The organism is Cellulosimicrobium sp. Marseille-Q4280, from assembly GCF_943181405.1.
In the GTDB taxonomy this organism is placed as follows: domain Bacteria; phylum Actinomycetota; class Actinomycetes; order Actinomycetales; family Cellulomonadaceae; genus Cellulosimicrobium.
Map to the genome: position 1 here is coordinate 1 of NZ_CALPBY010000005.1, position 57,671 is coordinate 57,671.

The 57,671-nt window shown below is 73.1% G+C and carries 44 protein-coding genes and 1 pseudogene (1 of these 45 running past the window's edge); 23 read left to right on the plus strand and 22 right to left on the minus strand.

Going from position 1 to position 57,671, the window contains the following annotated elements; all coding sequences use genetic code 11:
• Nucleotides 1-222: 222 nt before the first annotated feature.
• On the minus strand, nucleotides 223-1,209 hold the full coding sequence (locus tag NFS20_RS13365; RefSeq protein ID WP_251152648.1) for a LacI family DNA-binding transcriptional regulator: 987 nt from the start codon (nucleotides 1,207-1,209) through the stop codon (nucleotides 223-225).
• A 287-nt stretch (nucleotides 1,210-1,496) separates the two neighbouring features.
• Here NFS20_RS13365 and NFS20_RS13370 point away from each other — a divergent pair, with 287 nt between their 5' ends.
• The 7 genes from NFS20_RS13370 to NFS20_RS13400 all read left to right on the plus strand — a co-directional run bounded on the left by NFS20_RS13370 (nucleotide 1,497) and on the right by NFS20_RS13400 (nucleotide 12,023).
• A complete protein-coding gene (locus NFS20_RS13370; protein WP_251152296.1) occupies nucleotides 1,497-2,438 on the plus strand; it encodes a carbohydrate ABC transporter permease in 942 nt (313 codons plus the stop codon).
• A 2-nt stretch (nucleotides 2,439-2,440) separates the two neighbouring features.
• Nucleotides 2,441-3,388 carry a carbohydrate ABC transporter permease gene (locus tag NFS20_RS13375; protein ID WP_502800818.1) on the plus strand — a complete coding sequence of 316 codons (948 nt, stop codon included), beginning with the start codon at nucleotides 2,441-2,443 and terminating at the stop codon, nucleotides 3,386-3,388.
• Between the two features lie 101 nt (nucleotides 3,389-3,489).
• On the plus strand, nucleotides 3,490-4,836 hold the full coding sequence (locus NFS20_RS13380; protein ID WP_251152297.1) for an ABC transporter substrate-binding protein: 1,347 nt from the start codon (nucleotides 3,490-3,492) through the stop codon (nucleotides 4,834-4,836).
• Between the two features lie 95 nt (nucleotides 4,837-4,931).
• Nucleotides 4,932-7,142 carry a beta-galactosidase gene (locus tag NFS20_RS13385; protein ID WP_251152298.1) on the plus strand — a complete coding sequence of 737 codons (2,211 nt, stop codon included), beginning with the start codon at nucleotides 4,932-4,934 and terminating at the stop codon, nucleotides 7,140-7,142.
• Between the two features lie 234 nt (nucleotides 7,143-7,376).
• Entirely contained in the window at nucleotides 7,377-10,994 is a 3,618-nt protein-coding gene (locus tag NFS20_RS13390; protein WP_251152299.1) for an Ig-like domain-containing protein, read from the plus strand.
• Nucleotides 10,995-11,244: 250 nt separating this feature from the next.
• Nucleotides 11,245-11,550 (plus strand): STAS domain-containing protein, encoded by a 306-nt coding sequence (locus NFS20_RS13395; protein WP_251152300.1) that lies wholly within the window; start codon nucleotides 11,245-11,247, stop codon nucleotides 11,548-11,550.
• On the plus strand, nucleotides 11,547-12,023 hold the full coding sequence (locus NFS20_RS13400) for an ATP-binding protein (RefSeq protein ID WP_251152301.1): 477 nt from the start codon (nucleotides 11,547-11,549) through the stop codon (nucleotides 12,021-12,023). Before NFS20_RS13395 ends, NFS20_RS13400 begins: the two co-directional genes overlap by 4 nt.
• An 87-nt stretch (nucleotides 12,024-12,110) precedes the next feature.
• Here the strand turns inward: NFS20_RS13400 and NFS20_RS13405 are convergent, their stop codons facing one another.
• Entirely contained in the window at nucleotides 12,111-14,384 is a 2,274-nt protein-coding gene (locus NFS20_RS13405) for a SpoIIE family protein phosphatase (protein WP_251152302.1), read from the minus strand.
• A gap of 280 nt (nucleotides 14,385-14,664) precedes the next feature.
• Here NFS20_RS13405 and NFS20_RS13410 point away from each other — a divergent pair, with 280 nt between their 5' ends.
• From NFS20_RS13410 to NFS20_RS13455, 10 genes and pseudogenes are all read left to right on the plus strand, one after another.
• Complete coding sequence (locus NFS20_RS13410) at nucleotides 14,665-15,471, plus strand: ABC transporter ATP-binding protein (RefSeq protein WP_251152303.1); 807 nt, start codon at nucleotides 14,665-14,667, stop codon at nucleotides 15,469-15,471.
• A gap of 128 nt (nucleotides 15,472-15,599) precedes the next feature.
• The gene (locus NFS20_RS13415; protein ID WP_251152304.1) at nucleotides 15,600-16,040 is read left to right on the plus strand and encodes a YciI family protein; all 441 of its coding nucleotides are present in this window, start codon (nucleotides 15,600-15,602) and stop codon (nucleotides 16,038-16,040) included.
• A 67-nt stretch (nucleotides 16,041-16,107) separates the two neighbouring features.
• Entirely contained in the window at nucleotides 16,108-17,538 is a 1,431-nt protein-coding gene (locus NFS20_RS13420; protein WP_251152650.1) for an RNA polymerase sigma factor, read from the plus strand.
• Nucleotides 17,539-17,547: 9 nt separating this feature from the next.
• Nucleotides 17,548-18,276: a GntR family transcriptional regulator gene (locus NFS20_RS13425; protein WP_251152305.1), complete on the plus strand. Its 729-nt coding sequence runs from the start codon at nucleotides 17,548-17,550 to the stop codon at nucleotides 18,274-18,276.
• A 300-nt stretch (nucleotides 18,277-18,576) separates the two neighbouring features.
• Nucleotides 18,577-19,446, plus strand: a pseudogene (locus tag NFS20_RS13430) (BMP family ABC transporter substrate-binding protein); the annotation flags it as partial.
• 92 nt (nucleotides 19,447-19,538) lie between these two features.
• Nucleotides 19,539-21,287: an ABC transporter ATP-binding protein gene (locus NFS20_RS13435; RefSeq protein WP_251152307.1), complete on the plus strand. Its 1,749-nt coding sequence runs from the start codon at nucleotides 19,539-19,541 to the stop codon at nucleotides 21,285-21,287.
• Nucleotides 21,284-22,516: an ABC transporter permease gene (locus NFS20_RS13440; RefSeq protein ID WP_251152308.1), complete on the plus strand. Its 1,233-nt coding sequence runs from the start codon at nucleotides 21,284-21,286 to the stop codon at nucleotides 22,514-22,516. Before NFS20_RS13435 ends, NFS20_RS13440 begins: the two co-directional genes overlap by 4 nt.
• Complete coding sequence (locus NFS20_RS13445; RefSeq protein ID WP_251152309.1) at nucleotides 22,513-23,439, plus strand: ABC transporter permease; 927 nt, start codon at nucleotides 22,513-22,515, stop codon at nucleotides 23,437-23,439. The genes NFS20_RS13440 and NFS20_RS13445 overlap by 4 nt, the downstream gene beginning before the upstream one ends.
• A 101-nt stretch (nucleotides 23,440-23,540) precedes the next feature.
• Nucleotides 23,541-24,530, plus strand: coding sequence for an ornithine cyclodeaminase family protein (locus tag NFS20_RS13450; protein ID WP_251152310.1), 990 nt, complete (start codon nucleotides 23,541-23,543; stop codon nucleotides 24,528-24,530).
• Nucleotides 24,527-25,069, plus strand: a complete 543-nt coding sequence (locus tag NFS20_RS13455) for a nucleoside deaminase (RefSeq protein ID WP_251152311.1) — start codon at nucleotides 24,527-24,529, stop codon at nucleotides 25,067-25,069. The genes NFS20_RS13450 and NFS20_RS13455 overlap by 4 nt, the downstream gene beginning before the upstream one ends.
• 84 nt (nucleotides 25,070-25,153) lie before the next feature.
• Here NFS20_RS13455 and NFS20_RS13460 read toward each other — a convergent pair whose 3' ends face one another.
• Together NFS20_RS13460 and NFS20_RS13465 are read right to left on the minus strand one after the other, a co-directional pair.
• Nucleotides 25,154-26,203: an aldo/keto reductase gene (locus NFS20_RS13460; RefSeq protein WP_251152312.1), complete on the minus strand. Its 1,050-nt coding sequence runs from the start codon at nucleotides 26,201-26,203 to the stop codon at nucleotides 25,154-25,156.
• A gap of 120 nt (nucleotides 26,204-26,323) precedes the next feature.
• Nucleotides 26,324-27,469: an epoxide hydrolase family protein gene (locus NFS20_RS13465; protein ID WP_251152313.1), complete on the minus strand. Its 1,146-nt coding sequence runs from the start codon at nucleotides 27,467-27,469 to the stop codon at nucleotides 26,324-26,326.
• A gap of 63 nt (nucleotides 27,470-27,532) precedes the next feature.
• Between NFS20_RS13465 and NFS20_RS13470 the strand changes: the two genes are divergently transcribed.
• Nucleotides 27,533-28,495 (plus strand): helix-turn-helix transcriptional regulator, encoded by a 963-nt coding sequence (locus NFS20_RS13470; RefSeq protein WP_251152314.1) that lies wholly within the window; start codon nucleotides 27,533-27,535, stop codon nucleotides 28,493-28,495.
• A gap of 51 nt (nucleotides 28,496-28,546) precedes the next feature.
• On the opposite strand, the gene NFS20_RS13475 is transcribed toward NFS20_RS13470, so the two are convergent.
• The 6 genes from NFS20_RS13475 to NFS20_RS13500 all read right to left on the minus strand — a co-directional run bounded on the left by NFS20_RS13475 (nucleotide 28,547) and on the right by NFS20_RS13500 (nucleotide 36,098).
• The gene (locus NFS20_RS13475; protein ID WP_251152315.1) at nucleotides 28,547-29,572 is read right to left on the minus strand and encodes a 3-oxoacyl-[acyl-carrier-protein] synthase III C-terminal domain-containing protein; all 1,026 of its coding nucleotides are present in this window, start codon (nucleotides 29,570-29,572) and stop codon (nucleotides 28,547-28,549) included.
• Nucleotides 29,573-29,627: 55 nt separating this feature from the next.
• Nucleotides 29,628-31,175, minus strand: a complete 1,548-nt coding sequence (locus tag NFS20_RS13480; protein WP_251152316.1) for a UxaA family hydrolase — start codon at nucleotides 31,173-31,175, stop codon at nucleotides 29,628-29,630.
• Nucleotides 31,172-32,554, minus strand: a complete 1,383-nt coding sequence (locus NFS20_RS13485) for a Gfo/Idh/MocA family oxidoreductase (RefSeq protein WP_251152651.1) — start codon at nucleotides 32,552-32,554, stop codon at nucleotides 31,172-31,174. Before NFS20_RS13485 ends, NFS20_RS13480 begins: the two co-directional genes overlap by 4 nt.
• A gap of 213 nt (nucleotides 32,555-32,767) precedes the next feature.
• A complete protein-coding gene (locus NFS20_RS13490) occupies nucleotides 32,768-34,111 on the minus strand; it encodes an ABC transporter substrate-binding protein (protein WP_251152317.1) in 1,344 nt (447 codons plus the stop codon).
• A 90-nt stretch (nucleotides 34,112-34,201) separates the two neighbouring features.
• Nucleotides 34,202-35,191, minus strand: coding sequence for a carbohydrate ABC transporter permease (locus NFS20_RS13495; RefSeq protein ID WP_251152318.1), 990 nt, complete (start codon nucleotides 35,189-35,191; stop codon nucleotides 34,202-34,204).
• Nucleotides 35,184-36,098 carry a carbohydrate ABC transporter permease gene (locus NFS20_RS13500; protein ID WP_251152652.1) on the minus strand — a complete coding sequence of 305 codons (915 nt, stop codon included), beginning with the start codon at nucleotides 36,096-36,098 and terminating at the stop codon, nucleotides 35,184-35,186. Before NFS20_RS13500 ends, NFS20_RS13495 begins: the two co-directional genes overlap by 8 nt.
• Before the next feature lie 284 nt (nucleotides 36,099-36,382).
• Between NFS20_RS13500 and NFS20_RS13505 the strand changes: the two genes are divergently transcribed.
• Both NFS20_RS13505 and NFS20_RS13510 read left to right on the plus strand, forming a co-directional pair.
• A complete protein-coding gene (locus tag NFS20_RS13505) occupies nucleotides 36,383-38,335 on the plus strand; it encodes a DUF6807 family protein (RefSeq protein WP_463106191.1) in 1,953 nt (650 codons plus the stop codon).
• A complete protein-coding gene (locus tag NFS20_RS13510) occupies nucleotides 38,332-39,459 on the plus strand; it encodes a Gfo/Idh/MocA family protein (RefSeq protein ID WP_251152320.1) in 1,128 nt (375 codons plus the stop codon). The genes NFS20_RS13505 and NFS20_RS13510 overlap by 4 nt, the downstream gene beginning before the upstream one ends.
• Before the next feature lie 23 nt (nucleotides 39,460-39,482).
• Here NFS20_RS13510 and NFS20_RS13515 read toward each other — a convergent pair whose 3' ends face one another.
• The 6 genes from NFS20_RS13515 to NFS20_RS13540 form a co-directional block, all read right to left on the minus strand.
• Nucleotides 39,483-40,151, minus strand: a complete 669-nt coding sequence (locus tag NFS20_RS13515) for a ThuA domain-containing protein (RefSeq protein WP_251152321.1) — start codon at nucleotides 40,149-40,151, stop codon at nucleotides 39,483-39,485.
• A gap of 10 nt (nucleotides 40,152-40,161) precedes the next feature.
• The gene (locus NFS20_RS13520) at nucleotides 40,162-42,405 is read right to left on the minus strand and encodes a glycoside hydrolase family 3 C-terminal domain-containing protein (RefSeq protein WP_251152322.1); all 2,244 of its coding nucleotides are present in this window, start codon (nucleotides 42,403-42,405) and stop codon (nucleotides 40,162-40,164) included.
• A gap of 1 nt (nucleotide 42,406) precedes the next feature.
• On the minus strand, nucleotides 42,407-45,061 hold the full coding sequence (locus NFS20_RS13525; RefSeq protein ID WP_251152323.1) for a family 78 glycoside hydrolase catalytic domain: 2,655 nt from the start codon (nucleotides 45,059-45,061) through the stop codon (nucleotides 42,407-42,409).
• Complete coding sequence (locus NFS20_RS13530) at nucleotides 45,061-45,963, minus strand: carbohydrate ABC transporter permease (protein ID WP_251152324.1); 903 nt, start codon at nucleotides 45,961-45,963, stop codon at nucleotides 45,061-45,063. The genes NFS20_RS13525 and NFS20_RS13530 overlap by 1 nt, the downstream gene beginning before the upstream one ends.
• 3 nt (nucleotides 45,964-45,966) lie before the next feature.
• On the minus strand, nucleotides 45,967-46,851 hold the full coding sequence (locus NFS20_RS13535) for a carbohydrate ABC transporter permease (protein ID WP_251152325.1): 885 nt from the start codon (nucleotides 46,849-46,851) through the stop codon (nucleotides 45,967-45,969).
• A 145-nt stretch (nucleotides 46,852-46,996) separates the two neighbouring features.
• Nucleotides 46,997-48,298, minus strand: coding sequence for an ABC transporter substrate-binding protein (locus tag NFS20_RS13540; protein WP_251152326.1), 1,302 nt, complete (start codon nucleotides 48,296-48,298; stop codon nucleotides 46,997-46,999).
• A gap of 207 nt (nucleotides 48,299-48,505) precedes the next feature.
• On the opposite strand from NFS20_RS13540, the gene NFS20_RS13545 reads away from it, so the two are divergent.
• Nucleotides 48,506-49,564 carry a LacI family DNA-binding transcriptional regulator gene (locus tag NFS20_RS13545; RefSeq protein WP_251152327.1) on the plus strand — a complete coding sequence of 353 codons (1,059 nt, stop codon included), beginning with the start codon at nucleotides 48,506-48,508 and terminating at the stop codon, nucleotides 49,562-49,564.
• 36 nt (nucleotides 49,565-49,600) lie between these two features.
• Here NFS20_RS13545 and NFS20_RS13550 read toward each other — a convergent pair whose 3' ends face one another.
• Genes NFS20_RS13550 through NFS20_RS13570 form a run of 5 tightly spaced genes read right to left on the minus strand, consistent with a single transcriptional unit; the run spans nucleotide 49,601 to nucleotide 54,770 of the window.
• Nucleotides 49,601-50,128 (minus strand): maleylpyruvate isomerase N-terminal domain-containing protein, encoded by a 528-nt coding sequence (locus tag NFS20_RS13550; RefSeq protein WP_251152328.1) that lies wholly within the window; start codon nucleotides 50,126-50,128, stop codon nucleotides 49,601-49,603.
• A 3-nt stretch (nucleotides 50,129-50,131) separates the two neighbouring features.
• Nucleotides 50,132-51,259: a cupin domain-containing protein gene (locus NFS20_RS13555; protein ID WP_251152329.1), complete on the minus strand. Its 1,128-nt coding sequence runs from the start codon at nucleotides 51,257-51,259 to the stop codon at nucleotides 50,132-50,134.
• Nucleotides 51,256-52,638, minus strand: coding sequence for an MFS transporter (locus NFS20_RS13560; RefSeq protein ID WP_251152330.1), 1,383 nt, complete (start codon nucleotides 52,636-52,638; stop codon nucleotides 51,256-51,258). The genes NFS20_RS13555 and NFS20_RS13560 overlap by 4 nt, the downstream gene beginning before the upstream one ends.
• A complete protein-coding gene (locus NFS20_RS13565; protein WP_251152331.1) occupies nucleotides 52,635-53,522 on the minus strand; it encodes a fumarylacetoacetate hydrolase family protein in 888 nt (295 codons plus the stop codon). Before NFS20_RS13565 ends, NFS20_RS13560 begins: the two co-directional genes overlap by 4 nt.
• A 21-nt stretch (nucleotides 53,523-53,543) precedes the next feature.
• Nucleotides 53,544-54,770 carry an FAD-dependent monooxygenase gene (locus NFS20_RS13570; RefSeq protein ID WP_251152332.1) on the minus strand — a complete coding sequence of 409 codons (1,227 nt, stop codon included), beginning with the start codon at nucleotides 54,768-54,770 and terminating at the stop codon, nucleotides 53,544-53,546.
• Nucleotides 54,771-54,819: 49 nt separating this feature from the next.
• Between NFS20_RS13570 and NFS20_RS13575 the strand changes: the two genes are divergently transcribed.
• The gene (locus tag NFS20_RS13575) at nucleotides 54,820-55,611 is read left to right on the plus strand and encodes an IclR family transcriptional regulator (RefSeq protein ID WP_251152333.1); all 792 of its coding nucleotides are present in this window, start codon (nucleotides 54,820-54,822) and stop codon (nucleotides 55,609-55,611) included.
• 16 nt (nucleotides 55,612-55,627) lie between these two features.
• On the opposite strand, the gene NFS20_RS13580 is transcribed toward NFS20_RS13575, so the two are convergent.
• Nucleotides 55,628-56,551 carry a LysR family transcriptional regulator gene (locus NFS20_RS13580; protein ID WP_251152334.1) on the minus strand — a complete coding sequence of 308 codons (924 nt, stop codon included), beginning with the start codon at nucleotides 56,549-56,551 and terminating at the stop codon, nucleotides 55,628-55,630.
• A 343-nt stretch (nucleotides 56,552-56,894) separates the two neighbouring features.
• On the opposite strand from NFS20_RS13580, the gene NFS20_RS13585 reads away from it, so the two are divergent.
• Nucleotides 56,895-57,671, plus strand: the 5' portion of a protein-coding gene (locus NFS20_RS13585) for a VOC family protein (RefSeq protein ID WP_251152335.1). 252 nt of this gene lie beyond the right edge of the window; 777 of the gene's 1,029 nt are visible here — the first part of the coding sequence; its start codon is at nucleotides 56,895-56,897; the stop codon falls past the right edge of the window.

The window sequence follows — 57,671 nt, forward strand, 5'->3', positions numbered from 1 at the left end:
TGACCGTCCCGCCGCCCGTCCGCCGCCTGATCGCGCGGGTCGAGCGAGGACCAGGGCGAGACGACGCCGGGAGGGGTGGGTGGGGCGCCGCGTCGTGGTGGGCCTGGCGGGAGCCGCGAGGAACGAGCGGCGGATGGTAGACGCGGCGCCCCACCCACCCCGACACCCAGGACGACCACTCTCCGTCGGGCCGACCGCCGTACTACCTCGCGGACCCCGGTACTACCTCGGGGGCGGCGCGGTGCTCGCGCGGGCGACGAGGCGCGTCGGGACGAGCCGCGTCCCGGTCTCGTAGACCCCCTCGCGCACCTGCCGGAGCACCTGCTCGACGCACCGGCGGCCGACCTCCGCGAAGTCCTGGTGGACCGTCGTGAGCGGTGGCAGGAACTCGCTCGACTCCGGCAGGTCGTCGAACCCGACGACGCTCACGTCCTCCGGCACGCGCCGGCCCGCGTCGTGCAGGGCGCGCACGAGCCCGAGCGCCATCTGGTCGTTGGCGACGAACACGGCGGTGACGTCGTCGCGCACGGCGAGACGCCGCCCCGCCTCGTACCCGGACGTCGGCGACCAGTCGCCGCGCTCGACCGGAGGCACCTCGCGCCCGGCCTCCTCGAGCGTCGAGCGCCACGCCGCGGTGCGCCGCTCGGCGGCGAACGAGTGCGCGGGCCCGGCGAGGTGGTGCACGGTCGCGTGCCCCAGGTCGAGCAGGTGCCGCACGGCCTGCCGCGTCCCGTCGGCCTGGTCCGTGTCGACGACGGCGTAGCTCTCGCCCGCGTCGGAGTCCGCGACGACGACCTGCACCCCGGGCGGCAGGCTCACCTGCGCGACGTCGAGGAGGTGCACCTCCATGAGGAGGATGATCGCGTCCACCGCGAGCTCGCCGAGACGCGTGAACGCTCCCCGGACGCCGTCCTGCGTGGGCGCCGCGACGGGGATGATCGTGATCGCGTAGCCCTCCGCGGCGGCCGACGTCGCGATCGCCTCGAGCGTGCGGACGTTCCCCGTGGTCGCGAGCGAGAAGAGGATCACCCCGATCGTGCGGAAGCTGCCGCTCTTGAGCGCGCGGGCCGCGCTGTTCGGCCGGTAGCCGAGCTCGCTCATCGCCGCGAGCACCCGGGTCCGCGTGGACTCGACGACGCCGGGGTGCCCGTTGGACACGCGCGACACCGTCTGCGCCGAGACGCCGGCGACGCGTGCGACGTCGGCCATGGACACGCGCCTCGGCGCCACCAGGCCGCCCGCCGCGCTCGCGTGCCGGCGTGAGCCGTCCGGCGGCGTCGCCGTGAGCGTCGTGGCGGCGGGGGCGTCCTCGTCGAGCCCGTCGGTCATCGTCCTCGTCCTCGTGGTCCGGTCGTGCGGGAAGGTGCGCGGCAAGCATGCCCTGCGAGATCACCCTAGGCGATGTTTGCGCAAACACCGAGCGTCGTGCATGCTGATGTTTACGTAAACACCCGGGGACGACCGACGTCCCCCGCCCCCGACGACGAGGAAGCAGCATGACGACGACGTCCCCACCCGTGGTGGTCTCCGACGTGCCACCGGTCGACGGCCCCTCCTCCCGGCCCGCGCGCCGCCGACGGCGCTCGTGGATCGGCTGGGGCTTCGTGGGCCCGTTCATGGCCGTCTTCGCGCTCGTGTTCCTCGCACCGATCGCGTACTCGATTTACCTGAGCCTGTTCCGCACGCAGATGGTCGGCGGGACGCAGTTCGTCGGCTTCGAGAACTACGCCCGCGCCTTCTCCGACCCGCAGTTCTGGTCGGGCGTCACGCGCGTCGGGCTGTTCCTCCTCGTGCAGGTGCCGATCATGCTCGGCATCGCGCTGCTCGTGGCGCTGGCGATCGACAGCGGACGCCTGTACGGGAAGAACTTCTTCCGCATCTCGATCTTCCTGCCGTACGCCGTCCCCGCCGTCGTCGCGACGCTCATGTGGGGCTTCATGTACGGCACGCGGTTCGGCCTCGTCGGCAACATCAACGACGCGCTCGGGACGTCGATCCCCAACCCGCTGTCGCCCGAGTGGGTGCTCCTCGCGATCGGCAACATCGTGACCTGGGAGTTCGTGGGCTACAACATGCTCATCTTCTACTCGGCGCTGCGGGTCATCCCGACCTCGCTCTACGAGGCCGCCGAGCTCGACGGCGCGAGCCAGTGGCAGGTCGTCCGGTCGATCAAGATCCCCGCGATCCGGGGCTCGCTCGTCATCGCGACGATCTTCTCGATCATCGGCTCGTTCCAGCTCTTCAACGAGCCGAGCATCCTGCAGAGCCTCGCGCCCAACGCCATCACGACGTACTTCACCCCGAACCTGTACGCGTACTCGCTGTCGTTCTCCGGCCAGCAGTACAACTACTCGGCGACCGTCGCCATCATCATGGGCGTCCTCACCATGATCGTGGCCTACGTCGTCCAGCTGCGCGGCATGCGCAAGGAGGCCTGACCGTGACTGCGACGACTCCCACCAACCCGCACCCGTCCGTCGTGCCCGTCGTCGGCCCGCCGCCGCGCAAGCCCGTCCGGCTGCGCTCGCGCCCGCACAGCGTCTCCACGCCCCGCCGCAGCACCCTGCTCACGGTCCTCAGCGGCGTCGTGCTCCTCTACGCGCTCGTCCCGCTGTTCTGGCTCTTCGTCAACGCGACGAAGACGCAGTCGAGCCTGTTCGCGTCGTTCGGCCTGTGGTTCAGCGGCGACTTCGCGCTGTTCGACAACATCGCCCGGACCCTGACCTACGACGGCGGGATCTTCGGCCGCTGGTTCGCCAACACGGTCCTGTACGTCGTGGTCGGTGCGGGCGGCGCCACGTTCCTCGCCGTGCTCGGCGGCTACGCCCTCGCGAAGTTCGACTTCCCCGGGAAGCGCGGGGTGTTCGCGACGGTCATCGGCGCGGTCGCCGTGCCGGGCACCGCGCTCGCCGTCCCGACGTTCCTCATGTTCAGCCAGATGGGCCTGACGAACACGCCGTGGGCCGTGATCATCCCGTCGCTCATCTCGCCCTTCGGCCTCTACCTCATGTGGGTCTTCGCGGCCGAGGCGATCCCCACCGAGCTGCTCGAGGCCGCGCGCGTCGACGGGTCGAACGAGTTCCGCACGTTCTTCCAGGTCTCGCTGCCGCTGCTCGCGCCCGGGATCGTCACCGTGCTGCTCTTCACGATGGTCGCGACGTGGAACAACTACTTCCTGCCGCTCATCATGCTCAAGGACCCCACCTGGTACCCCCTGACGCTCGGCCTCAACGCGTGGAACGCCCAGGCCGCGACCGCGGGCGGCGAGGCCATCTTCGACCTCGTCATCACCGGGTCGCTGCTGACGATCCTGCCGCTGATCGCCGCCTTCCTGCTCCTCCAGCGCTACTGGCAGTCCGGCCTCGCGGCCGGGTCCGTCAAGGAGTGAGCCCCCGGGTCCCGTGGCGCACGGCCGCGCGACCGCACCACCCCTCTGGCACGCATCCCCCGCACCACCATCCGTCTGACGACGAAGTGAGAGGAACCCTCATGTCCATCCGCACCCCCCGCACCCTGCGGGCCGTCGCCGCCACCGGCGTCCTCGCCCTCGGCCTGGCCGCGTGCAGCTCCGGCAGCGGCGACGACGCCGGCTCCGGTGCCGACGGCGGCTCCGCCGACGACGTCGCCGCTGCTCTCGAGGAGGGCGGCTCGCTCACCGTGTGGGCCTGGGAGCCCACGCTCGAGCAGGTCGTCACCGACTTCGAGGCCGAGTACCCGGACGTCGACGTCGAGCTCGTCAACGCCGGCACCGGCAACGACCAGTACACGGCGCTGCAGAACGCGATCGCCGCCGGCTCGGGCGTCCCCGACGTCGCGCAGGTCGAGTACTACGCGCTCCCGCAGTTCGCGCTGTCCGACGCCGTCGCGGACCTCTCCGCGTTCGGCGCCGCCGACCTGGACGGGACCTTCACGCCCGGCCCGTGGAGCGCCGTCCAGCAGGGCGAGGGCGTCTACGGCCTGCCGATGGACTCCGGCCCCATGGCCCTCTTCTACAACGAGGAGGTCTTCACGCAGCACGGCATCGAGGTGCCGACGACGTGGGACGGCTTCGTCGAGGCCGCCCGGGCTCTGCACGCGGCAGACCCGAACGTCTACATCACCAACGACACGGGTGACGCGGGCTTCACGACGTCGCTCATCTGGCAGGCCGGCGGCCAGCCGTTCCAGGTCGACGGCACCGACGTGACGGTCGACCTCGCGGACGAGGGCAGCACGCAGTTCGCCGAGACGTGGCAGACGCTCATCGACGAGGACCTCCTCGCCCCCGTGAGCTCGTGGAGCGACGAGTGGTACCAGGGCCTCGGCAACGGGACCATCGCGACCCTCGCGATCGGCGCGTGGATGCCGGCCAACCTCGAGTCGGGCGTGCCCGACGGCGCCGGCAAGTGGCGCGTCGCCCCGCTCCCGCAGTGGGAGGAGGGCGCGTCCGCGAGCGCCGAGAACGGCGGCTCCGCGCTGTCCGTGCCGGCCGCGAGCGAGAACCAGGCGCTCGCCTACGGCTTCCTCGAGTACGCGAACGCCGGCGACGGCGTGCAGGCCCGCGTCGACGGCGGCGCGTTCCCGGCCACGACGGCCGAGCTCGAGTCGGACGAGTTCCAGGGCTACGAGTCCGAGTACTTCGGCGGCCAGAAGATCAACGAGGTCCTCGCGCAGTCGGCGGCCGACGTCGTCGAGGGCTGGTCGTACCTGCCCTTCCAGGTCTACGCGAACTCGATCTTCAACGACACGGTCGGCCAGGCGTACGTCTCGTCGACCACGCTGACCGAGGGCCTGCAGGCCTGGCAGGACGCGTCCGTGAAGTACGGCACGGAGCAGGGCTTCACCGTCAACGAGTGAGGCACGCCGGTGGCCGGGCCACGAGGCCCGGCCACCGGTCCCCGCCCGACGGCGCACCTCTCGCGCCACCCGAGCACCATCCGAGGAGCACCCCCGTGTCGACCACGACCGACCGACCCGTCCCCCACCGCTGGCTGCGCCGCCCCGGACCCCACGCGCCGTCGGGCACGCCCGCCGCGACCGGGGCCCCCGGCACGACCGGCGGGAGCGCCGAGCACGCGCCGTCGGGCCTGTCCTACGGGGCGGACTACAACCCGGACCAGTGGCCGCGCGAGGTGTGGGACGAGGACGTGCGCCTCATGCGCGAGGCCGGCGTGACCGTCATGTCGCTCGCGATCTTCTCGTGGGCGCGGATCCAGCCGACCGAGGACACGTGGGACTTCGCGTGGCTCGACGAGATCATGGACCTGCTGCACGAGAACGGCATCACCGTCGACCTCGCGACGGCGACCGCGTCGCCGCCGCCGTGGCTCACGACGAAGCACCCCGAGATCCTGCCGCAGACCCGCACGGGCGAGACGCTGTGGCCCGGCGCGCGCCAGCAGTGGCGCCCGACGTCGCCGGTGTTCCGCGAGCACGCGCTGCGCCTCGTCGAGCGCATGGCCGAGCGCTACGGCGACCACCCGGCGCTCGTCGCGTGGCACGTCTCGAACGAGCTGGGCTGCCACAACGTCTACGACTACAGCGACGACGCGGCGTCCGCGTTCAGGTCCTGGCTGCGCGAGCGGTACGCGACCCTCGACGCGCTCAACGCCGCGTGGGGCACCGCGTTCTGGTCGCAGCGCTACAGCGCGTGGGAGCAGGTCCTGCCGCCGCGCCTCGCCGCGTCGCACCCGAACCCCACGCAGCAGCTCGACTTCAAGCGGTTCTCGTCCGACGCGCTGCAGGACTACCTGCGCGCCGAGGCCGCGATCCTGCGCCGTGCGACCCCCGACGTCCCCGTGACGACCAACTTCATGGTCATGGGCGAGACGAAGGGCATGGACTACGCCGCGTGGGCCGACGAGCTCGACTTCGTCTCCAACGACCACTACGTGCTCCCCGGGCCGCAGGCGCTCGACGAGCTGTCGTTCTCCGCGAACCTCACCGGCGGCATCGCCCGGCACCGCCCGTGGTTCCTCATGGAGCACTCCACGAGCGCCGTGAACTGGCAGCCGGTGAACGTCGCGAAGAAGCCGGGCGAGCTCGCGCGCGACTCCCTCACGCACGTCGCGCACGGCGCGGACGCGGTCTGCTACTTCCAGTGGCGCCAGTCCGCCGCGGGCGCGGAGAAGTACCACTCGGGGATGGTCCCGCACGCGGGCGAGCACTCGCGCCTGTTCCGTGACGTCGTCGCGCTCGGCGCGACGCTGCGCGACCTCGCGCCCGTCGCGGGCAGCGAGCAGAAGCCGTCGCGCGCCGCGATCGTCTTCGACTGGGACTCGTGGTGGACGTCCGAGCTGGACTCGCACCCGACGGACCGGCTGCGGTACCGCCAGGAGGCGCTCGACTGGTACTCCGCGTTCCTCGCGCTCGGCGTGCGCGCGGACGTCGTGCCGGTCGCGTCCGACCTCACGGGGTACGACGTCGTCGTGGCACCCGTGCTGCACGTGGTCCCGGCGCCGCTGCGCGACCGTCTCACGACGTTCGTCGAGGGCGGCGGGCACCTCGTGACGACGTACTTCTCGGGCGTCGTCGACCAGGACGACCACGCGTGGCTCGGCGGGTACCCCGGCGCGCTGCGCGACCTGCTCGGCGTGCGCGTCGAGGAGTTCTCGCCGCTGCTGGACCACGAGTCCGCGACCGTCGAGCTCGGTGGCGAGCAGCTCGAGGCGACACTGTGGACCGAGCCGGTGGACGTCGTCGACCCCGACGTCGAGGTGCTCGGCTGGTACAAGACCGGCGAGCAGGCGGGACGCGCCGCCGTGACGCGCCGGGCCGTCGCTCCGACCGGCCGGGCCGGGGAGCGCGCCGGGTCCGCCGCGTACGTCTCGACGCGCTTCGGTCGCGAGGGTCTCGTGCCCGTGCTCGCGCGCCTGCTCGACGACGCGGGCGTGCGCAGCGAGCTGCCCGCCGCGGTCCGCGGCCAGGTCGAGCTCGCGGTCCGCACCGACGGGACCGACGACTTCTGGTTCCTCGTCAACCGCACGGCCCAGCCGGTCGAGGTGCCCGACGTCGCGGGCGACGTCCTCGCGGGCCGCCGCCTCGCGCCGTCGGGCACGACGGGAACGGCGAGCACGGCGAGCACGAGCGACGTCCCCGGCGCTCTCCTGCTCGACCCGCGCGGTGTGGCGGTCGTCCGCCGCCCGGCAGACCCGGCGAGGTAGTACCCCGGTCCTCCGAGGTAGTACCCCGGTCCTCCACCGGGGTACTACCTCGCGGGCCCCCCGTACCACCTCGCGGAACCACCGTTCTACCTCGCGAGACCCCCGTACTACCTCGCGCAACCACCGTTCTACCTCGCGAGACCCCCGTACTACCTCGGCACGAAGACCCCCGCGGGAACGACCCGCACCCGGCCCCGCGCCGGATCGCAGCGACGCGAAGGAGGTGGCTCAGGGATGAGCCGAACACCTGACGAGCGACAGCACGACTCGACAGCACGAGGAGGTCCGGCCCGCCGGCCGGCACGACGGGCGGGAGCACGGCTCGGCGCAGGGATCGGGGCCGGGGCGCTCGTCGCCGGCTGCGCCCTCGCGGCGCTGCCGGCCCAGGCGGCACCTGCCGTCACCGCCTCCTCCGTCGCGGCGACGGGACTGGTAGGCGCCACGACGGCGGCCGCCGCGGACGTCCCCGGCGTCACCGTGACCCCCGACCCGTCGTACGCGGGCGAGCCGTTCGAGGGCTGGGGCACGAGCCTCGTGTGGTTCGCCAACGCGACCGGCGACTACCCGGACGAGATCCGCGACCGCCTGGCCGACATGGTCTTCGGCGACGAGGGTCTCAACCTCAACATCGCGCGGTACAACGTCGGCGGCGGCAACGCGCCCGACGTCCCCGACTACCTGCGCGCGGGCGGCGCCGTCGACGGCTGGTGGAAGGCGCCCGAGGGCACCACGCGCGAGGACGTCGACTGGTGGGACCCGGAGAACCCGGACCACTGGGACCCCGACGCCGACCAGACGCAGCGCTGGTGGGTCGACCGCATCAAGGACGAGGTCACGCACTGGGAGACGTTCAGCAACTCCCCGCCGTGGTTCATGACCGTGAGCGGCTACGTCTCGGGCGGGTTCGACGCGAACGCGGACCAGCTCAAGACCCAGAGCGTCGACGACTTCGCCGCTTACATGGTGGGCGTCACCGAGCGCCTCGAGGAGGCGCACGGGATCGACGTCGCCACGGTCGACCCGTTCAACGAGCCGAACACCGACTACTGGGGCACCCAGCTCGGCACCGACGGCAACCCGACCGGGGGCCGCCAGGAGGGTGCCCACATCGGCCCCGAGCTGCAGCAGCAGGTGATCCCCGCGCTCGCCGAGGCGCTCGACGGTTCGTCGACCGACGCGGTGATCTCCGCGATGGACGAGACCAACCCGGGCACGTTCGCGCGGAACTGGAACTCCTACCCGCAGTCCGTGCGCGACCAGGTCTCCCAGCTCAACGTCCACACCTACGGCACGGGCCAGCGCACCACGGTCCGCGACATCGCCAAGGGCGAGGACAAGCCGCTGTGGATGAGCGAGGTCGGCGGCAACTGGAGCTCGACCGGCCAGGACTTCGAGACCATGGAGTCCGGCCTCGGCAGCGCGCAGCACATCGTCGACGACCTGCGCGAGCTCGAGCCGTCGGCGTGGGTCTTCTGGCAGCCGGTCGAGGACTACGACAACATGGCGCCCGGCGGCGAGAGCGCGAACGGCATGAACTGGGGCGAGATCCAGATCCCGTTCGACTGCACGGCCACCGACACGCTCGAGACGTGCCCCATCTACACGAACACGAAGTACTGGGCGACCCAGAACTTCACGCACTACATCGAGCCGGGCGACTCTCTCGTCCGCTCGGACGACGCGAACAGCACCGCCGCGGTCTCCGCCGACGGCGAGCAGGCGACCGTCGTGCACGTCAACGCCACCACCGCGGAGCGCGCCGTCACGCTCGACCTGTCGAAGTTCGGTGCGGTCGAGTCCGATGCGACCGTCACCCCCGTCGTGACCAGCACGGCGGGCTACCTCGTCGAGGGCGAGCCGGTCTCCGTCTCGGCCGACGACCAGGGCGCGAGCGCCACGCTCACCGTCCCGGCCGAGTCCGTGACGACGTTCGTCGTGGACGGCGTCTCCGGCGTCGCCGAGGACGCGGCCCTCGTCCAGGACGGCCACGTGTACCGCCTCGACGGCGTGCAGTCGAACCGTTCGCTCGCCCCGGCGGCGACCGGCGACGGTGTCGTCATCCGCACCGACGCCGCGGTCGCCGAGCAGGCGTGGGAGCTCACCGCTCTGGGCGCGCCCGAGGGCTCGGGCTCGCACCGCTCGCGCTACGCGGTGACGAACGCGGCGACGGGCGAGCAGCTCGCCGTGGCCACGGACACGTCGCCGGTGCTGACGGAGGCTCCCGCCGACGTCGCGGACACGCCCCTGACCGCGCAGTGGATCCTCTCCACGACCGGCGACGGCACGTACACGCTCGTCAACGCGTCGTCGAAGACCCTGCTCGAGGTGGGCGGTCAGGCGACCGCCGACGGCTCGCCCGTCGGGACGTACCTCGCCAACTCCGGGATCAACCAGCGCTGGCGGATCGTCGACGAGACGGTGCTCGGCACGGAGCCCGTCGACGCGTTCACCACGCCGGGCACCGCGCCCGGGCTGCCCGCCACCGTCACGCCCGTCTACCGCGACGGCGCGCGCGGCGAGCTCCCCGTCACGTGGGAGCTCCCCGGCGACGACGCGTGGGCGTCTCCCGGGACCGTCGAGGTCCCGGGGACAGTCGCGCTGCCCACGGGCGGCACGCTGGAAGCCACGGCGACGGTCGTCGTGGACACGCTCGACCGCACGCTGCCGGCGCGCGCGAAGTCGTACGCGGGCGGCACGCCCGCGCTCCCGACGACCGTCACCGCCGTCGCCGCGGGCGGCGCCGAGGTCCAGCGCCCCGTGACGTGGGACGCGGCCCCGGACGGCGCGTTCGACGAGGTCGGCGTGGTCGAGCTCGCCGGGACCGCCGACGCGGGCACCGTGGACGGCACACCGACGACCCTGCCCGCCGTCGTGCGGGTCCAGGTCACCGAGGCCGCGTCCGCGAACGGCGCGCTCGCCACGGGCACGACCGCGTCCGCGACGTTCACCGAGCCCGGCTACTCCGTCGCCGGGGTCGTCAACGGCAACCTCACCGACAAGGCGTGGTCGAACTGGCTGTCCGGCACCAAGCGCGCCTCCGACACGCTCACGGTCACGCTGCCGGCGGAGCGCGACGTCACCGGCGTCGTGACCCGCTTCTGGAAGGACGGGTCGAGCGCGACCTGGGCGCAGTCCGTGCAGCTCCAGGCGCTCGTCGGCGGCACGTGGACCGACGTCGGGGCACCGGTCACGGTGGACGCGTCCCCGGACGGCCCGGCACCGGTCGTCGAGGTCCCCGCGGGCGTGCGCACCGCGTCCGTGCGCGTGGTCCTCGCGGCACGGGCGAACACGCACATGGTGGTCTCCGAGATCGAGGTCCTCGCCAAGGTGCCGGGCACGGGGACCGACGCCGCGGCGTCGGGCATCACCGTGGACGGCGAGCCGCTCGCGGGCTTCGACCCCGAGGTCACCGCGTACGAGGTGGCGGCCGAGGGCGACGTGCCCGAGGTCGCGGCCACCGCGCACGACCCGTACGCGAGCGTCGCGGTCGAGCCGGCCGACGCGGTCCCGGGCGTCACGACCGTCCGCGTGACCGCCGAGGACGGCACCGAGCGCGCCTACACGCTCTCGTGGACCGACGGCGCGCAGGCGCCCGTGACCGCGACCGCCGAGGTGCGCTGCCTCGCCGGCAGGGCGTACGTCGCGGTCCGCGCGACCAACGACGGCGCGGCGCCGATCGATGTGACGATCACGACGCCCTACGGCTCGCGGTCGTTCGCCGACGTCGCCCCCGGGTCGAACGCGTACCAGTCGTTCGCGGCGCGCTCCGCGTCCGTCCCGGCCGGGGCGGCCCAGGTGACGGTCGTCGGCCACCAGCCGGTCGACGTCACCTACGACGCGCGCACCTGCTGACGACCCGTACCACCACGACGGCGGATCGCCGGGGACGAGCTCCCCGGCGGTCCGCCGTCGTGCTGCTCGGCGGACCGCCGGACAGACCGCCGGACAGACCGCCGGACGGACCGCCGACGGGCCCTCCGAGGGCTGCCGGGACACAATTCGGACACGCCCGGGCGGTACGCACGCGCGAGGGAGGCCGACATTGCGTAGCGTAGGCACTTGCGCCCTGGATCGTCCGGGGCGCGCTGAAGGAGGCGCGTCGGTGGCCGAGAGCGGTGTACGGGTGCAGGACGACGGGACCCTGTGGGTCATGTACGGCGAGATCGACGCCGCGGTCCAGGCGCGGCACGAGGACGACCTGCAGCGTCGCGCACAGGCCGCGACCGCTCAGATCCGCATCGACCTGACCGACGTGACGTTCATGGACTCGGGCGGCCTGCGGCTGCTGTACCACGCGGCGACCGCGGGCGAGACGCCACCCGCGCTCCTCGGCACGCCGCGCCGCGTCCGCGACCTGCTCGAGCTGAGCGGCGTCGACTCGCTGTTCCAGGTCGAGGACTCAGCGTGAGCATCGCCGCCGCGGACGTCCCGGTCCGTTTCGTCGAGATCGGCTCGTGGCGTCTCGCCACGCTCGCCGATCTCGGCGATCTGCGCGGGCACGTGCACCGCACGCTGACGGGTGCGCCCCTGCCGCCCGACCGTCACCTCGACGCCGCCCCGGAGCGCATCGTGCTCGTCGCGAGCGAGCTCGCCACGAACGCGCTCCGCCACGGACGGCCGCCGGCGCTCGTCCGGCTGCTCAGCGACGGGCGCGAGTTCGTCGTCGACGTCGTCGACCACTCCCCCGAGCGCCCGCCCGTCATCGACCCGCACCGCCCGCCCGGCGCCGGCGGCTTCGGCCTGCAGCTCGCGCGTCGCGCAGCCCGCGAGGTCGGCTGGTTCACCACAGCCACGGGCGAGAAGCACGTCTGGGCCCGGTTCGAGGTGCCCCTGTTCCGCGCCGGGACGGGCGCCCGGAGCGCTCTCGCACTCCTCGCCTGAACGGCAGCCCTCGCGCCTCGCCCGGGCAGGAGCACGGTCGAGCCCGACAGGGTCGGGCGCGCCGTCCCGTCAGGCCTCGCGGTCCCGTCAGGCCTCGCGGCGGAGCACCAGGAGGGTGGCGTCGTCCGCGGAGCGGGGGTCACGGGCCGCGGCGAGGATCTCGTCGGCGCCGGGCCTGCTGCCCCTCTCGAACACCGCCGCGAGCCGGTCGAGGCCGTCCAGGACGGACTCCTCCCGCCGCTCGACGAGCCCGTCGCTGTAGAGGACGAGCGCGCCGCCGCGCGGCACCTCGAGGACGTGGGTGGTCGGCGCGCGGTCGACCAGACCCAGCGGGGGCGCGCTCGCCCCCTGCGCCCAGCGCGGCGTCCCGTCCGCCTCGACCACGAGCAGGGGCGGGTGCCCGACCGACACGTGCTCGACGACACCGCTCACCGGGTCCAGCAGCGCGACCGCGACGGTCGCGACCTCGCCCGGGAGCGTCCAGCGGGCGAACTGCGCCAACCGCTCGACCGCTTCGGCGGCCGACGACGTGCCCACGAGCGCGGCCCGGAGGGTCGTGCTCAGCTGGCCCATCGTCGCCGCCGCCTGGAGACCGTGCCCGGTGACGTCGCCGACGACGAGGGCCACCTTGCCCGACGGCAGGTCGAGCGCGTCGTACCAGTCGCCGCCGACGAGGCCGGTGCCGGCCGACTCGTAGCGCGACTCCAGGGACCAGCCCTCGATCCGCGGCAGCAGCGCGGGCAGCAGGCTCCGCTGCAGCTCCTCGGTCGCGCGCAGCGCCTTGCGACCGCGCGCGTAGAGCGCCTCGACGAGGTGCCCGCGCAGCGCCGCCGCGAAGTCCGTCTGGTCCGAGGTCCAGGGGCGGCTGTGACCGCGCACGACCTCGCGCCACCGCTCGAACGACTTGCGCGGGCTCAGCCGGACGTCGCCGCCCTCGCGGCGTGCGATGGCCTTGTTGTGCGGGTCCCCGCCCCAGTCGACGTGCCGGAGCACCTCGTCGCGGACCCACACGACGACCTGCCCCTCGGGCAGCACGATGCCCAGGACCCCGGCCACGTCGGGCATGAGGGCCGCCAGCGCGGGCACGTCGTGCGCGAGCCGGTCGGTGGACACCAGCTCCTCGCCGTGGGACAGCACCCAGGCGACGAGCGCGCGGCAGGCGTCGTCGTCCGGGACGTTCCCGACCGAGGTGAGACGCCCCTCCGCGACGACCACCGCGCCGTCGGCGCGCACGAGCCGGCGCAGCCAGCCGGAGCGGGTGATCGCCGTGCCGAGCGGGGCCGCCTCGTCGCGGCTGTCGGCGGCGAGGTGCGCGAGCACGCTCTCCGCGCGCCGCACCTCGGCGTCCCGCTCCGTCTCGGCCTGGGACACGAGCCGGACCGACAGCGCCGACCCGAGGAACTCCGCCGCGGTGCGCACCTCGAACGGCGGCTCGTGCGGGCCGGCGTAGTGGTGGCACGCGATGAGGCCCCAGAGCCGGCCCTCGCGCAGCAGCGAGATGGACATCGACGCCCGCACGCCCATGTTCCGGAGGTACTCGAGGTGGATCGGCGAGACGCTGCGCAGCGTCGAGTACGTGAGGTCGAGCGGGGCACCCGTCGTGGACAGGACCGTCGGGACGATCGCCGACGGCTCGTAGTCGACGTCGGCGATGAGCCGGATCCAGTTCTTCTCGTACAGCGCGCGTGCCTGCGGCGGGATGTCCGAGGCCGGGTAGTGCAGCCCGAAGAAGGAGTTGAGGTCGTCGCGCCGCGCCTCGGCGACGACCTCGCCGTTGTACGCCGCGTCGAAGCGGTAGATCATCACGCGGTCGAACTTCGTGAGCTCGCGGACGTGGCGCGCGGCGTCGTCGTACAGCTCCTCCAGGGTCGCGGCGCGCTCGAGGTCCCGCAGCGCGCGCCGCACGGAGAGGTACGTGTTGGGGAACGTCAGAGGGCGGGCGCCGGTGGCCGCCTCGAGCTCGACGACGAGGACGGGCTCGGAGCCAGGACCGTCGTCGGGCAGCGGCGGGCGGTGGAGCACCACGTCGACGTCGCGCGGGAAGCCGTCGAGCCGGAGGGTGAGCGGGTTGCGGTCCGCGAGCTCCGCTCCAGCGGACGCGTGGGCGAGGACCCTCCGCGCGGGGTCGGGCCCGAGCGCCGCGGCGAGGTGCTCCCCGAGCAGGTCGTGCGGCGACACACCGAGCAGGCGCTCCGCGCTCGCCGACGCCTGGAGCACCGTGCCGTCCGACTCGCGGACCGCCAGGAGCACACCTCGCGGCTGGACGAGTCCCGGGACGTGGATCGGCTCCCGGGCGCAGTTGTCGAGGTCGACGGGCTCGCCAGGGGCGAGCAACCCGTCGGGGTCGACCGTGCTGGTCACGCCTGTCTCCGTCCGCCGCCGTGGCACAGCGCTGCCACGGAAAGATCGACGGATCACCTGGGCTCGAGGATCCGAGTCGAACGGCCCAGGCTACCGCCTGCGACCCCGTTTCTCCGCCATCCGGACCGGGCGTCTCCCACGGACGCGACGGTTCCCCGCCCCGCCACCTCGTTGCGAGGACCGGGTGACCGGTGCCACGGAACTCCGCGGTAGCGTCGTACGTCGGACGGGCGGGAGGAACGGAGCGCCGTCCGCCCACGAACCGAGCCTGAAGGTGACCATGAGCACGACAGTCGACCTGCCCGAACCGATCCTGCGCGCGACGGGCCTCTCCGCAGGGTACGCGGGACCCGACGTCGTCCACGGCATCGACCTCGAGGTCGTCCCGGGCACCGCGCCCGTCGGGATCGTCGGCGAGTCCGGCGCGGGCAAGTCGACGGTCGTGCGTGCGCTCGTCGGGCTCGTGCGGCCGACCCGCGGTCACGCGACCTTCCAGGGTCGCGCCGTCTCGAAGCTCTCGCGCCGCGACAAGAAGACGTTCAAGGCCGAGGTGCGCCGCGTCTCCCAGGACGGGCTCGCAGGGGTGGGGATCGACCCGCGCTGGACCGTCGACCGTGCACTGTCGGCCGCGCTCACCGAGGCGCGGAAGGCGGGCCGCGCGAACGGGCGGCCGGTCGCGGACCTCCTCGCCGACGTGTCGCTCGAGCCTCGGTACGCGCCGCGCACGATCCACTCGCTCTCCGGCGGTGAGAAGCAGCGGCTCGCGCTCGCCGTCGCGCTCGCCACGCGGCCGCGCGCGCTCCTGCTCGACGAGCCCCTCACGGCCGTCGACCCGGCGATGCGCGGCGACGTCGTGCGCCGGCTCGGCGAGGCGACGCAGGCGCTCGGCACCGCCGTGCTCCTCGTGTCGCACGACCTCGAGCTCGTCGAGCGCCTGTGCCCCACGGTGCACGTGCTCGCGGACGGCACGTTCGTCGCGTCGGGCGCGCTGCGGGACGTGTTCGCCGGCACCGCGCCGGGGTCCGACCATCCCGCGGTCCGCGGGCTCGCGGAGGCCGCCCCGCTCGCCGTCCAGCGCTTCCGCTGAGCGCTCACGGGAGTCGTCGGGAAGAAAGTTCGCGAGCGGTGTCGAAAACCGGTGCCGCCCGTTCGACGTCCTGGTGAACCCGCCCCCACGGCACTACGGTCGAGGGGCACCCACCGAGGAGGAACGTCATGCGAGTCATGGTCCTGATCACCGGCACCGGTGCCGACGAGGACAAGATCGCCCCCACGCAGGAGATGCTCGCCCAGATGGGCGAGTACAACGAGCAGCTCGTCAAGGCGGGCGTCATGCTCGACGGGCAGGGTCTGCACCCGAGCGCGAAGGGCGCGCGGGTCGTGTTCGACACGACCGGGACGTCCGTCGTCGACGGTCCGTTCACCGAGTCGAAGGAGCTCCTCGCCGGGTACTGGATCTGGCAGGTCTCGTCGCTCGAGGAGGCCGTCGAGTGGGCGAAGCGGTGCCCGTCCGACCCGCAGTACGGCAGCACGCAGGTGCTCGAGATCCGGCCCGTCTTCGAGCCGGAGGACTTCGGCGCGGAGTACACGCCGGAGCTGCGCGAGCAGGACGAGCGCCTGGCCGAGGAGATCAAGGCCCAGCACGGCGGGGCCTGAGCCCGTGCCCCACGCGCCGGCGACGGAGCCCTCGGACGGTTCCCGCAGCGGGTCGGTCCGGGGGTCGGTGCGCAGCGCGGCCGAGGTGCGCCGGACCGTCGAGGCGGTCTGGCGCATCGAGTCCGCGCGGCTGATCGCGGGTCTGGCGCGCACCCTGCGCGACGTGGGGCTCGCGGAGGACGTCGCGCAGGAGGCGTTCGTCGCCGCGCTCGAGCAGTGGCCCGAGCAGGGCGTGCCGGACAACCCCGGCGCGTGGCTCACGACGGTCGCGCGCCGTCGCGCCGTCGACCTGGTCCGCCGTGAGCGCACGCGCGACGCGAAGTACGCGCGCCTCGCGGCGGACCTCGTCGCGCCCGGCGCGAGCACGCACGGCGGCACGACGGCGCGCGCGACGGACGGCGGCGCGGTGCTCGTGGGCAGCGTGCCCGCCCCGGACGCCGTGGTCGACGCGCCCGTGGACGACGACCTCCTCGCGCTCGTGCTCGTCGCGTGCCACCCGGTGCTGCCGCGCGAGTCGCGCGTCGCGCTGACGCTCCGGCTCGTCGGTGGCCTGACGACCGAGGAGATCGCGCGCGCGTTCCTCGTCCCGTCGGCGACGGTCGGCCAGCGCGTCTCGCGCGCCAAGCGCACGCTCGCCGAGGCCCGGGTCGCGTTCGAGGTGCCGCAGGCGGACGAGCTGCCCGCCCGGGTGCCCGCGGCGCTCGAGGTCGTGTACGTGGTGTTCACCGAGGGGTATGCCGCGACGTCGGGCGACGCGTGGGTGCGCCGCGACCTCGCCGAGGACGCGATGCGCCTCGGCCGCGTGCTCGCCGGCCTGCTGCCGTCCGAGCCGGAGGTGCACGGGCTCGTCGCGCTCATGGAGCTCCAGGCGTCGCGCTTCGCGGCGCGCACGGGACCCGACGGCGAGCCCGTCCTCCTCGAGGACCAGGACCGCGCGCGCTGGGACCGCCTGCTGGTCCGCCACGGCCTGGCCGCGCTCGACCGGGCGTTCGCGCTCGGCACGCGGGGCGGGAAGGTCCTGGGGCCGTACACGCTCCAGGCGGCGATCGCCGCGTGCCACGCGCGTGCGGCGACGTTCGCCGAGACCGACTGGGAGGCGATCGTGTCGCTGTACGACGCGCTCGCCGCGGTGGCGCCGTCGCCGGTGGTCGAGCTCAACCGGGCGGTCGCCGTGCTCATGGCCGACGGTCCGGAGCGAGCCCTCGAGGTGCTCGACGCCGTCCACGGCGACCCACGCCTCGAGCGCTACCACCTCTACGGCGCCGTGCGCGGCGACGTCCTGTCCCGCCTCGGTCGGTACGCGGAGGCCTCCGTGACGCTGGAGCAGGCGGCCGGGCTCGCGCCCACGCGGCGCGAACGACGGCTCCTGCTCGGCCGGGCCGCGGCAGCGGCCGAGCACGGCGGCGCGGCCGCGCTCGGCGGCACGGCCGACGGGAGCGGTGCGACCGGAGCGCACGACGGCGGGACCGGTACGACCTACCGGACCGACGATCCTTAGGATCGGGGCGTGACCACGAGCCCCGCGCCCCTCGACGACGCCCGCCCCTCGCTGCGGGAGACGGCGTACGCGACGCTCAAGGCGCGCATCATCGGGCTCGACCTGCACCCGGGCCAGCGGCTCGTCGAGCGTGACATCGCGACCGAGCTGGGTGTCTCGCGCGTGCCGCTCCGCGAGGCGCTGCACCAGCTCGAGAGCGAAGGGCTCGTCGTCCTCGTGCCGCGGCAGGGCGCCCTGGTCGCGCCGTTCACGCGTGCCGACGTCGAGCAGCTCTTCGAGGTCCGCGAGAACGTCGAGGTGCTCGCGTTCCGCCTCGCGGCCCTGCGCCGCTCGGCGGCGGACCTCGCGACGATGGCCGCGGCGGTCGACGCGGCCCGGGTCGCGCTCGCGGCGCACGACGACGCCGCGACCGCCGCCGCGAACGCGGGCTTCCACGCCGCCGTCGTCCAGGCGTGCGGGAACCCGCTGCTGCGGTCGATGCTCGCGCCGCTCGACGCGCGGGTGCGCTGGCTCTTCCACCTCACGAAGCAGCGCGACACGCGCGAGCAGTGCGAGGAGCACGCGGCGATGCTCGCGGCGATCGAGGCGCGGGACGGGGACGCCGTGGCAGACCTCGCGCTGCGGCACGTGGCCTCCGGGCGCGAGCCGAGCCTCGCGCTCGCCGAGACGTGGGCGTCGGCGCCCATCGACCCCGTCGAGGCCACCCGCACGCGCAACCGGGGCCCGCGCTCCCGCTGACCGCCGTCCCGTCCGGTCACACATGATTTACGGCCGGTTGACGCGCCCGAAACACGAGGTCCCCACACTCGGTGCGTAGTGGTATACCACTAACTCGACCAGGAGGACCCATGCGCAGCTCCCGTCCCGCCGCCCCCGCCCGTCCCCGCCCCGCCGCAGGCGCACCCCGCGCGCCGGAACGCCGCCGTCGGCGCGCTCCTCGCCGCGAGCCTCGTCGCCCTCGCGGCGTGCAGCACGTCGACCGCTGCCGGCGACGACGCCCCGGCGGACGGCGACGAGCCGCTCGCCGTCGGCGTCTTCCTCCCCGGATCCACCTCCGACACCGGCTTCATGCAGTCCGCCTACCTCGGCTACCAGCGCCTCGAGGAGGAGCTCGGCGACGAGGTCGAGCTCTCGTTCGTCGAGGAGGTCGCCGCCGCCGACTACGAGCAGACGCTCGTCCGCTTCGCGAGCACGTCCGACCTGGTCATCTCCGTGGGCGGCCAGACGGACGCCGACCTGCGCAAGGTCGCGCCGCAGTTCCCCGACGTGACGTTCGTCGAGATCGGCGGCCCGGCGGACGCCGAGCCCCTCGAGAACCTCGCCTACTACGACCCCCAGCAGGCCGAGGCGGAGTACCTCTCCGGCGCCGTCGCCGCGCTGTCCTCCGAGACCGGCAAGGTCGGGTTCATCGGCGGCGTCGAGCTCCCGGCGATCGTCAACGCCTCGGTCGCGTTCGCGAACGGCGCGGAGGCCGCGGTCCCCGGGACCGAGGTCGTCACGCCCCAGTTCCTCGGCGACTTCAACGACCCTGCGAAGGCCAAGCAGGCCGCGGCGGCGAACTTCGGCGTCGGGGTCGACGTCGTCGGGCAGATCGTCAACCTCGGCAAGCAGGGCATCGAGCAGGCCGCGAAGGACGCCGGCGCCTCGATGGTCGGCGGGCCGATCCCGGGCGAGTGCACCGACGGCGGTCCCTACGTGGGCTACGTCCGCACCGACATCGGGACCGAGGTCGAGCACGCCGTCCGCTCGGTGCTCGACGGGACGTGGGAGGCCGCGCAGGTGCCGTTCGGCCTGACCAGCGACCTGGGTGGCACCGAGTTCGTCCTGTGCTCCGACGACCCCGAGACCGTCGCGGCGCTCGAGGAGATCACGGAGTCCGTCGCCACCGGCGCCGTCGAGACGTACTGACGCGACGTCCCGAGGAGACCTGCCGGCGAGACCTCGCCGGCAGGTCCTCCCGACACCGCACGAGCGGTCCGACCAGCCCGAACGGAGACCTCATGCCCACGACTCTCCCCTCCGCCCCGACGGCGCACGCACCCGGCGACCCGGACGACGCGCCCACGCTCGCCCTGCGCGGCGTGACGCGCGTCTTCGGGACCCACACCGCGCTCGACGCGGTCGACCTCGAGATCGCCGCCGGGGAGGTGCACTGCGTGCTCGGCGAGAACGGGGCCGGGAAGTCCACGCTGTGCAACATCGTGTTCGGGACGCTCCCGGCGACGTCGGGCGAGGTCCTGCTCGACGGCGTGCCGTTCGCCCCGGCGTCGCCCGCCGACGCCCTCGCGCGGGGCGTGGCGATGGTCCACCAGCACTTCTCGCTCGTCCCGACGCTCACCGTCGAGGAGAACCTGCTGCTCGGTCGGGGCGCCCGCCGACTGCGTCCCGACCGGGCCGGTCTCGCCGTACGCCTCGGAGCGATCGAGGAGACCCTCGGCCTGCGGGTCGACCCGGCGGCGCGGGTCGGGACGCTCACGGTCGGCGCCCGGCAGCGCGTCGAGATCGTCAAGGCGCTCCTGGACGGTCCCCGCCTCCTCCTGCTCGACGAGCCCACCGGCGTCCTCGGGCCGGACGAGGTCGACGGCCTGCTCGCGACCTGCCGCCGCGTCGCGGCCGCGGGCACTGCCGTCGTGCTCATCACGCACAAGCTCGCCGAGGTGATGCGCGTCGGTGACCGGGCGACGGTGCTGCGCGGCGGGCGCGTCGTCGGCGGCGGGCCGCTCGCACGCGAGGGCGCCGGCAGAGCGCCGGGCGCCGGTCCCGGCACCGATCTCGGCGACGGCCTCGGCGCCGCCGAGCTCGTGGGCCTGATGGTCGGTCGCGACGCGTCGAGCCTCGACCCGGTGCTCGCCGCGAGCGTGGGCGTGAACCGTCCCGTCGACACCTCGTCGGTCGACGTCTCGTCGGTCGACATCTCGTCGGTCGACGTCTCGTCGATCGACGCCGCACCGGCCGCCGCCGCAGCGGACGGACGCCGGGAGCCGGCCCCGGACGTGGTGCCGCCCGTGCTCGAGGTGCGTGGCCTCGTCGTCGACCGGCCCGACGGCGCGCGCGCGGTCGACGCCGTCGACCTCGTCGTGCGGCCGGGCGAGATCGTGGGGATCGCCGGCGTGGAGGGCAACGGTCAGAGCGAGCTCGTCGCCGCGCTGTCCGGTGCGGTCCGGCCGTCGGCGGGGCAGGTCGTCCTGGCCGGCACGGACGTCACGCGTGCCGGGCCGCGGCGACGGACCGCGCTCGGCCTCGGCGTCGTCCCGGAGGACCGCCACCACGAGGCCGTCGTGACGAGCCTGAGCGTCACCGTGAACCTGCTCCTCGGCCGCCTGCACCGCTACCGCCGGTTCGGTCTGCTCGACCGTCGCGCCATGGACGCGGCGGCGACCGACCTCGCGCGCCGGTTCGACGTGCGGGCCGCGAGCCTCGACGCCCCGCTCTCCGCGCTGTCGGGCGGGAACCAGCAGAAGGCCGTCCTCGCGCGCGAGCTCAGCCTCGACCCGCTGCGCTGCGTCGTGGCGGCCCAGCCCACGCGGGGGCTCGACCTCGGCGCCGTGGACGACGTCGTCGCGCACCTGCGCTCCGCGGCCCGCGCGGGTGTCGGCGTGGTCGTCGTGTCCAGCGAGCTGTCCGAGCTCCTCGTCCTGTGCGACCGCGTGCACGTCGCCTACCGGGGCTCCCTGAGCGGCCCCGTCCTCCCCACCGACCCCGGTGCGCGCGACCGCGTCGCCCACCTCATGACGGGAGCCCCGGCATGACCGCCCCGATCTCGACCGCGCCGCCCGCGCCGCCCAGCGCGCCTGCGCGCCCCGCGACGCCGACCACCACGCACCGTGGCGAGCACGCGCTGCGCGACCGGCTGCTCGCCGCACGCCCTGTCCTCGTCCCGCTCGCCGCCGTGCTCGGGGCGCTCGCCGTCAGCACCGCGCTGGCCGCGCTCGCCGGGGCGACGCCCGCCGAGGCCGCGACCGCCCTGTGGGAGGGCATGGTCGGCACGCCGTACGCGATCGGGTCGTCCGTCAACGTCGCCGCGGTGCTGCTGCTCGTCGCGACCGGCTTCCTCGTCGCGCACCGAGCCGGGCTCGTCAACGTCGGGGGCGAGGGCCAGATCTGCGTGGGCGCCGTCGCCGCGACCGCCGTCGGCACGGCGCTCCCGCCCGCGGTCCCGCCCGTCGTCGCGCTCCCCCTCGTGCTGATCGTCGCCGCGCTGGGAGGTGCCGCGTGGGCGTCGGTCGCGGCCTGGCTCGCGGTCCGGCGCGGCGTGAGCGAGGTCATCACGACGCTCCTGCTCAACTTCGTCGGCGCCGCGGTGCTCGTGCTGGCCGTCCACGAGGAGGCGCTGCTCCGCCAGCCCGTGACGAGCTCGGAGACGCTCCCCCAGTCGTCACCCCTGGTCGACGCCGCGCACCTCCCGCTCCTGGGCGTGCCCGGCTCGCCGGTCACCGTGGGCGTCGTGCTCGCGCTCACCGGGGCCGTGGTCGCCGCGCTCGTCCTGCGGCGGACCGCGACCGGCGTGCGGCTCGCCGCCGTCGGGCAGTCCCGTCCGGCATCGCTCCGCCTCGGCCTGCCGGTCGACCGGCTGCGCTTCTCCGCCCTCGCCACCGCGGGCGCCGGGGCCGGTCTCGCCGGGGGCGTGCTCGTCGCGTCGGCCCCGCACGTGCTCGACGACGGCCTGTCGTCCGGGTACGGGTTCTCCGGCCTCGTCGTCGGTCTCCTCGCGCGCGGCTCGTTCACCGCGGCCGTCGGCATCGCGACCGGGCTCGGCTTCCTCGTGTCGGGCGGCATCAACCTCCAGCTCGCCGCAGGCGTCCCCGCGTCGATCACCCAGATCACGGAGAGCCTCATCGTCCTCGGCGTCGCCGGGACCGCGATCTGGGCGGTGGGCCGGGCCGGTGCGCACGTGCGGCGGGCGCGCCTCGGGCGCTCACGCCCACCGCAGCCCTCCTCCCCCGCCCCCAGGACGACCACCACGGAGGTCCCGTCGTGATCCTCACTCTCACCGACCTCCTCGTCGCCACCGTCGCGCTCGCGATCCCCGTGCTCGTCGCCGCCTCGGGCGAGCTCGTCGGCGAGCGCGCCGGCGTCCTCACGATGAGCGTCGAGGGCATGATGCTCACCGGCGCGTTCGCCGCCGTCGTCGGGGCCACGTCGAGCGGCTCCGCCCTCGTCGGGGTGGCCTGCGGGGCTCTCGCCGGACTGCTGGTCGGCGTGCTGCAGGCCGTGCTGAGCGTCGTCCTGCGTGCCGACCAGATCGTGACGGGCATCGCCGCCAACGCTCTCGCGCTCGCGGGCACGACGTTCGGCGCACGCCTCCTGCTCGAGCGCGGGACCGAGGTGCCGGGGTTCGACCGCGTCGCGATCCCGGTGCTCTCCGAGATCCCGGTGATCGGGCCGGCCCTGTTCCGCCAGACCGGCCTCGCCTACGCGCTCGTGGTCCTCGTCGTGCTGCTCGCCGTGCTGACGTCGCGGCGCACCGGCTGGGGTCTCGCCGTCGACGCCGTCGGCGAGGACGCGGCGAGCGCCGACCGGTCCGGCATCCCGGTTCTGCGCGTGCGCTTCGCGGCGGTGCTCGTCGTCGGGCTCCTGTCCGGGCTCGCCGGGACGCAGCTCGCGCTGTCCGAGGTGCACACCTTCACGGACAACATGACGGCCGGCATCGGGTACCTCGCGGTCGTCGCCGTCATCGCGGGCAGCTGGCGCCCCGTCGGGGTGGCCGTCGCGGCGCTCGTCTTCGGCCTCGCCCAGGCGCTGCAGTTCACGCTCCCCGCGCTCGGCGTCGACGTGCCGTTCGCGCTGCTCGTGATGCTCCCCTACGTCCTCGCGCTGCTCGCCGTCGCGGGCTTCGTCACCCACAGCCGGCCGCCCAGCGGCCTCACGACGCCGTTCGTGCGGCTCGGCCGGTCGTCGTGACCCCGCTGCACCCGGGGGTCGGCCCGCCGTCCGGCCAGACCACCACCCGCCCGCTCCGCACCGCTCGCACGTCACCCGCACGCCCGACCCCTGGAGGCCCCGTGCCGCTCGTCCTCACCCGAAGCGACCTCACCGGACTCGTCACGCCCGCCCAGGTGGTCGAGGCCGTGGAGCACGCGTTCGCCGACCTCGCCGACGGCGCCGCCGCGCAGGCACCGCTCACCGTGGCCGCGGTGGACGACGGCGCGCACTTCCTCCCCATGACGGCCGTCTCGCCGCGCGCGGGCCTCGCCGGGTCGAAGCTCCTCGCGGACGTACCGGGGAACCGCGCGCGCGGCCTCCCCGCGCAGCGCTCGGTGCTCGTGCTCGCGGACGCGTCGGACGGCGCGCCGGTCGCCGTGCTCGACGGCGGCCTGCCCACGCGCTTGCGCACGGCGGCGGCGAGCGCCGTCGCGACGCGACACCTCGCCCGGGACGACGCCCGCGTGCTGGGGCTCGTCGGCGCGGGCGGGCTCGCGCTCGAGCACGTCAGCGCGATCGCCGAGGTGCGCCCGATCGAGCACGTGCTCGTGTGGTCGCGGTCCGCCGAGACCGTCCGGGCCTTCGCCGAGCAGACCGCGGAGCGCCACCCCCACCTCAAGGTGACGCGCGTGGACACCCCCGCGAGCGCCGTCGGCTCCGCGGACGTCGTGTGCACGCTCACCCCGTCGCGCGAACCCGTCGTGCGCGGGGCGTGGTTCCACCCCGGGCTGCACGTCAACGTCGTGGGCGCACCGCCGCGGCCCGACCACCGCGAGGTCGACGGCGAGGCGATGGCCCGCTCGCGCGTCGTCGTGGACTCGGTGTCGACCGCGCTGCACGAGTCCGGCGACACGCTCCTCGCCATCGCCGAGGGCGCGATCGACGAGTCCGCGTGCCGTCTCGAGCTCGGGGACGTGATCACGGGCCGGGCCCCGGGCCGCCGGACCGCCGACGAGGTCACGCTGTTCGACTCCGTGGGCCTCGGGATCCTCGACGTCGTCATCGGGCGCCTCCTCGTGGACGCCGCGCGGGCGGCGGGCCGAGGCCTCTCCGTAGAGTTGTCGGCATGAGCGCGACGCCGCCCGACGACACCTCCGCGACCGGCCGCCCCGCCGCGGCGGGAACCCTCTCGGCGACGGACCGCGCGCACCTGGCGGAGGCGCTCCGGATCGCCCGGGCGACGCTCGCCGACGGCAACCGGCCGTTCGGCGCGGTGCTCGTCGCGGCCGAAGGCCGGGTGCTCGCGACCGGTCGCAACGCCGCCGCGCAGACGGGCGACCCGACGTCGCACGCCGAGCTGGACGCGGTCCGGGCCGTCACCGCCGCCGACCGCCCCGCGGTCGCAGGCGCCACGATGTTCGCGAGCGGCGAGCCCTGCCCGATGTGCGCGGCCGCCCTCGTGTGGTCGGGCGTCGGCCGCATCGTGTTCGGCACCGCCGCACCGGACATCCGCGCCGTCGTGCCCGGGTCGCCGTCGTTCACGCTGCGCTGCGACGACGTGGTCCGGGCCTCCGACGCGACGGTCGCCGTCGTCGGGCCGGTGCTCGGCGACGAAGGCCTGGCGCCGTTCCGCGAGCTCGCTGCCGGCCTGGCCCGACCGCCCAGGTAGTACCGCAGTCCACCGAGGTAGTACCGCAGGCCCGCGAGGTAGTACCGCTGTCAGGACTGCGGTACTACCTCGCGGACTGCGGTACTACTTCGCGAGAGCCGTCTCGATCGCGTCCTGCTCGTCGTCGGTCAGAGCGGGCGCGGAGAGTGCGGCGACGCTGTTCTCGAGCTGGCGGACGCTGCTCGCCCCGACGAGCGCGGAGGTGACGCGCTCGTCGCGCAGCACCCACGTGAGCGCGAGCTGTGCGAGCGACTGCCCGCGCCCCTGCGCGATCTCGTTCAGCGTCCGGGCCGTCGTGAGGTACTCCTCGTCGAGGTTGTCGGCGGACAGGAACGGCGAGTCGGGCCGTGCGGCCCGCGAGCCCTCGGGCGCGAACCCCGAGAGGTAGCGGTCGGTGAGCAGGCCCTGCTGGAGCGGCGAGAAGACGATGGTCCCGATGCCGAGCTCGCCCACGACGTCGAGCAGCGACTCCGACTGCACGCCGTCGTAGCGGTCCTCGTGCGCGGCGTCCTCGACATGACGGTTGAGCATCGAGTAGCTCGGCTGGTGGATGAGCAGCGGCGTGCCGAGGTCGGCGAGGATCGCCGCGGCCTCGCGCGTACGCGCCGGCGAGTAGTTCGAGACGCCGACGTACAGGGCCTTGCCCTGCTGGACCGCGTCGTGCAGGGCCCGCATGGACTCCTCGAGCGGCGTGCTCGGGTCCGGGCGGTGGTGGTAGAAGACGTCGACGTGGTCGAGGCCCATCCGCTGCAGCGACTGGTCGAGCGACGACAGCAGGTACTTGCGCGACGCGCCGTCGCCGTACGGGCCGGGCCACATGTCGTACCCCGCCTTGGACGAGATGACGAGCTCGTCGCGGTACGCCCCCAGGTCCTGCGCGAGGTGCCGCCCGAAGTTCTCCTCGGCGGAGCCGTAGGGCGGGCCGTAGTTGTTGGCGAGGTCGAAGTGCGTGATCCCGAGGTCGAACGCCCGCCGGAGCACGGCGCGCTGGGTCTCGAACGGGTTGACGTCCCCGAAGTTGTGCCAGAGGCCGAGCGAGATCGCGGGCAGGTCGAGGCCGCTGCGCCCTGTCCGCCGGTAGGTCATCGAGTCGTAACGGTCGTCGGCGGCGACATAGCGCGGGATGAGGGGCATGCGCCCATTCTGCCGCGCGCCGCCGCATCGTGCGGGGACCGGCCGTCGTCCCGCCCGGCCTCCTGCCCGACGGCGGAGCGGTCGCACGGTCTCGAGCCTGCGGCTTTCGGGCAGGGTAGGTCACGCGAGGCCGCGGAGGAACGTGCGGAGGTCGCCTGCGAGCAGCTCCGGCTGCTCCATCGCGGGGAAATGACCGCCCTCGGTGAACTCGCTCCAGTGGCCGATCGCCTTCCACGGGTCCATCGCGCGGCGCACGAGGGGATGGGTGTCGAACACGGCCCAGCCGGACGGCACCCCGGGGGCCGCCATGACGAGGTCGAGTCCGGAGTGCTCCGACTCGTAGTAGAACTGCGCGCTCGACGCACCGCTGCGGGTGAACCAGTACAGGCTGATGCTCGTCAGGAGCTGGTCGCGGTCGACCGTCTCGTCCGGCGCCCGGTAGGCGCCGTCGGCCCTGGTCTTGAACTTCTCGGCGATCCACGCGAGCTGACCGACCGGCGAGTCCGTGAGCGCGGCGCCGATCGTGTCGGGCCGATGGTCCTGCATCTCGAGATACCCGCGTTCGCCAGCGTTCTCGGAGCGCACCGCCTCGAGCTCGGCGATCTCGTCGTCGGACAGGCCGTCGGGGTAGGGGAACTTGTCGCCGAGCAGAGCGAGCAACCGGCGGTCGATGCCGAGGTGCGTGCCGAGGACGCGCTCCGGGTGGACCGCCGCGAGGCGTCCCGTGGTGCCCGCACCGATGTCCGTGCCGTGGGCGGCGAACCTCTCGTAGCCCAGGCGCGTCATGATCTCCGCGAAGGCCTCCGTCGTCCGCGCGAGCTCCCAGCCGGTCCCCGACAGCGGCGTGGAGAACCCGAAGCCGGGCAGTGACGGGATGACCACGTGGAACTCGTCGGTCAGCAGCGGGATGAGCCGCTGGTAGTCGACGAACGAGCTCGGCCAGCCGTGGTTCAGCATCAGCGGCACGGCCCCCGGGTTCGCCGATCGCGCGTGGACGACGTGGAACGTCTGCCCGTCGACGACCGTGGTGAGCTGTTCGTGCTCGTTGAGCCTCGCCTCCTGCGCACGCCAGTCGAACCCGTCGCGCCAGTACTCGGCCAGCTCCTTCAGGTACACCAGCGGGATGCCACGGCTGAAGTCGGTGCGATCATCCCGGCCCGGGACGGGGACGGGCCAGCGGGTGTGGGCCAGACGGCGGCGCAGATCGTCGACGTCTGCCTGAGGGATGTCGATGCGGAACGGTGTGAGGGCGGTGTTCTCGGTCATGCGCTCGAGGTTTCCAGCAGATGCGGCAGAGAACCTTCCGCGATCGCTGGGATGATCGAGACCATGTTGGAGACCTCGGCCCGCCTGCTCGAGCTGCTGTCGCTCCTCCAGCTCAGGCGCGACTGGACGAGCTCCGCGCTCGCCGGCCGGCTCGGAGTGAGCACGAGGACGGTGCGCGCCGACATCGGCAGGCTGCGGTCGCTGGGCTATCCGGTGGACGCGCGCCCTGGCGTCGCGGGCGGTTACCGGCTGGCCGCCGGGACGGCGATGCCACCGCTCCTGCTCGACGACGACGAGGCCGTCGCCGTCGCCGTCGGGCTGGGTGTCGTCGCGACCCAGCGGCTCGGCGTCGAGGAGACGTCGCTCACCGCGCTGGCGAAGCTGGAGCAGGTGCTCCCCTCGCGCCTGCGCCGACGCGTCGAGGCCGTGCGCGAGGCGACGAGCGTCGTCCCCGGGTCTGAGCCGCCGCTCGATCTCTCGGTTCTCGCGGCAGTCGCTGCCGCGATCCGTGGACAGGAGCGGCTCAGGTTCGGGTACACGAAGCCCGGGGGCATCGAAGGGGCCCGTCACACGGAACCGCAACGGCTCGTGACCTGGGGTCCGCTCTGGTACCTCCTCGCGTGGGATCTGGACCGTGACGACTGGCGGGTCTTCCGTGTCGACCGCATGGTCCCGCACGCACCGACGGGGGCGCGGTCCCGCCCGCGCGCGATCCCGGAGGACGACGCCGTCGACTTCGTCGTGAGACGCGTCAGCAAGGCGGCCTGGAGGTACCGGGCCCGGGTGCTCGTGCACGCTCCCGCCGCCAAGGTCGCCGCGACGATCCCCGTCCCGCTCGACATCGAGACGGTCGACGAGTCCACGTGCCGCGTCGAGCTGGGTTCCGACGACCCGGACGGTCTCGCGCTGTGGTTGACGCAGCTCGACGCCGACATCGAGGTGATCGACGGGGACGAGCTCGCGATGGCGTTCGATCGCCTCGCGACGAGGTTCCGCCGCGCAGCGGGCGGTACGCCCTCGAGGTGAGTCCGACCGGGCGCCTCGCGAGGTGTGTCACGGGACGCACCCCGAGAGCACTCAGCGCGACGGCGTCTCCACGACCTGGCCCGCCCACGCGAACCCACCCCCGAAGCCGAAGAGCAGCGCGGGCGCGCCGGCGGGGATCCTGCCCGCGTGCCACCACTTGGACAGCCCGAGCGGGATCGACGCGGCGGAGGTGTTGCCCGACTCGACGATGTCGGTGACGACGACCCTGTCCTCCATGCCGAGCGCCTTGGCGAGCGGCTCGATGATGCGCAGGTTGGCCTGGTGGGCGACCAGCACCTCGATGTCGTCGAGCGCCACGCCGGACCGCTCGACGACGAGCCTCGCGCGCTCTGCCGCGCGCGTGATGGCCCACTTGAAGACGGCGCGGCCGTCCTGGGCGAACTTGTCGGCCGGCGCCTCGATGAGCACGGCGGGGGTGAGGTCGGGCTCGGAGCCCCACGTCACCGGGCCGACGCCGGGGGTGTCGGTCGCCTGGAGCACGGCGGCGCCCGCGCCGTCGGCGGTGAGGATGCACGTGCTGCGGTCGGTCCAGTCGGTGAACGCGGTGAGCTTCTCGGCCCCGATCACGACGGCCGTGCGGGCGGACCCGGCGCGGATCGCCTGGTCGGCGAGCGCGACGGAGTGCGCGAACCCGGAGCACGCGACGTTGACGTCGAGCACCGCAGGCCCGACGACGCCGCGCAGGTCGAGCTCGGACGCCTCCTCGGGCGTCGACTGCCCGGGCATGACGCCGGTCCGCAGGTGGTACGCGACGCGGCCCGCGGTGTTGGGCGAGCGGTCGACGGCGGTCGCCGTCGCGACGATCACGAGGTCGACGTCGGCGGCCGCCACGCCCGCGTCGTCGAGCGCGTGGCGGGCGGCCCCGACGGCCATGTCGGCGACGGTCGTGTCGTCGTCGGCGACGTGCCGGGTGACGATGCCCGTCCGGGACCGGATCCACTCGTCGTTCGTCTCGACGAGCTGCGCGACGTCGTCGTTGGTGAGCGTCTTCTCGGGCTGGTGGTGTCCGAGGCCGACGATGCGCGAGCCGGGCGCGCCGGTGGCAGGTGTGAGCATGCGTCGATCATTCACCGTGCCCGGCGGATCGTCCAAGCCGCCGGGTCACGACCGCTCAGGTGACGGTCCCGAGCTGCCAGGGGACGAACTCCTCGCCGCCGATGTCGAGGTCCTCGCTCGCCGTCTGCTCGCCGGACGCGACGGCGAGGATGCGCGCGAAGATCTCGTCGGCGACGGCCTCGAGGGTCGCGGTGCCGTCGACGATCCGCCCGCAGTCGATGTCGACGTCGTCGCCCATCCGGGCGTAGAGCTCGCTGTTCGTCCCGAGCTTGATCGACGGCGTGGGCTTGCACCCGAACACCGAGCCGCGCCCGGTCGTGAAGCACACGACGTTCGCACCGCCGGCGACGAGGCCCGTCACGGAGACCGGGTCGTAGCCCGGGGTGTCCATGAAGACGAAGCCCTTCGTCGTCATGGGCTCGGCGTACTCGTGCACCGCGGCGAGGTCGGCCTGGCCGCCCTTCGCGACGGCGCCGAGGGACTTCTCGAGGATCGTCGTCAGGCCGCCCGCCTTGTTGCCCGGCGACGGGTTGTTGTCGAGGCTCCCGCCGCCCGCTGCGGCGTACTCCTGCCACCACGCGAGGCGGTCGAGCAGACGCTGTCCGACCTCGGGCGTCACCGCGCGCCGCGTGAGGAGGTGCTCCGCGCCGAAGACCTCCGGCGTCTCCGCCAGGGCGGACGTGCCGCCGTAGGCGACGAGGCGGTCGGACGCGATCCCGAGCGCGGGGTTCGCCGTGATGCCGGAGTACCCGTCGGAGCCCCCGCAGTTGAGGCCGAGGACGAGCTCGGACACGTCGCACTCGGTGCGCTCGAAGCGGCCGTCGATCTCCTCGACCATCTCCCGGACGGCCTGGGCACCCGCCTTGACGGTCGCGCGCACGCCTCCCGAGTCCTGGATGGTCAGGGTCCGCACGACGGTGTCCGGGGAGAGCTGCGCTCCGGCGAGGACCGTGTCGACGGCGATCATCTCGCAGCCGAGGCCGAGCACGAGCACGCCCGTGACGTTGGGATGCCCCGCGTACCCGCGCAGCGTCCGCAGGAGCACCTGTGCGCCGTCGCTCGTCGGGACGAGCCCGCACCCCGACTGGTGGGTGAGCGCGACGACGCCGTCGACGTGCTCGTAGCCGTCCATCGCGAACCCGCGGAACTGGTCGGCGATCATCTTCGCCGTGCTCGCCGAGCAGTTCACGGACGTGAGGATCGCGACGTACGAGCGCGTCCCCACGCGGCCGTCGGCGCGGCGGTAGCCGCGGAACGTGGGCCGCGGTCCCGCGGGCGTCTCGAGCGCGGTGCGGACCGTGGCGAGCTCGTGCTCGCGCTCGCCCTCCTCGAAGCCCAGGTTGTGCACGTGCACGTGGTCGCCCGGCTCGATCGACGCCGACGCGACCCCGATGACCTGCCCGTACTTGCGCACGGGATCGCCCGTCGGCACCGCGCGCAGCGCGACCTTGTGCCCGCGCGGGACGTCGTTGCGGACCGTGACGGTCTCGCCGCCCTCGGCCGCCACGACGTCACCGGGGACGAGGTCGCGCGTGGCGACCGCGACGTCGTCCTCGGCGCGCAGCACGAGCAGCGCGGCGCGCTCGTGCGTGGACGCGGTCATGCCCCGACCGCCTGCACGCGCGCCGCGTCGTCGGGGTCGAGGTCGGAGGCGTCGGCGACGGTGGCCGTGAGCTCCCGGTGCGCACCGCCGACCGCGTCGGCCAGGCGGACCGGCAGGCCGGTCTCGAGCGACCTGTTCGCGGCGATCCCGACACCGGCCGCGAGCAGCCCGTCGCGCCAGCCCGCGGGACGACCGAGCGGGTCCTCGCCCGGACCGCGGAAGACGTCCTGCAGGAGCATCGCGTCGCCGCCCCCGTGAGACCCCTGCCCCCTCGGGATCGGCACCTCCCGCGCCTCCTCCCAGTGCCGCTGCACGACGAGCCGCTCGCCGCGCGGGCGCGTCGGCCCGGTGGCCAGCGCCTCCTGCGCGGACGGGTCCAGGACGGGCCGACCGTCCTCGTCCGTGAGGACGGCACCACGCTCGACGACCTCGAGCTCCGCGCGGCCGCGCGTCCCGGTGACGCTCACGCGGTACCCCTCCCAGGGTCCGTAGGCGGTCAGCGAGTAGGTGAGGAGGGCGCCGCGGCCGTACTGGACGATCACGGCAGCCGTGTCCTCGATCGTCACCCCGGGCGCGAACGGGTCCTGGTCGCGCCGGTACCCGTCGTGCGCCTCGGCGTCGAGGTACAGGTCGGCCAGGCGCTGGTCGTCGGCGAGGTCGAGGAGGAACAGGTCGCGCGGCGCGTCCGCCGCAGGGCCGTCGGGAGCACCGCGCGTCCCGCGCGCGGGCCGGCTCCCCGCCGGCGCGTCGTCGGACCCTGCGCCGTCGGCCCCGTAGAAGCGCAGGCCGCCGCGCGCGAACACCAGGTCGGGCTCGTCGTCGACCCACCAGTTGACGAGGTCCGCGTGGTGGCTCGACTTGTGGACGAGGAGCCCGCCGGAGATCGCCTTCTCGCGGTGCCAGCGGCGGAAGTAGTCGGCGCCGTGCACGGTGTCGAGGACCCACTCGAAGTGGACCGCGGTGACCTCGCCGATCTCACCGCTCGCGATGACCTGCTTGAGCGCGGTGTTCCGGGGCGAGTAACGGTAGTTGAACGTCACCACGACGTCGCGACCGTGCTCGGCGACGGCGTCCACGATCTGGCGGCAGCCCCGCCCGGTCGTGGTCATCGGCTTCTCCAGCACGACGTCGGCCCCGGCGGCGAGCACGCGCGCGACGACGTCCGCGTGGGTGCGGTCGGGCGACGTCACGACGACCGCGTCGACGCGCTCGCGCTCGATCATCCCCTCGAGGTCGTCGGGCGCGTACGTCGGGACGGGCGCCTCCCCGGCGGCGGCCACCAGGTCGTCGTAGAACGCGGAGCGGACCGGGTTCGGCTCGCACCACGCGACGATCCGCGCGACGTCGCGGTGCGGCCCGAGGATCGCGTCGACGTACATCTGGGCCCGGTGCCCGGTCCCGACGACCGCGTAGCGGCGACGGGTGTCGGTGTCTCGGGGGGACTCGGCGAGGGGAGGCAAAGCGGTCCTTCCGTGGGTGGTGTCCCGTCCGCCGGTGGGTGGCGGGCGGTCGGCCGGACCGTCCCCGTGGGGCGACGGGGACGGTCCGGCCAGTCGTGCCCGGGCGCTGTCGGCACCCGGTGGATCGGTGCGTCAGCCGCCGATGGCTGCCTCGACCTCGGTCATGAACTGCGCCGCGGCGTCGGCGGGCGAGAGGTTGCCGAAGAGCACCTCGGTGTTGACGCGGATGAGGATGTCGGTGACGTCGCCCGCGCCCTGCGGGGGCACGGCCGGCCCGTCGACGATGTCCTCGCTGATCTCCTCGATGAAGGAGGCGACCTGCTGGTCCGTCGGGGGCAGGTCGGGCAGGATCGCCTCACGGACGTCGACGTTCGCGGGGAGACCGCGGTCGGAGAGCATCAGCGCGCCGGCCTCGGGGTCGTTGAGGAGGAAGTCGACGAACTTCGCGGCGGCCTCCGGGTGCTCCGAGGTCTCGGCGACGGAGTAGTACATCGCCGGCTTGAGGTACATGCCGGTGCGCTCGCCGTCGGACTCGCCGGGCACGCGCAGCAGCTCCAGGTCGCGTCCCGCGGCGGTGCTCACCGCACCGAGCTGGTTGGACCACCAGAAGCCCATCGCACCGGTGTTCGTGCCGAGCAGCGAGCCCTCCGGTCCGGCGGCCTCGATCTCGACGGAGCGCGCGGCGTCCGGCTCGCCCCCGCCGGCCTGCAGGTCGAGGGACGTCTGGAAGAAGTCGGCGACCGTCTCCTCCGAGACGCCCAGCTCACCGTCCGCGGTGTACAGCGCCTCGCCGAGCTGGCGCGCGCGGATCGAGATGCCGGCCTCGTTGAAGCCGTAGTCCTGGGTCCCGTAGACGCCCTCGGACCCGGCCGCGACGGCGTTGGCCGTCTCGACGTAGTCCTCCCAGGTCCACGTGGTGTCGTCCGGGATCTCCACGCCCGCGGCCTCGAACGCCTGGGGGTCGGCGAGGACCGTGTAGGCGTTCACGCCCGTCGGGATGCCGTACAGGCCCCCGTCGGTCTCACCCGTCTTCACGATCGACTCGTCGATCGCGGACGTGTCGACGTCCAGCTCGGCGAGGTCGGCGAGCACCCCACGGCTCGCGTAGTCGGCGAGGTAGCGCTCCTCCTGGGTGATCACGTCGGGCGCGTCGCCCGCTGCCACCGAGGTCGCCAGCTTGTCCCAGTACCCGCTCCAGTCGGTGAAGTCGGGGACGACCGTGATGTCGGGGTTCTTCTCCTCGAAGAGGTCGATGATCTCCTGCGTGGTCTGGTGGCGCGTGTCCGAGCCCCACCACGCGAAGCGGATCTCGACGGGACCCTCCTCGGCCGTCGACGAGGACTCCTCGTCCTCGGGGAGGGCTCCGCTGTCACCCGAGCACGCGGTCAGCGTGAGGGCTCCGGCGACGAGGGCGGCCGCGACGGCCGCGCTGCGGCGTGCAGCGGGGCGCCCCGCGCGGGTGGTGAACGTGTTCATGACTCTCCTTCGGTGCGTGACGAGACGTCGTCGTTTCGGTCGCGGTCCGGCCTGGAGCCGGGGCGGAGTCGTGCGGTGGTGCGAGGTGAGCTACTTGATGCCCGTCGTGGCGATGCCCTTGACGAGGTACTTCTGGCCGAACAGGAAGACGAGGAAGACGGGTACCAGCGAGACGATGGACATCGCGAACATCGGTCCCCACGAGCTCTGGCCGGTCGAGTCGACGAACGTGCGCAGCGCGATCGGGACCGTGTACATGTCCGGCTTGGTGAGGAAGATGAGCTGGCTGAAGAAGTCGTTCCACGTCCAGATGAACGTGAAGATCGCCGTCGTGGCGAGGGCCGGGAGCGCGAGCGGCATCATGATCCGCGCGTAGATGCGCCCGTGGCCGCACCCGTCCAGGCGCGCCGCCTCGTCGAGCTCGCGCGGGATGCCGCGGAAGAACTGGACCATGAGGAAGATGAAGAACGCGTCCGTGGCCAGGAGCTTCGGCACGATGAGCGGCAGGAACGTGTTGATCCAGCTCAACGACGAGAAGAGGATGTACTGCGGCACGATGATCACGTGGATCGGCAGCATGATCGTCATGAGCATGATGGCGAACCAGACCTTGCGGCCGCGGAACTCGAGTCGCGCGAACGCGTAGGCCGCGAGCGAGCACGCCACGAGGTTGCCGAGGACGGACCCCAGGACCACGATCGCCGAGTTCATCAGGTAGTGGCTGAACGGGTGGAGCAGCGCACCCCAGCCCTCGGTGTAGTTGGAGAGGTCGATCTCGGACGGGATGAGCCCGGGCTCGCGGAAGATGAGCGCCGTCGGCTTGAACGAGCTCGCGAGCATCCACAGCAGCGGGTAGAGCATGATGAACCCGAACGCCACGAGCAGCACGTGCTTGACGCCGGACGCCGCGCGGGAGCGCAGGCGTCCCTGGCGGCGCACGGGACGCTGAGAGGCCTCGGCCGCGAGCTCGGTGAGGGTGGTGCGGGCGTCGGCGGTACCCCCGGCGGCCGAGCCGCCGTGCGGGTCGTCGCCGGCCGCGGACGTGGTGCGCCGCACGGCGCCGGTCGTCGTCTCAGTCATCGTAGAAGACCCAATACTTGGAGGCGAGGAAGTTGACGAGCGTCATGCCGCCGACGATGAGGAGCAGGAACCAGGCCATCGCCGACGCGTAGCCCATCTCGTAGGAGCCGAAGCCCTTCAGGTAGAGATAGAGCGTGTAGAACATCGTCGAGTCCGCCGGGCCGCCGGTCCCGCCGCTGACGACGAAGGCCTGCGTGAAGGACTGGAAGGCGTTGATGAGCTGCAGGACGAGGTTGAAGAAGATGATCGGCGTGAGCATCGGGACGGTGATGGCGAAGAACCGCCGCGTCCTGCCGGCGCCGTCGATCGAGGCCGCCTCGTAGTACATCGCCGGGATCTGGCGCAGACCCGCGAGGAAGATGACCATCGGCGCCCCGAACGTCCAGACGTTGAGGACCACGAGCGTCCCGAGCGCGTAGTCCGGGTGCGACACCCAGCCCTGACCCTGGATCCCGAAGAAGGCGAGCACCTGGTTGAGGAGCCCGTCGGCGCCGAAGACCTGGCGCCACAGGATCGCGATGGCCACGCTGCCGCCGAGGAGCGACGGCAGGTAGTACACCGAGCGGTAGATCGCGAGACCCCGCATGCCCTTGTCCAGCAGGAGCGCGAGGCCGAGTGCCGCGGCGAGCTGGAGCGGCACCGACACGAACACGTAGGTGAACGTCACGCGCAACGAGTTGTGCAGGCGCGGGTCCTCGAGCATGCGCTCGTAGTTCTCGAAGCCCACCCATGACGGCGCCTGCAGGAGGTCGTAGTCGGTGAACGACAGATACAGGGAGGCGGCCATGGGGACGGCCGTGATCAGCAGGAGACCGGCGAACCACGGCGCGAGGAACAGCGCCGCCGCTCGGCCGTCACCACGCCTCCTGCGGGCCACGGGCCGGCGTGCCGGCGCGTCGCCGCCCACCTTCGCGGGTTCGGTCACGGTCGCCACGGCACGCCTCCTTCAGGGGGCGCGCCGCCTACAGCGTTGCGGGTCATGCCATACCTCCGGTCGACACTGATCGGAACACGGTGCGCATCCGTCGCCGTAGCGGGAAACCGGTTGCACGTGGAGGAACGTATCACACCAGGAACCGGTTTCCCATGGTGTACCGTCATGCCATCGCGACCGGCCAGGGGCCGGGAGAGCGTGCCCGCGACGACGCGGGGGGCGCCGAGGACGCGCGCCCGACGACCCGAGGGAGAACGATGGCCAGCGTGAGCACACGCCGAGACCAGATCACCATCGCCGACGTTGCGACGGCGGCGGGTGTCTCGCGCGCGACGGTGTCGAGGGTCATGAACGGCCGGTCGACCGTCGACCCCGAGATCACCGAGCGCGTGCGCCGCGTCGCCACGGAGCTGAGCTACCGCCCGAGCAACGTCGCCCGCAGCCTGTCGATCGGGCGCACCCACACGATCGCGCTCGTCGTCCCCGACCTCGGCAACCCGGTCTTCCAGCAGATCCTGCGCGGCGTGACCACGGCGGCGGCGCCGTCGGGCTACCGCGTCCTCGTCGCGGACAGCGCGGAGGACCCGAGCGAGGAGGCCGCGATCGCGCTCGAGGCACGACTGCGGTGCGACGCGCTCGTCCTCGTCTCGCCGCGCATGCCCGACGCCCTGCTCGCCGACCTCGTCCCCCAGGTCGCGCCCGTGGTCCTCGTCAACCGCTCGCTCGCCGGCGCCAACGTGCCCGCGCTCGTCGTCGACTACGCCCACGCCGCCGAGCAGGTGCTCGAGCACCTCGTGGGCCTCGACCACCGCCGCGTCGTCTACCTCGCGGGCCCTCCGGGCAGCACCTCCGACGCGCAGCGCCGCGAAGGGCTGCGCCGCGTGCTCGACCGCCGCCCCGACGTCGAGGTCGTCGAGCTCCTCGGCGGCTCCGACATCGCCGCGGGCCACGCCGCCGTCGACGAGGTGCTCGCCGCCCGCCCGACGGCGGTCGTCGCGTTCAACGACCTCGTCGCCTTCGGCCTGCTCGCGGGCCTCAACGAGGCCGGGGTCGCGATCCCGGCCGACCTCTCCGTCGCAGGGTTCGACGACATCGACCTCGCGCGGTACGCCACCCCGTCACTGACCACCGTCGCGGTTCCCCAGGCCGAGCTCGGCCGGCACGCGTGGAAGGAGCTGTCGGCCTTGATCGACGCGAACCAGGGCGCCTCGCACGCGACGCGCTTCGACCCCTCTCTCGAGGTCCGGGCGAGCACCGGCCCCGCGCCCCGCGGCGTCGTGCGCTCGCGCGCCGCCCAGCCGGAGACGCGGGCACCCGAGGCCACCGGGGTCTCCGCACCCTCCCCCGGGGACGTCGTGCGCTGGGAGACGGACGGCGACGCCGTCGGGCTCCGCTACGGGGACCTGCGCCTCGCGCGCTACCAGCAGGGCGACCGGCTGCCGCAGGTGCACGCGCCCCGCAGCTTCCTGCACCCGGTCCACACGCTCGCCGGCGTTCCCCTCACCGACTCCGGACCCGTCGACCACCGTCACCACTACGGCGTCTCCGTCGCCGTGCCGGACGTCAACGGCACGTCCTACTGGGGCGGGCGCACGTTCGTCAGCGACGTCGGCCCGACGCTGCTGCCGAACCACGGCCGCCAGCTGAGCCGTGCCCTGCTCGTCGACCCCGTCGAGCCGCACCTCCTGCACGACCGCGTGCGCTGGCACGACGAGCACGGCGTCCCCCAGCTCGAGGAGGACCGCCGGCTCGACGCCTGGTTGCTCGACACGGACGCCTGGGTGCTCGACTGGAGCTCGACGCTGCGCGCCGAGCGCGGGGCGCTCGTCATCGGGTCGCCCGCCACCAACGGGCGGCCGGGCGCCGGCTACGGCGGGCTGTTCTGGCGCCTGCCGATCGCCGGCCGCACCGAGGTCCTCAGCGCCGCCGGCACCGGCGAGGAGCTCGCCCACGGGAGCACGTCCCCCTGGGTGGCGTACGTCCAGGAGCACGGGGACCGCCGCACGACGCTCGTCCTCGTCCAGCCCGGCGAGCCGCTGCCCTGGTTCGTCCGGGCGTCGGAGTACCCGGGCACGGGCCCGGCCCTGGCGTGGGAAACGCCGCGGACCGTCCCGGCCGGTGGGACGTTCGAGACCGGGGTCCGCGCCGTCCTCGTGGACCGGGCGCTCGACCTCGACGAGGCGGCCTCGTACGCGGGACGCGTCCGATGAGCGACGCGACGCCGGTAGCGGTCGTCGGCATCCACGGTCACGGGGGGTCGCACCTGCGCGCCGTCGCGGCGCTCGCCGAGCGCGGCCTCGTGCGCCTCAGCGCGGTCGTCGACCCCCGGCGGCCCGACGACGACCCCGCGCCCTGGTTCCCGACGCTCGGCGACCTGCTCTCCGCGGCCGATCCCGACGTCCGGCCCGAGGTCGTGATCCTGTGCACGCCGATCCACACGCACCTCCCGCTCGCGCGCGTCGCGATGGAGGCCGGGCTCGACGTCCTGCTCGAGAAGCCCACGGCGGCGTCGTTGGCGGAGCACGCGGCGATCGTCGAGACGGCCGAGCGCACCGGTCGCCTGTGCCAGGTCGGCTTCCAGTCGTTCGGGTCGCACGCGATCGACGCCGTGACGGAGCTCGTCGCCGACGGCGAGATCGGCGAGGTCGTCGGGTACGGCGCGGTCGGCACGTGGGTGCGGACGGCGGGCTACTGGGGACGCGCGGCCTGGGCGGGCCGGCGCCGCCTCGACGGGCGCGACGTCGTCGACGGCGTCGTGACGAACCCGCTCGCGCACGCCGTCGCGACGATGCTGCGCGTCGGCGGGGCGAGGACGTCCGCGGACGTGGCGCACGTCGTCGTGGACCTGTACCGCGCGAACCCGATCGAGTCCGACGACACGTCGTCGCTGCGGGTCGTGACGGCGGACGGGAGGCGCTTCGGCGCCGGGCTCACGCTGTGCGCGCAGGAGCGGACGCCCGCGCGGGTCCTCGTGCTGGGCACGGACGGAGAGATCACCTTCGAGTACGAGCACGACCGCGTCACGCTGCGCACGCCGCGGCTCCAGGTCGAGAAGACCTACGGCCGGACGAACCTCCTCGAGGACCTGCTCGCGACGCGCGAGGACCCGGACCGGCGTCTCGCGTGCGACGTCCGCGACACCGGAGCGTTCATGCGCGTGCTCGAGGCCGTCCGGACCGCACCTGCACCGCGCGCGATCCCCGACGACGGCGTGACCTGGCTCGGCGAGGGCGACGACCGCCACCCCGTGGTGGCCGACGTCGCGCGGTGGTGCGAGGACTCCGCCCGGAGCGCGCGGACGTTCACCGAGCTCGGCGTCCCCTGGGCGCGCTGAGCGGTCCGGGCGTGTGAGGAGACTCAGCGGTTCAGGAGCCAGTCCACCTCACGGCGCAGGAGCTCGCGCCGCGACGGCGAGGCGTACGACTCCACGCCGTGGCCCAGACCGTCGTAGACGGCGCGGGCCCCGGCGCTCACCCACGCGACCGGCTGGTCCGTCCCGTCGTGCCGTGCCGTGAGCAGGACGCGCGACGAGGGGTCGACGACGAGGTCCCGGTAGCGCTCGTCGTCCGCCACGACCGGGCCGAGGCCGCCGACGACGGGGTGGTCGCCCACCGGGGTGAACGTCGCGACGTCCTGCGGCGGGTGCCAGGACGTGCCTGGCACCCAGCGCCCCCCGAGGAGTGCCGCCCAGTGCGGGCCGTCCGCGAACGCGTTCGCGGCCTGGTGCAGCCCGAGCAGCGCGCCGCCCGCGGCCGCGTACGCCCGGACCGCCTCGTGGGCGGGCGCCCACGCGGCGTCGTCGCCGTCGAAGCCCGGGTCGGGGCGGCCACGGCCGGCGTTCACCACGACGAGGTCGAACGCGCCGAGGTCGCCGAACGCGTCCGGGAACGTGGACCGCACCTGCGCGTCGACGCCCTGCTCGCCGAGCAGACCGGCTACGACGTGCGACGTCGCGGCGTGGTCGTGCCACGGGTCCTCGTACCGTCCGCGGCCGGCGAGGACGAGGGCGCGGCTCGGCGTGGTCATGCGCCGCAACCTACCGGGTCGTGTCGAGGAGCCCGTCGAGAAGCTCGGTGCTCAGGGCGTTCGCGGGGTCCGCCAACAGCCTCGCGATCGGCATGTCGCCGATCATCGCGCGGATCACCGGGCTCGTGAGAAACCCGGTCGTCGAGCCGGAGGGGTCCGCCGCGGCGACGGCGTCGAGGAGCCGCGGGCCGAGGACGTCGTCCTCGACCCACTCGCGGAGCGTCGACCTGAGCGTCGGGCGCGGGCGCGGCCCGTGCGCGGAGCGAGGCACGATGACGCGTGCACGCAGGTCGCGTGACGACGCCCCCACCTCGACGGCGTGGTCGCCCGCCGTCACGGCCCAGCCACCGGCGGCCTGGTCCCACGTCGCGAAGCCTCGCCGGTCCACGGTCAGGTCGACCTCGGCGGAGCCGCCCGCCTCGAGGTGCACCCTGCCGAAGCCGACGAGCCGCCGGACCGGCTCCGTCGGTCCCGCCCCTTCCCGGCCCGCGTACGCCTGCCAGACCTCGGCGCCCGCACGGTCGCCCGTGTTCGTCAGGGTGAAGCGCAGGCGGACGTGCTCCTCGTCCTCCTCGACGGCCTCCAGGCCCGAGTACGCGAACGTGGTGTAGCTCAGCCCGTGCCCGAACGGGTACGCGACGTCCTTCTCCGCGCGGTCGTACCAGCGGTACCCGACGAGCGTGCCCTCCGCGTGGAAGGCGCGGCCACCGGTCGCCGGGAAGCCCGGCCACGCCGGGGTGTCCCGCAGGGACACCGGGAACGTCTCGGGCAGCCTGCCCGACGGGTTGGTCACGCCCGTCAGGACGTCGACGACGGCGCCGCCGCCCGACGCGCCGGGGAGCCACATGTGCACGACGGCGCCCACGGCCCGGTCCCACGGGGACGTGCGGACGACGCCGCCGGCGTTGATCACGACGACCGTCGGCGTGCCGGAGCCGGCGACCGCCTCGATCAGCCGGACCTGCTCGGCGGGCAGGTCGATCGTGTCGCGGTCGTACCCCTCGGAGTCGCTGCCGGCGGGCGGGCCGACGACGAGGACCACCGCGTCGGCCGCCTGCGCCTGGCGGCGGATCGCCAGGTCCGCCGCGTCGGTACCGGCACCGTCGTCGGACGTCCCGGACGCACCGAGCTGACCGTCGACCGGGTACCCGGGCTCGAACCGGACCTCGCCGTCCCACACGGCGCGCAGCGCGTCGAGAGGCGTGTCACCGGACGTCTCGGGGACCTCGGTCCCGACGTGCGCGCTGCCCCCACCCTCCCGGTGCGGCGCACGGGCGAGCTCGCCGACGACGAGCAGCGTCCCGGCGCCCCGCAGCGGCAGCGTGCCGCCCTCGTTGCGCAGGAGCACGACCGACGCCTCGGCGACCCGGCGCGCCAGCGCCTGGTGCGCGGCCCGGTCCACCGTCCGCGCGGGCCGACCGGACCACCGCCGCGCCACCGAGGCCAGGCGGCCGGCGGCGTCGAGCACGCACTCCGTGTCGAGCCGGCCGTCGGCGACCGCGTCGAGCACGGCGTCTCGCGAGGCGTCGGCGGGCCCGGGCATCTGGAGGTCGAGCCCCGCCGCGACGGCCGCGACCGGGTCGTCGACGGCGCCCCAGTCGGAGACGACCGCGCCGTCGAAGCCCCACTCCTCGCGCAGGACCCGGGTCAGGAGCCAGGGGTCCTGCGCCGCGTGCACGCCGTTGACGCGGTTGTACGACGCCATGACCATCGCGGGCCGCGCCTCGCGGACGACGTGCTCGAACGCGGGCAGGTAGATCTCGCGGAGCGCACGCTCGTCGACCTCCGCGCTCACCCGCATCCGGTCGGTCTCCTGGCTGTTGACCGCGAAGTGCTTGACGCAGGCGCCGACGCCCTCGCTCTGCACGCCCCGCACGAAGGCGGCACCCGCCCGGCCGGCAAGGCGGGGGTCCTCGGAGTAGTACTCGAAGTTCCGCCCCCCGAGCGGCGAGCGCTTGATGTTGACCGAAGGGCCGAGCAGCACGTCGGCCCCCGCCGCGCGGGCCTCAGCGCCGATCGCCGCGCCGACCTGCTCGACGAGCCCGACGTCCCACGTCGCGGCGAGCGCCACGGGGGCCGGGAAGCTGGTCGCCGGCACCTTGCCCGCAAAGCCGGGCAGGTTCATCGCGAGCCCGCTCGGCCCGTCGGACAGCACGAGCCGCGGGACGTCGTCGGACGCCCGGGTGCTCGCCATGTCGGCGCCGAACAGGAGCCTCGCGGCGTCGTCCAGGGCGGCGGGGGAGGTCGTCGTCATGTCAGGCGGCTCCTGCTTCCATCAGCGCACGGTCCTGCGGGTCGTGGATGTTCCAGCGGCGCGGCAGCGGGGGGTCGTCCGACGCCCCCCGCCAGCGGCACGCGTGGTGCGTCGTGCCGGGACCGACCTCGACCGGCGCGCTGCCGTCGGGCAGGTGCACGGTGGCGCGGGCGCCCGGCGGGACCTCGACCTCCAGGTCGAAGCGGTCGCCGTCGCGACGCCACTCCACCCGGATCAGACCCTGCGGCGACAGGTGCGAGGCGGAGGCGTGCGTCAGCCCGCCCCCCGGGCGGGGCGCGACGTCGATCTCGCGGTAGCCCGGAGCCGCGGGCGCGATGCCCGCGACCACGCGGTGCATGAAGTCGACGACCGCACCCAGCGCGTAGTGGTTGAACGAGGTCATCTCCCCCGGGTTGACGCTCCCGTCCGGGAGCATGCTGTCCCAGCGCTCCCACACGGTCGTCGCGCCCATCGTCACGGGGTAGAGCCACGACGGACAGCGCGTCTGCAGGAGCAGGTGGTAGGCCGTGTCGGCCGCGCCGACACGCGTCAGAGCGTCGCAGACGAGCGGTGTGCCGACGAACCCGGTGCTGATGAGGTGGTCGCTCTCGCGGACCAGCTCGACCAGGCGCTCCCCGGCGACACGGACCTGCGCCTCGTCGTCCAGGAGGTCGAAGCAGATCGCCACGGACAGCGCCGTCACGGTGTCGCTGACCACGCGCCCCGCCGGCGAGACGAACGTGTCCCGGAACGCGCGACGAGCACGCGCGGCGACGGCCGTGGCGGCCTGCGCCCTCCGGGCGTCGCCCAGGACGTCCCAGGTCCGCGCGAGGAGCGCGCTGCTGCGGGCGTGGTAGGCGGTCGCCACGAGGTGCGGGTCGGTCCGTGACTCCCCCGGGTTGTCCGGGGGCGCCGCGGGGTCCAGCCAGTCCCCGAGCTGGAACCCGGTGTCCCACAGCCCGGTACCGCCGGTGGCGCGCTCGACCTGGTCGACCCAGGCGGCCATGCTCTCGACGTGGTCGCGCAGGACCTGCACGTCGCCGGTGCGCTCGTACAGGGTCCACGGGACGACGACCGCGGCGTCGCCCCACGCGGCGGCCGGCTCCGCCGGGAAGCCGCACTCGAGCCACGGGTGGAAGTTGCGCATCGTGCCCTGGTCGCGCTGCTCCGCCTTCACGTCGCGCAGCCAGCTCAGCAGCACGCCCGTGCTGTCGTGCAGGAAGGACGCAGCAGGGGCGAACACCTGGATGTCCCCCGTCCACCCGAGCCGCTCGTCGCGCTGAGGGCAGTCCGTGGGCAGGTCGACGAAGTTGTCGCGCATGCTCCAGACCACGTTCTCGTGGAAGCGGTCGAGGAGGTCGTGCGACGAGCCGAACCAGCCCGTGCGGCGCATCGCCGAGTGCACGACGAGCGCCTCGACGGTCCCCAGGTCCTCCCCGGCGGGCCAGCCCTCGAGCTCGACGTAGCGGAAGCCGTGCAGGGTGAACCGAGGTGTCCAGGTCTCCGGCCCGTCACCGGCGAACACGTACTCGTCGACGGACGTCGCGGAGCGCAGCGGCCGCACGGACAGCTCGCCGTCCTCGAGGACCTCCGCGTGGTGCAGCCTCAGGACGTGGCCCGCCGGGGCGGACGCCGTGAACCGGATCGTGCCCGAGACGTTCTGACCGAGGTCGAGGCGCACGCGGCCGCCGGGACGGTGCTCGACGGACACCGGCGCAAGGGTCTCGACGACCCGGACCGCGGGACCGGGCGAGGCCTCGAGAGCGTGCAGGAAGGAGCGGCGCGGCAGGACGGCGGGACGCTCCCACAGCGCGTCGTCGAAGCCCGGCCGGGACCAGCCCGGCTGCTCGAGCCGCGCGTCGTGGGTCTCGCCCTCGTAGAGCCCGGACGCCGTGATCGGAGCCGGAGCAGTGCGCCACCGCAGCGGGAGCCGTTCGACGGTGCCGTCGGCGTGCCGAGCCTCGACCTGGACGAGCGCGGCGACGTCGGTGCCGTAGACGTCCCAGAGCCCGCCGTTGAAGCCGATCCGCCCGCGGTACCAGCCGTCGGCCAGCCAGATCCCGAGCACGTTCTCGCCCGGTGTCGTCGCGGGACCGAGGTCGAGGGTCTGGTACCTGAGCCGGTGCCCGTAGCTGCTCCAGCCCGGCGCGAGCACCGCGTCCGACGCGGCGGTCCCGTTGACCTCGAGGTCGTAGACACCGTGCGCGGTGACGTAGGCACGCACCCGGACGGCGGACGCCGGGACGCTGAAGGTGGCGCGCAGGAGCCATCCGGGCCGGGGCCCGGAGGCCGCGGCGGTGAGCGAGGGAGAGACGAAGTCCTCGAGCCAGTCCTCCGCACCGAGACCTACCTCGACGGTCAGCGGCTCGGACCACGCCGTGGTGCTGTCGTCGCTGAGCGTCGCCCGGACGCGCACGGATGCGCGCTCCCGGGGCTCGAGCGGGACGCCGGGCCACGGCACGAGCGAGACGTCCGCGGATGCTGCGCGCACGGTGGACGGGTCCTGCGCGTCCCGGTCGACCGAGACCTCGTACGAGCGCTGCTCGACACCCGGAGCGCACCCCTCGAGGCGCCAGCTCAGGCGGGGCGCGCGCTCGTCGATCCCCAGGGCGTCCGTGCGGTGCTCGGCGCGGAGGTCGACGACGGCGGCGCCCATCAGCCCTTCACCGAGCCGGCGGTGAGGCCCTTCATGACCCGCTGGTTGAGGAAGAGGTAGATCGCCAGCGTGCCGAACACGTTGAGGCAGATCGCGGCGAACGTCGGCCCGTAGTCCACCTGGCCGAACTGGCCGCGGAAGTTCAGCAGGCCGACCTGGATCGTGCGCAGCTCGTCGCGGTTGGTGAAGGTCAGCGCGATGAGCAGGTCGTTCCAGATGAAGAAGAACTGCACGAGCGCCACGGTGAAGATCGCGTTGCGCACCAGGGGCAGGCCCACGGAGAAGAACATCCGCAGGACGTTCGCGCCGTCGAGCGTGGCGGCCTCGAAGATCTCGCGCGGCACGCTACGGAAGAACGTCGCCATCATGAACACCGTGAGGGGCAGCCCGATCGTCGTGTACGTGATGATGAGCGGCCACAGCGAACCGGTCAGCCCGACCTCGAAGTAGATGGTGAACAGCGGCAGCAGGATCATCTGGCCAGGGATCATGATCCCGGCGAGGAAGAGCAGCAGCGTCGTCGAACGCCCCTTCCACACCATGACCTCGAGCGCGAACCCGGCGGCGACGCCGAGCAGGATCGTCAGGAAGAGGGAGGGCACCACGGCGAGCACGCTGTTGCGGGCGTACGTCCCGAGGTTGCCGTCGGTGACCGCCGTGACGTAGTTGTCGAAGTTCGCCCAGTTCTCCGGCAGGGCGAACGTCGGGTTGTTCAGGAACTCCGGCTGGGACTTGAGCGAGCCGAGGACGAGCCACACCAGCGGGTAGACGACGATCACGAGCACGAGGGCGGTGACCAGGCCGGTCCAGACCGAGTGCCAGACGCGTCGAGCGGGCCGACGGCGCCGCGGCGCACGCGTCGGCGTGGACGGGGCGGTGGTGGGAGCGAGGGTGGTGGTCATGGTTCAGGCCTTCGTCAGGTCGCGGCGGCTCGAGCGGAAGATGAAGAGGGTCACGACGAGGCACAGCATCGTCAGCAGCAGCGCGAGGGAGCTGCCGTACCCGTACTCGCCGTAGCTGAACGAGGTCTGGTACATGTACAGCGTCAGCGGCGTCGTCTGGCTGCCCGGCCCGCCGTTCGTCAGCGCGAGCACGGAGTCGAAGACCTTGAGCGTGCCGTTGATCGAGAAGATCACCGACGAGAGCAGCACCGGCAGGGAGAGCGGGAGCACGATGTGCCGCACGAGGCGTGCGCCCGACGCGCCGTCGAGGCGCGCGGACTCGAGCGTCTCCTCGGGGATGTCCACGAGGCCGGCGTACAGCAGCACCGCGTAGAACCCCATCGACCGCCAGGCCTCCATGAGGATGATCACCCAGAACGCGCTCGAGCCGCTCGCGAACCAGTCGACGGCGCCGATGCCGACCGCCTCGAGCAGCGCGTTGACGGGGCCCGTGCGCGGGGCGGACTCGAAGAGCTGCTGGAACATGAGCGCCACCGCGACCGTCGGCAGCACGACCGGGAAGAAGACGAGCGTCCGCACGATCCCGGACGACCGTCGCAGGACGAAGACGTACAGCAGCGAGAGCAGGTACCCGACGGCGACCTGCACGACGGTGAGGACGAGCGCGAACCTGACGGTGAACCACAGCGCGTCGCGCACCGCGGGATCGGTGGCCAGGCGGACGAAGTTGTCGGCGCCGACGAACGTGAACCCGCTGATCGCGTTGCCCTCGAAGAACGTGTAGCCGAGCGACCACACGACGGGGACGAGCAGGATCAGGGTGTAGAGGGCGAGGGCCGGCCCCAGGAGCAGGGCGATCGCGCGCCGATCACCGAGTACGTGACGCATGGAGTGTCTCTCCGTCGTGAGGGGTCCGCCTCGGGACCCGCGTGCTGAAGGGTCCGCGGGGCGTGGCCGGCGTCCGGCGCACGCCCCGCGGAGGGCTGGTCAGCCCTGGTCGGAACGGTGGGGCTGGCCGCCCCCGTCGGGCAGGTCAGCCGAGATCCGCCTGGACGTCGGCCATGAAGTCCTCGGGGCTCATCTGCCCGGTGACGAGGAGCTGCGCGTTCGACGTCGCCGTCGTGGTGGCCTTGGGGTTGAACAGGGCCTCGAACCACAGGACGGTCGTGTCCGCGGACGCGATCTGGTCCTGCACGATGCCGGTGAGGGGCTCGACGTCGAGGGCGTCGTCGGCCGCGAAGCCCGTGATGACGCCCTGCTCCGCGAGCGACTGCGTGCCGAAGTTGTCCGCGATGCAGCCGAGCCACTCCTTCGCGCCGTCGTCGAACGCGCTCTGGGACATCGCGAGCGGGACGCCGATGTTGGCCGCGAGCTGGGTCGAGTCGCCCGACCCGCCGTCGACGTCGGGGAACGGGACGAAGCCGATGCCGTCCGCGCCGAGCTGGTTCTGCGCGGGGTCGTTGAAGTTCGCGAGCGCCCAGGAACCCATGTAGTACATGCCGGCCTTGCCGGTGAGGAACTCGTTCATGGCCGTCGTGTAGTCGATGGAGCCGACCGACGGACCGAACGCCCCTGCCTCGCCGAGCTCGGCGATCTTCGCCGCGCCCTCCACGTACTCCGGGTCCGTGAGCTTCGCCTCGCCGTCGGCGACCTTCTGCAGCGCGTCGGGGCCGACGGAGCGGTAGATGTAGTTGCCGACCAGGCGCGTGAGCGGCCAGCCGTCCTTGCCGGCGGCGGCCATGGGCGTGACCCCGGCCGCCGCGAGCTGCTCCGCCGCGGTGGCGAGCTCGTCGAACGTCGTGGGGATGCTGATCCCGTTCTCCTCGAAGAGCGCCTTGTTGTACCAGATGCCCTCGACGTTGAACTCGGACGGGAGGACGTAGACCTCGCCGTCGTAGAGCGCCTCGATCGTGGAGCGGGCCGCCGGGATGATCGCGTCGGACTTGCCCAGCTCCTCGAGCTCGGCGTCGATGTCGACGAGCTGGTCGGCCCCGTGGACGTCCTTGATCACCTGCGGCGAGTTGCCGGTCGCGAAGAGCGACGGCAGCGCGTCCTGGCCCGCGAGGAGCTGCAGCTGCTGGTCGAAGCTGGCCTGCGGCTGCGTCGTGACGGACAGCGGGGACGCCTCCTCCGGCGCGGCGCACTGGTCCTCGCTCAGCGCGGTCAGGGTGTCCTTGACCGCCGTGTTCTCCGCGAGGGAGAGGTACTCCAACTTTCCGCTGGCCTCGCCGCCCTGCTCGCCGCCGTCACCTGCCGAGCACGCCGACGCGAGCAACGCGATCGACAGCGTCGATGCCGTGAGCAGCGCCGCGCGCCGCTGTCCCTGAGTGATCATCACTTCCTCCTCGAAGTCTTTCGCTACGCCTTTGAAGCGCTTCAATCGAGGAGGCTAGAGTGTCGACCGCGATGGTGGCAAGTCCCCGATGTGCACTGGAAACACTGGCAGCAGCGTGGAGCCCGCTTCTCCTGGGCCTATTCACCTGGTCGATGAAGCGGATCAACAACGGCTATGCTGCGCTGCGGAAGCGCGAGAGAGGTGAGGATGGCTGAGAACGGCGAGGTGGGGGGACGGTCACGACCGTCCATCGGTGACGTCGCGGCGCTGGCCGGGGTGTCGTCGGGGACCGTGTCGAACGTGCTGAACCACCCCGGACGCGTGTCGACCGCGACGGCCGACAAGGTCGTGCGGGCGATGGCGATGCTGGACTACGTCCCGGACGCGAATGCCCGCTCGCTCGCAGCGGGTACCAGCAGGACGGTAGGCATCGTCCTGCCCGACCTGAGCAACTCGTTGTTCGTCGACGTGGCGCGCGGCGCGGAGGCAGCGGCGGAAGACGGCGGGTACTCGTTGATGATCGCGAACAGCGACACCCGCCTCGACCGCGAGACCCGACACCTGCGGACCTTCACCCAGGCTCGTGTCGCCGGCGTGCTCCTGACGCTGAACGACAGCGACCACTTCGCGGCGATCGCGGGCCAGACACCGCGGACGGCACCGACGGTGATGCTCAATCTCGCCGTGCCGTCGACCCGGTTCTGCAGCGTCGCCGTCGACAACGAGCACGGAGGATGGCTGGCGACCGACCATCTCGTCGAGGTGGGGCGCCAGCGCCTCGTCTTCGTCGGCGGTCCCGGGGGCCTCGAGCCGGTGCGGCACCGGGCGCAAGGCTTCGCCCGTGCCGTGAGCGAGCGCGGGGTGAGCCACGTGCGGACCATCACGCCGACGGGCGTCAACCGGGCTGACGGCTGGGAGGTCGGGCGCGCGATCGTCGACGACGTGCGCGCGGGGCTGGTCGACGGCGTGGTCGCGGCGACCGACCTCCTCGCGGCGGGGATCGTCCAGGCTCTGGAGTCGACGCTGGACGTGCGCGTCCCCGACGACGTCGCCGTCGTGGGCTACGACAACAACCAGGCGGCGTGGGACAGCCCGATCCCCATCACGACCGTCGCCCAGCCGGGCGAGAAGATGGGGCGTGAGGGCATGCGACTGGTGATCCAGGAGGGACGCGACGCGGAGGGTCACGAGCACGAGGCCGTCGTGCTGGCGCCATCGCTCGTCGTGCGCGCCAGCACCGGACAGGCCCGTCGGGCTGACGCCTGACGGCGTCATCCCGGCGGACCTGTGGGCGCAACCACCTCACACGGTGATCGGAGGACGCTCCCACACCTGCACGGGCAGATCCTCCCGCCGAGCTCCGTTGTCGAGGTCCAGGGCCGCCAGCCACACCTCCCGTGCTCGCAGCCACGGGGTGCGCGACACCTTCTCGTCGCCGGACTCCGGAACGCTGACCACCCGCTCCCAGCATTCGGGCGGAAGGTCGCGCCACTCGACGTCCAGATGAACTGCGGCGTGTGCGTGCAGGTTGCGCAGCGCGCTGGGTGGCAGCGTGGCACCGAAGTCCACCGTGTCGAGTCCGTACGCCACCTCAGGATCCGGGCGCGCGCCGGTGCGTGCGAGCTCGATGGCACCGGCCAGCTCCCGGGCGTGATAGCCCACGTGCGCGACGACGTGCGCTCGGCTCCAGCCGGGCACGCGAGACGCGCCGTACAGGTCGACGTCGGAGAGCTCGTTGAGCTTGCGGGAGAAGTAGGCGGTCCCCCGTCGCGCCAGCAGGAGGTCGGACCTGATGCCGGGGTCGGTGACGCGGTCGGTACGTGCGGCCATCGCTCAGCCTCGGCTGCCCGGCAGCAGGCGGCCCGACTCGGTGAGGTAGGTCCGCTGGAACTGCAGCCGCTCGACGATGGGGGCGTCGGAGAACCGGAAGAGGTCGAACTCCTCGCGCGCCTCGATCGACCACTCGGTCCACGAGGGCACGACGAACAGATCGCCCTTGTGCAGCTCGCGCTGCTCCCCGTCGAGCACGACCGCCCCCGAGCCCTCGAAGACCTGCCAGACGGACGAACCGACCTCGCGACGGGCGGCTGACCGGGCACCGGGCCGCAGGCGGTGGAACTCGCAGCGCATCGTCGGCAGGACGTCGCCGCCCGTGGTGGGGTTGGTGTACTTGATCGCCGCGTGGCCCTGCTCGACCGTGGCGGGGTGGCCCTCGTCCTCGAGTGCGAGCTGCTCGCGCAGCGCGGCGTCGGTGTGCTCCCACCGGTAGGCGGCGATCGGCGTGGAGACCTGCGGGCCCGGGGAGGACAGGGGCGTGAGCCCCGGGTGGGCCCAGAGCCGCTCGGAACGCGAGAACGGCGGGGACGCCTCGTCGGTGACGCGCTCCGAGCCGTACTCGAAGAAGCCGAGGTCGACGTCGTGGACGAAGGGGACGTCGAGGCCGTCGATCCACGCCATGGGCTGGTCGGTGTCGTTGTGGTGCCCGTGGAAGTTCCACCCCGGCGTCAGCAGCAGGTCTCCTCGGCTCATGCGGACGGGGTCCCCGTTGACGACGGTCCAGACGCCCTCCCCCTCCACGACGAACCGGAACGCGTTCTGCGCGTGTCGATGCTCGGGCGCGGTCTCGAACGGTCCCAGCCACTGGATGGCGCACCACAACGTGGGGGTGGCGTACGCGGTGGGGGCGAGTCCCGGGTTGGCCAGTCCGATGGCGCGGCGCTCACCGCCACGCCCGACCGGCACGAGATCGCCGGCTCGGCGGGCGATGTCGACCAGCTCGGTCCACCTCCACACGAACGGCACCGCAGCCGGCTTGGGGACCATCGGCATGAGGTCGTTGGTCTGGGTCCACAGCGGCGCCGTGCTGTTGCGCTCGAAGTCCGCGTACAGACGGTCGAGCTCGGGGCCCGGTTCGGGCTGGCCGTCGTGGGCCTCGGGAAGAGTCTCGGGCTGCGTGCTCATGGCTGACCTCCTGAAGTAGTCGACGTCACGGTCCCGACGGCCTGTCCCGTCGAAGCGGGGCTGGCCACGGTGGCGTCAGGGGTGGCGAGCGGAACGCGGCGCAGCAGTGCGATCGCCGCTGCGCCCACGAGCATGGGGATGACGAACAGGTAGTAGAGCTGGCCCGGCTCCCAGCCGGTGTCGAGCAGACGGCCGGCGACGATCGGCGAGACGATCGCACCGACCCGGCCGAGCCCGATGATCAGCCCGACCCCGGTCGCCCGCGTGGCGGCGTCGTAGGACATCGGCCCGACGGAGAACATGCCGGCCATCGCAGCGCTGGTCGTGGCCCCGAGCGCGGCGGCAAGAGTGAAGGCCACGGCGAGCGATCCCATCGACGACGCGTAGCCGGCGAAGGCTGCGCCGGCGAGCACGAAGGCCGCTACCAGCGTCGGCCGGACACCGACCCGTGATGCGACAGGGCCGAAGATCAGCGATCCGGCGATACCGCCCAGGCTGAACATCACCCCCGCCTGGACCCCGTCTCCCGGCAGGAAGCCGTTCAGGACGATCAGCTGCGGCGTCCACGAGTTCGCGAAGTAGAAGCCCGCCATGAGCATGAAGAAGGCGAGACCCAGGGCCAGGGTGACCAGGCCGGCCCGGCCCATCAGGACGGCGCTCCAGCGTGCCCTCGTCGTACGGGCCGCCGCCGGCGCGGGCAGCTCTGTCACGTGTGGGTGGCCGATGCGAGCGAGGATCGCGTTGAGGCGTTCCAGAGCTCGGGGAGGCCGACGACTGGTGAGGTAGTCGATCGACTCGGGCAGCACACGCCAGACCACGAGCATCAGCACCCCGGTCGCCACGGCGCCGAAGGCGAAGACCGAGCGCCAGCCGAGGGTGGCGAGCAGGACGCCGGCGAGGATGCCCCCGAGGGTCCCGCCGATCGGCTGGCCAGCCGTGTAGAAGCTGATCGCCGTGGGCCGGTGGCGTGCGGAGGCGTACTCCGAGACGAGCACGTTGAGGCACGCCTGCAGCGTGCCGATCGCGAGTCCGGTCAGTACGCGCACGGCCAGGAGCATCTCGTAGCCGGTGGCGGCCGCAGACAGAGCCATCCCCAGGGTGATCACGGCGCCGCACGCCAGGACGGTGGTGCGACGTCCGATCACGTCGGCGACCTGGGACACCAGGGCCGAGCCGATCGCCATGCCCAGCAGCGCGCTGCTCAGCAGCACGCCCAGCTGGCCGCCCGAGAGCTGCCACTCGTCCGCGATGGCCGAGCTGCTGAAGGCCAGGGCCAGCACGTCGAAGCCGTCGAGCATGTTCATCGCGACGCACAGAGCGACGACCGCGTACTGCGTCCGGCTCATCGGCGCGGACTGCACGCGTTGCGTGAGGCTCATCGGCTGCCCTCCCCGGCCAGCGAGCCGATCCGCCCCTGGGGCCGGGCGTCGTACGCGACGGCGTGACGAGCCGTCACGCCGACCTCGAGCGAACCGACCGAGTCGATCTCCACCCGGACGCGATCGCCGTCGGCGAGCGGGCCGACGCCTGCCGGCGTTCCCGTCAGGACGACGTCTCCGGGCTCCAGGGTCATCACCGACGAGGCGTAGGAGATGAGCTGCGGCACCGAGAAGAGCAGCTCGGCCGTGCTCGTCCTCTGCCGCAGCTCACCGGAGACCCAGCACCGCAGGGCGAGGTCGTCGGGGTCGGAGATCTCGTCGGCGGTCACGAGCCAGGGGCCGAGCGGCGTGAAGGTGTCGAACGACTTGCGGGTGGAACGGTCCTCGGTCGAGCGCAGGCTGATGTCGAGCCCGCACGTGTACGCGAAGACGTGGTCCAGGGCGTCGTCCGTCGAGACGTGCCGGGCCGTGCGTCCGATGACCAGGGCGAGCTCTCCCTCCTGGTCGGTGCGCTTGTCGTGATACGGCAGCTGGACGTCCTGGCCCGGCCCGACGACCGAGGTCCCGGCCTTGAGGAAGACGCCGTAGTCCGCGATGGACTTCTGCTCGGCCATCTCCACCTTGTGGTCGAGGTAGTTGACCGGCGCAGCCACGATCTTGCGGGGCCTGCGCAGCGGCGCGGACAGACGCCCGAGATCCAGAGCGGCGTGAGGGAACGCCCTCAGGTCGAGGGCCGCGAGCTCGTCCACGCCACGCCCGGCCTCCAGGAACGCTCCCCACGGTCCGGCGGGCCCCGGCTGCGGGGCGACGACGTCGCTGACGTCCACGGCCTCGTCGCCGATCACGATGACCGGGATGGTGTTGTCCAGCACTGCGAGTCTCATGGTGATCTCCGTCGATCGGGCTCAGGCGAGCGTCAGGGGTCGGGTGGGTGCGAGGCGCTCGGCGGCGGTACCCGCGTAGAGCCAGTCGGTGTACTCGCTGAGGTCGTCCGCGCGCTCGAGCAGGGCGTTGCGCAGCACCCGGGCCGCGCCGTCGGCATGACAGACCTCGCCGAAGAACCGGGCGCGTCGCTGGACCTCGGCGGTCCGCGGGATCCTCGCCCGCGTGAAGCGCTCGAGGACCTGTGGCCAGTCGGTGGCACCGAGCGTCTGCTCGGCCAGGAGCTCCTCGAGCGTGCGGGCGTCCTCCAGCGCCTGGCAGCAGCCCTGAGCCAGGTACTGCAGCATCGGGTGCGCGGCATCGCCGGTCAGCACGACCCGACCTGCCCCCCAGTGGTTCGCAGGCTCGCGGTCGAACAAGGGCCAGCGACGCTGGCGCCCCACGTGGGACACGGCCTCGCGCACGCGCGGATCGCACGCGGAGAAGACCTCTTCCAGCTCCTCGGGAGTGCCGTAGTCGGGCTCACCACGGTCGAACCCCGGCGAACGGAACGTCGCGACGACGTTGAGAACGCTGCCGCCCCTGAGCCGGTACTGGACGACGTGTGCGCCGGGCGCGACCCAGCACACCACGTCGTCGAGCGCGCGGGCGTCGGGAACGTCCTCGACGGGCACGGTTCCCCGGTAGGCGACGAAGCCCGAGGGGACCACCTCGTCGCCGACGATGTCCTGGCGCAGCACGGAGTGCAGACCGTCCGCGCCGAAGGTCACGTCCGCGCCGAAGGTCCGGCCGTCGTCGGTGCGCGCCAGCGTGCCGGCCTCGTCCTGGGTGACGTCGGCGATACGCGTCGAGGTCTCCAGGTCCACCCCGGCGTCCTGACAGGCACGCAGCAGGATGGCGTGCAGGTCGGTGCGGTGGATGACCACGTACGGCGAGGCGTACCGGGCTCGGAAGCTGCCCGTGAGGTCGAGGGCCGCGAGCTCGTCGCCGGTGATCGCGTCCCGCAGGACGAGACGGCGGGGCTCGACGCCGACCGCGCGGACCTCGTCGAGCACGCCCCAGTCGGCAAGGATGCGGGTGGCGTTCGGGCCGAGCTGCAACCCCGCGCCGATCTCGCCGAAGGCGGGCGCCTGCTCGACCACGGTGACCGCCTGCCCGCTGCGTCTCAGGACGAGGGCGGCGGCGAGGCCTCCGATGCCTCCGCCGACCACCAGGGACGTCTCTGTCGGGACCACCACGTCGTGAACCATGCCGGGGACCGTAAGCGCGACGGCGACGCTTGCGCGAGAATGTTCCGCTGTGAGGAATCTGCGCACCCACCCACCGCTGCCGGAACGCCCGTCGATCGCCGTGGAGTCCCTGGACCGTGGCTTGAGGCTGCTCCAGCTCCTGCGGGACTACGGCGCGCTGCGCGTCGCGGACGCCGCCCAACAGCTCGGCGTCTCGCGGTCCAGCGCTCACCGCCTGTTGCAGACCCTGGTGTTCCGGGGCTTCGCCGTGCAGAACGAGGCTCACGTCTACCTCCCGGGGCCCTCCATGGACGCAGGGCCGGCGCGCCTGGAGTGGACGCGCGACTTCCGCCGGCTGTGCCAACCGCATCTCGAGGTTCTGTCGCGGCGCAGTCGAGAGTCGGCGAACCTCATGATCCGCGTGGGTACGAACGTCCGCTTCCTCGTCACGGTCCGGGCTCGCACCGTCGAGGCGACGCACGACCGGGACGGCGTCGTCATGCCCGCCCACGAGGCATCGGGAGGAAAGGCGCTCCTGGCCGAGCTCACCGACGACCAGATCCGAGAGATCTACACGGCGGGGCCCGCAGCAACCCTCACCGAGGCCGCCATGGCGAAGCTGCTCGGCGACGCGACGAGGGCCCGTGCCCACGGCTACGCGGTCAACGTCGAGGAGACGGAACGTGGGGTCGCAGCGGTCGGGACCGCCGTCCACGACCGCTGGGGCACACCCGTCGGCGCCGTGACCCTCTCCACCCGGGCGGACCGGTTCGCGGAACGACTGCCCTCGACGTTGCTCCCGCTGCTGCTGGACTCGCGTGCACAGATCGAGCGAGACCTCGCCGACGTGGACCTGACCTGACGTCTGCGCAGCTCGGCTAGGCCTGGTCCAGCGTGCGTGCCGCACGCCGGAGCACGTCGCGCAAGAACTCGTGCTCGGGGTCGTGCGTGTTGACCGGGTGCCACCACATGGCCTCGACGAGCGACCCCAGGTCGACCGGCGACGCGACGGTGCGCACACCGGCCTCCGGGGAGAGCCGGCGCGCGAGCCGCTCCTGGAGCACCGCGACCCGACCGCTCCCCGCGACGAGGGCAGGCACGGTGAGGAAGTGCTCGGTGACCACTTCGACCCGCGGCTCGACGCCGGCCATCCGCAGACGACGGGCGGCGGGTGTCGACGCCGTCGGGCTGTGGAACGTCATCACCCACGGGAGCTCGGTGAGCTGCTCGCGCGTCAGCTCCTCGCCCACCTCGGTGTTCGACGCGGCGACCAGGCACACCCACCGGTCGTCGTGGAGGTCTCTGTGCGGGAGGTCGGTCACGAACCCGTGCGGCAGGAGGATCAGGTCGACGCCGACGAGGGCGTGCTCCGCGTCGTCGATGATGCTCGGCGTGTTCGCGGAGAAGTGCACCCTCATGCCCGGGGCCTCCCGCTCGAGCAGCTCGGTGAGCGGCGCCCCGAGGATCGCGACGCTGTAGTCGCTCGCGACGATCGTGAGCTGCCGCGTCGAGGAGGCCGGGTCGAAGACCGGCTCGGCGGCGAACACCCGCTCGACGCCTGCCAGCACGGTGCGTGTCCGTTCCCGGAGCTGCTGCGCGAGCGGCGTCAGGACGTACTCGTTCCCCCGTCGGCTCAGCAGCGGGTCGTCGAAGTGCCGCCGAAGCCGGGCCAGAGAGGCGGAGAGCGCAGGCTGGCTGAGCCCCATCTGCGCCGCGGCCCGGGTCACGCTGCGGTTCTGGAGCAGCGCGTCCAGCGCGACGAGCAGGTTGAGGTCGAGGTTCGTCAGTCGCGTCGAGGACACGGGGGGGCGTGACGACGGGTTCGACCGATCCGCATCCATGCGGTCGATGGGCACCATACGCACATCATGCCCTCCACTGCCCGCCGTCGGGCAGGACGGTGTCGGGATGAGCCAGCACGACGGAGCCGCTACCGACCTTTGACGGGCAGCCGAGGCGCGACCGCTTGGCACGCGACCCTCGTAGTCCTATCGATCGCGTCGATACCGCTTATCGACAACATCGTCTTCCCTGATGGATGCCGAGGACCCAGAGTGGTGCCAGGCCGCGCGGCGTTGCGCAACTCCTCAGGTGCGAATCGCGCCGCGCGGACCGGTGACGACCGACCCGAGAGGACGACGTTCGATGACGAGCACGCACCTGGCACACCTCGCCCACCTGGAGATCGCCTCCCCCGACGTGGACGCGACGGCCGCCTTCTTCGAGAAGCAGTTCGGCCTGCGCCCTGTCGCGCGCGACGACGACGGCACCACCTACCTCCGGTGCTGGGGCGACTACTACCCCTACAGCCTCATCGTCTCCCCCGGCGCCGAGCCCGCCCTGGTGAACATGGCCTGGCGCACCACCAGCGCCGACGCGCTCGAGACCGCGGCCGCGCGGGTGCAGGCCAAGGGCGTCGAGGGCACCTGGTACGACAAGCGCCAGGGACACGGCCGCTCGTTCCAGTTCACCGGCCCCTACGGCCACACGATGGAGCTGTACTGGGACGTGCCCCAGCACTCCGCGCCCGCCGAGCTCACCTCGGTCTTCCCCGACCGTCCCGAGCGACGCAGCTCGCACGCCGCCGCCCCGCGGTTCCTCGACCACGTGACCATCGCCGCGAGCGACGTCAAGGGCTTCGCCGCCTGGTACAGCGAGGTCCTGGGCTTCCGCGTCATGGCGTTCACCGAGCTGGACCACGCCGAGATCACGGTCTTCAGCGTGCTCACTACCAACGAGAAGTCGCACGACCTCGGCGTCGTGCTCGACTCCTCGGACCGTGGCGGTCGCGTGAACCACATCGCGTTCTGGACCGACTCGGTGCAGGAGCTCCTCGTCGCCGCCGACGTGCTCATGGAGAACGGCGCCCACATCGAGTACGGCCCCAGCATCCACGGCATCGGAGAGCAGTCCTTCCTGTAC

Bases quoted from the DNA above. Each gene is read 5' to 3' on its own strand.
- NFS20_RS13365 (WP_251152648.1), bottom strand. From the start codon at position 1,209: ATGGCCGACGTCGCACGCGTCGCCGGCGTCTCGGCGCAGACGGTGTCG.
- NFS20_RS13370 (WP_251152296.1), top strand. From the start codon at position 1,497: ATGACGACGACGTCCCCACCCGTGGTGGTCTCCGACGTGCCACCGGTC.
- NFS20_RS13380 (WP_251152297.1), top strand. From the start codon at position 3,490: ATGTCCATCCGCACCCCCCGCACCCTGCGGGCCGTCGCCGCCACCGGC.
- NFS20_RS13390 (WP_251152299.1), top strand. From the start codon at position 7,377: ATGAGCCGAACACCTGACGAGCGACAGCACGACTCGACAGCACGAGGA.
- NFS20_RS13410 (WP_251152303.1), top strand. From the start codon at position 14,665: ATGAGCACGACAGTCGACCTGCCCGAACCGATCCTGCGCGCGACGGGC.
- NFS20_RS13415 (WP_251152304.1), top strand. From the start codon at position 15,600: ATGCGAGTCATGGTCCTGATCACCGGCACCGGTGCCGACGAGGACAAG.
- NFS20_RS13435 (WP_251152307.1), top strand. From the start codon at position 19,539: ATGCCCACGACTCTCCCCTCCGCCCCGACGGCGCACGCACCCGGCGAC.
- NFS20_RS13440 (WP_251152308.1), top strand. From the start codon at position 21,284: ATGACCGCCCCGATCTCGACCGCGCCGCCCGCGCCGCCCAGCGCGCCT.
- NFS20_RS13455 (WP_251152311.1), top strand. From the start codon at position 24,527: ATGAGCGCGACGCCGCCCGACGACACCTCCGCGACCGGCCGCCCCGCC.
- NFS20_RS13460 (WP_251152312.1), bottom strand. From the start codon at position 26,203: ATGCCCCTCATCCCGCGCTATGTCGCCGCCGACGACCGTTACGACTCG.
- NFS20_RS13465 (WP_251152313.1), bottom strand. From the start codon at position 27,469: ATGACCGAGAACACCGCCCTCACACCGTTCCGCATCGACATCCCTCAG.
- NFS20_RS13470 (WP_251152314.1), top strand. From the start codon at position 27,533: ATGTTGGAGACCTCGGCCCGCCTGCTCGAGCTGCTGTCGCTCCTCCAG.
- NFS20_RS13475 (WP_251152315.1), bottom strand. From the start codon at position 29,572: ATGCTCACACCTGCCACCGGCGCGCCCGGCTCGCGCATCGTCGGCCTC.
- NFS20_RS13480 (WP_251152316.1), bottom strand. From the start codon at position 31,175: ATGACCGCGTCCACGCACGAGCGCGCCGCGCTGCTCGTGCTGCGCGCC.
- NFS20_RS13485 (WP_251152651.1), bottom strand. From the start codon at position 32,554: ATGTACGTCGACGCGATCCTCGGGCCGCACCGCGACGTCGCGCGGATC.
- NFS20_RS13490 (WP_251152317.1), bottom strand. From the start codon at position 34,111: ATGAACACGTTCACCACCCGCGCGGGGCGCCCCGCTGCACGCCGCAGC.
- NFS20_RS13495 (WP_251152318.1), bottom strand. From the start codon at position 35,191: ATGACTGAGACGACGACCGGCGCCGTGCGGCGCACCACGTCCGCGGCC.
- NFS20_RS13505 (WP_463106191.1), top strand. From the start codon at position 36,383: ATGGCCAGCGTGAGCACACGCCGAGACCAGATCACCATCGCCGACGTT.
- NFS20_RS13510 (WP_251152320.1), top strand. From the start codon at position 38,332: ATGAGCGACGCGACGCCGGTAGCGGTCGTCGGCATCCACGGTCACGGG.
- NFS20_RS13515 (WP_251152321.1), bottom strand. From the start codon at position 40,151: ATGACCACGCCGAGCCGCGCCCTCGTCCTCGCCGGCCGCGGACGGTAC.
- NFS20_RS13520 (WP_251152322.1), bottom strand. From the start codon at position 42,405: ATGACGACGACCTCCCCCGCCGCCCTGGACGACGCCGCGAGGCTCCTG.
- NFS20_RS13525 (WP_251152323.1), bottom strand. From the start codon at position 45,061: ATGGGCGCCGCCGTCGTCGACCTCCGCGCCGAGCACCGCACGGACGCC.
- NFS20_RS13530 (WP_251152324.1), bottom strand. From the start codon at position 45,963: ATGACCACCACCCTCGCTCCCACCACCGCCCCGTCCACGCCGACGCGT.
- NFS20_RS13535 (WP_251152325.1), bottom strand. From the start codon at position 46,851: ATGCGTCACGTACTCGGTGATCGGCGCGCGATCGCCCTGCTCCTGGGG.
- NFS20_RS13540 (WP_251152326.1), bottom strand. From the start codon at position 48,298: ATGATCACTCAGGGACAGCGGCGCGCGGCGCTGCTCACGGCATCGACG.
- NFS20_RS13545 (WP_251152327.1), top strand. From the start codon at position 48,506: ATGGCTGAGAACGGCGAGGTGGGGGGACGGTCACGACCGTCCATCGGT.
- NFS20_RS13550 (WP_251152328.1), bottom strand. From the start codon at position 50,128: ATGGCCGCACGTACCGACCGCGTCACCGACCCCGGCATCAGGTCCGAC.
- NFS20_RS13555 (WP_251152329.1), bottom strand. From the start codon at position 51,259: ATGAGCACGCAGCCCGAGACTCTTCCCGAGGCCCACGACGGCCAGCCC.
- NFS20_RS13560 (WP_251152330.1), bottom strand. From the start codon at position 52,638: ATGAGCCTCACGCAACGCGTGCAGTCCGCGCCGATGAGCCGGACGCAG.
- NFS20_RS13565 (WP_251152331.1), bottom strand. From the start codon at position 53,522: ATGAGACTCGCAGTGCTGGACAACACCATCCCGGTCATCGTGATCGGC.
- NFS20_RS13570 (WP_251152332.1), bottom strand. From the start codon at position 54,770: ATGGTTCACGACGTGGTGGTCCCGACAGAGACGTCCCTGGTGGTCGGC.